Source organism: Ponticaulis koreensis DSM 19734, from assembly GCF_000420665.1.
GTDB classification, from domain to species: domain Bacteria; phylum Pseudomonadota; class Alphaproteobacteria; order Caulobacterales; family Hyphomonadaceae; genus Ponticaulis; species Ponticaulis koreensis.
This window is the reverse complement of the sequence record NZ_ATVJ01000002.1, coordinates 518,033-573,059: the sequence shown is the minus strand read 5'-3', so window position 1 is coordinate 573,059 and position 55,027 is coordinate 518,033. Positions and strand designations below refer to the sequence as shown.

Here is a 55,027-nt window from a genome sequence, read left to right as displayed (position 1 = left end):
ATTCGTCGTCTTGCGGACGAGATCGATTACTCGCCTTCTGCAATTTATAAGTATTTTGCCTCTAAGACTGAACTTGTTGGATGTCTAAAAGAGGCGTTCTTCATGCGCCTCGTGCGTAACATCGAATCTGCAATTGGCGATGAGCCGTCCAGTTGGGTTTTCGTGAAGGACTGCACGAAAGCATATGTGCGTACGGCGATGGAGAAGCCCCACCATTATGTGGCGGCATTCACGCCCACCTCCAGTCCGGTAGACGATTGTGCTGATGAGTCGGAGCTGATGCAGGATGAGAATACGCCAAGCGCAGTCGCATTCCGTTTTTTGTGTGATGGACTGCGTGATGGCGTGGAGCAGGGTGTCTTCCGTCCTGATCTGGACTGTCATATGGCGGCGATCTCAATCGCTATGTCTATGCATGGCATTGCAAAAGCGTTGATACATCAACCTGCTGTGTTCATGACGCGCGCAGACGGCTCTGAGATGACCGTTGAGGAAGTGCTGGAGTTTTCTGCAGACCAACTGGTTCGCGGCATTCAAAACCCCGCCACGCTGCAGGCTTAATTCCTTTCTTCTGAATAAAAAAGAACACTGTTCACTTTTCTAACGGCGTTCAATGGTATATATGGTCTTCAGAAATTTCTGAGGAGCTGTGCGATGTCACAGGATGGGGCGAAGCAGCCTTCTTTTGCTCGTGGGCTAATCTTTCTCGCTGTCATCGGTGTGGCGGTTCTCGCCGTTGCGGGATTTATCTACGTTCAGCGTGGTGAGGAAAGCCCGGTCAATATTCCGACCGAGCGTGCCCGTGCGCTGAGTGTGAATGCCGCGCCTGTCGTGTATCGCGACACGCTGGTGCTTGATGAGCAGTTCACTGGCATCGTGCTGGCCCGTCGGTCCAGCGCCCTTGGCTTTGAGACCGGTGGTCGGATCACGTCGATCAATGTTGATATTGGAGATACAGTTTCAGAAAATCAGGTGCTTGCCCGTCTTGATACGCGTGCTCTGAATGCGCGTCTTCGCGCAGCTGAGGCACAGGTTTCCGAGGCGCAGGCGGCCGTTCAACTCGCAGAAACGACGAGAGAGCGTCAGGCTTTTCTGATTGAGCGTGATCTTCTTTCCAGTCAGAGTTTCGATGAAGTCCAGACGCAGGTTGATGCTGCAAATGCGCGTCTCGCTGCCGCCGAGGCCCAGTCACAAACTTTGCGAGTTCAGATCGAACTGGCTTCCATCCGTGCGCCATTCGCTGGCGTAATCACAGAGCGCCGCGTGGATGAGGGCGCAATCGCGGCCCCCGGCCAGCCGATGCTTGAACTCGTCGAAGTAGGCGTTCCAGAAGTGCGCATAGGGTTGCCACCTGATGTCGCTTCACGTCTTTCCGTTGATGACGCCTATTCGATCAGCATGCAGGGCCGTGAGGTCTCTGCACGTCTCAAGGCAATCACTGGTGTGATTGAGACTAATCGCCGAACCGTAACGGTGATTTTCGAGCTTCCCGAAGCAACCGGTATCTCGCCAGGTGCGACAGCGCGCCTGAACATGAGTGAAGAGCTGGACCAGCGCGGCGTGTGGGTGCCGATTTCCGCTCTTACAGAGGCGAGTCGCGGCCTCTGGGCTGTGTATGTTGTGCGTGAAATCGACGGTGGAGCGCATCAGATAGATCGACAGCTTGTGGACATCATTCATTCTGAATCAGATCGCGTCTTCGTTCGCGGCGCGCTTCACGATGGGGATCTGTTCGTCATGGACGGGCTTCATCGTCTGGTGCCTGGGATGAATGTCACGCCTGTCGTCCATACAGACCTCGCGATGGGGGGCTGAGACCGTGCGCCTCGCTACGCTCTTTTTCAGGACGCCGCGTTTGACAGCCTTGATGGTGATGATCATCATCGCGGCTGGTATTGGCGCATTGATCAATCTTGGCCGCCAGGAAGACCCGACGCTGGTCGAGCGCTATGGCTTCGTTCTCACTTATTTTCCCGGCGCAGACGCCGAGCGCATCGAGGCACTGGTCACAGATCCGATTGAAACCCGTCTTCAGGAACTCACGGAAATCGACGAATTGATTTCCACCTCGCGCGGCAACGTTTCACAGATCCGTCTGAGCATCCGTGAAGATTTAAGCCCGTCTCGTGTGGATGAGGCGTGGACGCTTATCCGCCAGCAGGTTGGCCTTGCCGCAGCAGATATGCCTCAGGGCGTGCAACCCTCAACGGTACGACGACAGTATGTAGGCGCATCAACGCTTACAGCAGGCATAGAATGGACCGGAGAGGGTGAGGCGCCGCTCGCTGTGATGAACCGTATGGCGCGCGATCTGGAAGAGCGTTTTCAGAATTATGCGGGTACAGAAGAAACCGAAGTGTTTGGTCTCGTCACTGAAGAAATACGCGTTGTTACAGACCCTGAAGCGCTCTCTGCGGCAGGACTTAGCGTGCGTCAGGTTGCAGGCCTCATTGCGCAGGCCGATTCCAAAGCGCCTGCGGGTCAGGTTCGCAATAACGAGATTAATCTTGGGCTCGAGGTTGGTGGCGAGTTCACGTCGATTTCCCGTATCCGCGAAGTGCCATTGATTCAGCGTGCAGATGGTTCTGCCATTCGTGTGGGCGACGTTGCCGACGTCGTTAAAACAGAGCAGTCGCCACCGGATGTTCTGGCGCGTCGCAATAACCGGCCAGCGATTATGGTTTCAGCCTATATCGAGCCGAACAACCGGGTAGACCAATGGGCTGACGGTGCGCGCGAGCTTGTCGCGGAATTTGCAGCAAACGCGCCGCGCGGCATTGAGGTAAATGTTCTGTTCGACCAGAGCGGTTACACGACAGAGCGTCTGGAAGGTCTCGCAAAGAACCTGCTTGTGTCCGCATTGATCGTGTTTGTCGTGCTGTTCGTGTCGATGGGGTGGCGCGCCGCTTTGATTGTTGGAACGGCGCTGCCACTCTCGGTCTGTCTGGTCCTGATCCTGTTCCAGATATTCAATATGCCACTGCACCAGATGTCCGTGACCGGACTGGTCATTGCGCTTGGTCTTTTGATCGATAACGCCATTGTCGTTGTGGACGAGATTGAACAAAAGCGGGCGCATGGCCTTGGTCGTTCTGAGGCTATCGAGCAGTCACTGCACCACCTTTTCGGTCCGCTTTTTGCGTCAACGCTGACAACAGCGCTAGCGTTCGCACCTATTGCTATGCTGCCGGGCGGTGCGGGCGAATTCGTAGGCATGATTGGCGTGTCGGTCATTTTCGCTGTGTGCTCATCCTTCTTCCTGGCCATGACCGTCGTGCCGGCATTTGCCGGCTGGTTCGACCGCGACCGCGTTGAAGGCGAAAAGTCTGTCTGGTGGCGGGACGGTTTCAACTTCCCGATCCTGAGCGAAGGCTATCGCTGGACTTTGCGCTTATCGCTTCGTTTTCCGATTGGCCCGTTATTGCTGAGCTTTGCACTCTTTGGCTTTGGTATTTATCTCGTGGCTGCTGTGATGCCATCGCAATTCTTCCCGCAGACAGAGCGTGATCAGTTCCAGCTGGATGTGCAATTGCCGCCTGGTGCGACGATTTACGAAGCCGAAGCGCTGACGGAGCGTGCAACCGAGATCATTCGCAGCTATCCGGGCATTGAAGATGTACATTGGACCATCGGTGAAGGTGCGCCGCGCGTCTATTATAACGCGTTCAATTTCCAGAGCGGCGTGTCCGGCTTTGCGGCGGGGTGGGTGACCACGTCGTCAGCGGCCCAGACCCGTCAGATTGTGCCAACCTTGCAAATGGAATTGCGCGACGAATTTCCGGAGGCGCGCTTCCTGTCGCTGCCATTCGAGCAGGGCCCGCCTGTTAACGCGCCAATCGAGTTCTTCGTGAACGGCCCTGATATCATGACGCTCAACGAACTGGGTGAGGAGGCGCGGCGTATTCTGAATGATGTGCGCGGCGTGACCTACTCGTGGTCGACGATTGAGACAGGCGCGCCAACTATCCGTCTTATGGCGGACGAAGCGGCGGCTGACCTCGCAGGTGTACGCCTGCAGGATATCTCGGCGGATATGAATGCCGAACTCGAAGGGGTTCGTGCGGGGAGTGTTCTGGAGGGCGTTGAAGAAATTCCCGTCCGCGTGATCGCGCCGGAAGAACGTCGGGGCACACTGTCCAGCCTGCGAGATGCGCGTGTCGGTGTTGGGCCAGACAATCCCATGGGGACGCCCATTGCTGCGCTAGGCGATCTGGAGCTTGCCCCGCAAATTGCGGTGATCACACACCGAAACGGCGTGCGTTCAAATATTATCCGCGCCTCTATCGAACCATACGCGCTGCCAGCGCCGGTGTTTACCGAGTTTCAAGCTCAGCTGGATGGGGCAGGTTTTGAGCTGCCGCCGGGCTATGAAATCGTGCTAGGCGGTGAGGCGGCAGAGCGCGGCGATGCGATGGGGAACCTCTTTGGCGCTGCGCTACCGCTGGTTATCGCCATGGCTGGGTGTGTTGCGCTGGTGTTCAACTCTTTCCGCAAATCGTTTCTGGTTTTGTTGTCTGGTTTCCTGTCTATCGGCATCGCTTTCATCGGTGTCTGGGCGTTCGGTCTGCCAATGGGCTTCAATGCCATCATCGGCGCTATGGGCCTATTGGGGATCGCCATCAATGGTACGATCGTTGTTCTGTCGGCATTGCAGGTAAACCCTGCCGCACGCGCAGGCGATATCGATGCGCAGGTGGACACTGTGGTGCAGGCTAGCCGTCATATTGTGGCAACAACGCTCACGACGATGGGCGGGTTCGTGCCGCTCATTCTGACCAAAGATATGTTCTGGTTGCCTCTGGCGAGTTCTATTGCTGTGGGTGTCGGCGGGTCGGCATTGCTGGCACTCTATTTCTCACCGGCTATGTTCTCGCTCGGTATGAAACTGCGGAACATGATGGGCGGAAAAAACGTTCCCGAGAGTGACAAAAAGGGTGAATACCTGCCGGGGGCTGCGTGATCGCTGGGTGGTTAATTCACTTAAACCTCACAGACTTGTTTAGGTTTGCCTTATTGAAATTGAGTCACCACATAGGCAGACTGCGATGACTAACAGGCATTCCGTGTCTGAATCGATAGGAGAGGTCTATGACTATTGAGACCGAAATCAGCCCCGCAATGCCTGAAACGACAGGCGCTATGCCGCCTGTGTGGAAGCGACTCAGATTCGAAGCGGCAGCAAGCGCGGCTGAGGAGCCAACGCTCGCCAGCTTGCTGAACGCGGCCATTCTCAGCCATGACCATCTTCGCGATGCGCTGTCTTACTTCCTTGCACAAAAGCTTGCCGGTTCTGAAATGAATGCGCTGCAGATTCGCGAAATCTTTGATGATGCCTATAATGCTGACCCCGTTCTGGAAGCAGCTGCCGAACGCGACATGGTCGCGGTTCTGGATCGAGATGCTGCATGCCGGTCGTTCCTTCAGCCGTTTCTCTTTTTCAAAGGGTTTCAGGCGCTGCAAACGCATCGCGTTGCGCACTGGCTTTGGAATGAAGGCCGTGACACGCTGGCGTTTTTCTTCCAATCCCGCGTCTCTGAGCTGTTTGGCGTAGATATTCACCCGGCAGCGCAGATCGGTTCTGGTGTGATGTTCGACCACGCGACCGGTATTGTGATCGGCGAAACGACCGTTGTTGGCGATGACTGCTCTATCATGCAGGGCGTGACCCTTGGCGGCACCGGCAAAGAGATCGATGACCGTCACCCGAAAATTGGAAATGGCGTGCTCGTCAGCGTTGGCGCGAAAGTGCTTGGCAATATCCATATCGGTGATGGCGCCGTGATCGGTGCAGGTAGTGTGGTTCTGAAACCGGTCAGTGAGAACTGTACAGTTGCAGGTGTCCCTGCGCGTCCGGTTGGTGGTCCGTGTTGCGGTAAAGCCGAGAGCATGAACCAGAACTTTTATGACGAAGCCTGATCGCGGGCTCTGAACTCCATCGAAACAAGCTCAAAATCAGCTGGAAAGCGGAAATTATCCGCTTCTAGCTGGTTTTTTTTATGACACGAACCGGACTATTGTGTCGCCCAGATTCAAGAAAAGGATTCTCTAATGAGCCCAGAAGAAACATCCCGCGTAGAGGCTTATCTCAAAGCCCAGCTCAATCCGGCTATTCGGGTCGAGTCGCGTGAAAAAACGTCTGACTCGCTTGAGGTATATCTCGACAACGAGTTCATCGCGCTGCTCTTCCGCATCGAGGAAGAAGGTGAAACGTCTTACCAGTTCCAGATGACTATTCTTAAAGAAGACCTCGAATAACGAGGATATAACCCGGCGTAATTGGCATGAAGACCCTGTTCGTTCATGGTGTCCCGGACACCGCGAATATGTGGTCGCCGCTTCTACCTCATCTGGGGCTGGAAGAGGCGCAAACGGTTCGATTGTCTTTGCCCGGGTTTTCTGCGCCCGTTCCAGATGGCTTCGGGTGCACCAAAGACGAGTATGCCGACTGGCTTATCGAGCAGATGGCATACCATGCAGGCGAGGGCGGTCAGGTCCGCCTCGTCGGTCATGACTGGGGCGCGCTCTTAACCCTGCGAGCGGCCAGCCTCAGACCTGATCTCGTGAAAAGCTTTGTTGTCGCAAACGCACTGATTGATGGTCAGTATAAGGGGCATCGCATGGCACGCCTCTGGGCGATGCCTGTTCTGGGTGAAGCCTCAATGGCGTCCTGGCGATTTATGAAGCTGGGCGAAGTCCTGCAAAAAGCCGGTATGCCGGAAAGCATCGTCGACGAAGAAGCGAGCGCGATTGATGCGCGCATGCGTAGCTCGATTTTGAAATTGTACCGCTCGGCGATGGGATTGAGCTTCTCAGGCGACTGGGTGGCAGACCTTCGCAATCTACCGAAAAAGGGATGCGTGATCTGGGGCGAACATGACCCGTTCGTCGGGATTGAAGTTGCCGAACGCTTTGAGCGAGAATGGCGATATGCGCTACATATCCTGAGAGGTTGCGGACATTGGGGCATCGTCGAAGCGCCAGAACAGGCTGGCGCTATCATTCAAGCGTTCTGGAAGTCCGTTTAGGGGACGGGCGGCCCCGCGATAAAGCTTTCCACGAGTGAGCCCGTCAGTAATCGCCAACCATCTACCAACACGAAGAATATCAATTTGAACGGCAGTGAAATCGTCACTGGCGGCAACATCATCATACCCATACTCATCAGGATCGAAGCGACAACAAGGTCGATGATGAGGAAGGGCAGGAAGATCATAAAGCCTATTTCAAACGCCCGCTTCAGTTCTGAAATCATGAACGCGGGGGCGAGCACTTCGAATGGCATTTCGGCGGCAGTATCCGGAAGGGTTTCTAGGTTCGCAAAGCCTACGAAAAGTTCCAGATCGGTCTCGTTTACATGCTCACCCATGAAGGCTTTTACAGGCGCAAGCGTACGCGGAATGGCGTCGTCAACATCAATAGCCTGAGACATGTAAGGCGCGATACCAGACTGATATGCCTCACCAAATGTCGGCGCCATGACGAAGCCAGTCAGGAACAGCGAGAGCGAAATGATGACAGCATTCGGCGGGCTTTGTTGCAGGCCGATGGCTGTTCGCAGCAAAGACAGAACGACAACGATACGTACAAAGCTGGTCGTCATCACCAGAATACTCGGCGCAAGGCTAAGGACGGTGATGATTGCGATCAGCTGAACGATATTGCGGTTCAGGCCCGCACCAGTGCCAAGATCGACCGTGACTTCCTGTGCCAGAGCCGGGAGCCCTGCAGCAGCAATCAAGCCAAGAATCAGAAGACCAGTGATACGCAACATATCAGTTCTCTTCTCCGGATTCGGCGGATACGTCGCCTTGTACCTTGCGACTGGAGATCAGAGTGTCCTGCGTCTGGCCGGTGAGAATCAGAAACTCCTCATCGCCCCATTGCACCACAGCGAGCTTTTTGCGGCTATCGAACGGGCGCCAGGATTTCACGCGCAGCTCTCCGCTGTCTGTAACGCCGGGTGTGAGAGATGTGAAACGGCGCAGGCCCCAATAGAGGCCGCCGATCAGGCCAAGCACTAGTACAAGTGCTGCGAGTGCCCGCATTGCGGTAACAGTATCCATACCACGCCTCTTATAGGCCATTCTGGCCGTTAAGCTTTGTTAAGAGTTCTGGGGCGCATTGGTTAACGGGCTGTTAACCGGTTGCGCCAGAGCGCCGTTAAGTAGGCTTAATCAGGTATTAACTGACTCGGCATAATTTACCGGAATGATATTGCCGAGCGATCTTTCTGTTTTCCAGCTTCTGAACAACCGACTCAACATGCTTGAGACGCGTCAGAAGACTGTTGCGGAGAACGTCGCGAACGCGAACACACCGGGATATGTGCCGAACGATGTGGATCAGGCCGCATTCGAGCGTTCGCTGAGCCGCTACAGCCAGCCATCGGTTGGAAGTGTAGGGCTGGCGACCACGCAAAACGGGCACATTCAGGGCACGGCTGCGCCAGCACCTTTGGTGCGCACGCTTTCGACGCCGGACAGCGAAGTCACAATGGATGGCAACGCAGTTGTGGTTGAAGAACAAATGCTGCGTCTCAATCAGACACGCGCTGATTTCGACACGGCACTGAGCCTTTACCAGAAAGGGCTCTCACTCATTCGGCTCGCATCACGGTCGCCGACCTGATGACGGTTTTAGGTGAAGGTTAGAACACATGTCTGCTGATCTTTTTTCTGCGCTTTCCGCTGCATCTACGGGGCTTCGTGCGCAAACTGTGCGTATCCGTCTTGCTGCCGAGAATGTCGCGAACGCGAACTCAACATCGGACGTGCCAGGCGGTGACCCGTATCAGCGTCGCATGCCGGTTTTCCGCGAGATGGTTGACCGCGAAACCGGTGCGCATGGTGTTCAGGTTGTGCGGACGGCTCAGGACCAAAGCGACTTTCCTGTTGAGTATGATCCAACACATCCGGCTGCGGATGAGAACGGCTTTGTGAAGCTCCCAAACGTTCAGACGTTGATTGAAATGGCTGACATTCGCGAAGCGCAGCGCACATACGAAGCGAATTTGAACATCATCGAAGGCTCACGAGCGATGATCAATCGCGCGCTGGACCTTCTGCGTCGCGGTTAAACTGGAGTTGATAAGATCTCATGGCTATTGATTCTCTAGCTGCTGCCCGCGCCTATCTCGATACAGCGCGCACGATCGCAAACTCACCGAACAGTAGCTCGGCTCAAGAGGCTCAGGGCGCAGGATTCGGAAATATGCTGGATCAGGCAGTGTCCGCCGCATCCGGTGCCGGGCAAACTGTCGAGACAGCTATGGTGCAGGCGGCAACAGGCCGCGCTGACCTTGTGGATGTGGTGACGGCGGTTGCCGCAGCCGAAGCCACATTGGAAACCGTCGTCGCCGTTCGTGATCAGGTCATCAAGGCCTATCAGGACATTCTGCGTATGCCGATCTGATAATAAAATAAGGCCGGATTGATGATCTTACCTCTCTCAGTGTTTTCCACGCATAGCAGCCTCGGCCGCCTCGGCGGCTGCGTGCTCGCTGCCCCCGCTACGGATTTCAGCTTCACGCTGAGCCCAAAGCCGTTTCTGGTACTTAGTGGAGATGATGTCCGTCACGACCAGAACAAAAATTACAAGGTAGAAGGTAGACTTCTCGATGGCGTGAATTTCATAGCCAAACACTTTCATATGAGCCAGGTGGCCGCCCTCTGATACGAGCAGGGCGCCTACAATAAACAGGATGAAGAGGCCCAGTACCTCATACATCCGGTTCTTTTTCAGGAATTCTGCGACGTGATCTGCAAGGAGGATCATTGCGATACCTGACAAGATGATGGCCACGGCCATGATCCACACCTGATACTCAATGTCGCCAGCCTCATTGCGAGTGTTTGCAATTGCCATGGCTGACAGAATTGAATCGAATGAGAATACCAGGTTCATGGAGACGATCATCGTGATCGCTTGAAAAACCGATTTCTTCTTGTTGCCTTCAGTGTGCTCGATATGATCGACCGCAAGCATGTGAGAAATCTCTTTGATCGCTGTGTAGATAATGAAGCCGCCGCCGAACAGAGTGACGAGGCTTTGAAGGTTGAACTCGGCTTCGAAAATCCCCTCCAGCGGGATCGTCAGAAACGGCGCCGCGAGCACTGAAAACAGGCTCACAATAATGATTAGCAGCACGATCCGGAAAGCAACAGCGAGGCCGATGCCCCAGCGACGAACCATGCTTGCTTTGCCGCCTTCTTCGCCAACACGCTTTGATTCAATCGAGATATAAAGAAGATTATCGAAGCCGAGTACGGCTTGTAGCAGGATCAGGACCAGCAGGGTCGAAAGCCCGGAAATGCTAAAAAGTTCAGCCATTAGTCACCCCTTCCAAAATGGACATGCCTAAAGAGGTAGCAGACTCTTCGCGTTGCGCGAACCGCTGAAGTCAATTTTGCCGTGAGTAGAAATTTTGTAAGCAAATGATCACAATGCCGTAATTTCGCCTTATTCTCCAGCAATTAGTGAGCAAATGATCACAAATGGTTTGTGGTTAGCCCGAAAGGGCATAATGCTCTGACAGAGGAGAAATTTTATGGGCGGTTTTGCGAGTATCCCGGCAAATTGGGCAGCTATCGCGTCAATGAAGTCGAAGTCTGCATTGGACGGGTTTGTGAAGGAACTCGATGCAGCGCCTGAGAATACCCGCAAGGTCATTGGTACGCTGGGTCAGTATGCGAGAGATAACCTGTCAGGCGTATCGGTTGTGGGATTGTTTCCAAGGCTGGATGAGGGGCAGTCAGGGGCTTGATGCCCGGCACAGGACAGCGCCTGAAGATTAGTCTTCGGCGCTGAAGCCTGAATACTGGCAGACCGGCAGGGTCACGCCTTCAGGCAGGCCACGCACGCTCACACCACATGCACCTTCGAAGGAGGCCTGCGTAAGGCCTTCGGCATTCTCAAAGCGAATGTCGAACATCCGTGCATCCAAGAAACTTACATCGCCGAGGATAACGGCGTTAAAGTCTACGTCGGCGAGTGTCGCGCCAATGAAGCTTGCTTGCGTCAGGTCGACATTTACAAAGCCTACGTCTGTGAGAGATGCAGCCGAGAAGTCGCTCTCGTTCAGATTGGAGGTATCAAAGTGGACATCAGCCAGATGGGCGCTGATAAATTTCACTTTGCGGAAGTTGGACTCAGATACATCTACGCCAGCAAGATTTGCGGCGACGAGCGAGGCGTCGTAGAAGTTCGAACGTGCGATCACGACTTCCATCATATTGAGCGCTGGCGCATCAATCTGGTTCGCCTGAATTTCGTCGAGCGTGAGTTCTGTAAAGCGGGCTTCTTCAAGATGGGCGCGGGACATATTTGTCCGGTACAGGCGCGAGTCTGCAAAATGCGCGCGTGGCGCGTGAGCACCCTGAAGCGAGGTATTGGTCATATTGCAGTTGACGAACTGCGCGTTGTTCATCGTGCGGCCGTTCAGATTGGCGCCGGTGAAGTTACTTCCATTCAGCTGGCCGCCAATGCGCGGCTGATACATGATCGTTGTCCCGCCATCAAAAAGGAAGGCGTGAGCCTGCAACCCGGAGGCCGCGATAACAGTACAGGCAAGAGCGCTGAAAAGTTTCATGCGCTGTTGATAACATACTGGGAAAGGCCGTCGACTTAATTCCATGTAAGGACCGGTGGAATGGCACTTATGCAGATTTAGTGTGCGCAGGAAGGCACAGACAGGCCGTTTGGAAGCGTCGTCGCTGCATCTCCGCATGCCATGTTGAGCTGGTTTTGCGTCAAGCCGCGCGCTGAATCGAGCTCAGCACCGGAGATGTTTGCGCCAGAAAGATTAGCACCAGCCAGATTTGCGCCACCGAAATACGCGCCGACCATGATCGAACGGCTGAGATTCGCATCGTGAAAGTTTGCGCCGGTGAAACGCGCACCAAACAGATTCGTGATGGAAAGATCGCTCGCTTCAAAATTGACGTTATTCATCGTCGACAGGCTCAGATCAGCCTGACGCAGGCGCGAACCTGAGAGATCCAGCATAGGCAGATCATGATAGGAGAGGTTCGCCTGGAACAAATTGCATCCGGCGCAGGAGTGACCGGACTGAACGCTCGCAATCTGAGATGCATTCTGCGCTGAGGCCGTCAGGCCGAGGGCTGCAATGCCGGCAATCACGGTCATGAATCTGAACATAGCTTAGTCTCCACCCGGGTTTCCAGCTCACGTCGTAACATGCAAAGTTTGCATCGCCCTTTGTATTCACCGCAAATTTTACTGAAAAATCGCCCGGTTTTGTAGAAGACTTCTGATTCTGAGCGGTAAAAAGGTCGCACAGGGCAATTCTTTGCACGCGCATGCATTTTGGTGTAGTAAGGTATCTCTTGCTGTTTTGAGGCTAAAAAAATATAAAAAACAGTAGTCTATAAGGAGGAAACGGGCATATTCCCAAAACGGGTCCAAAAAACGCTGCGTTTAGATTGTCACATGCGGCGAAACGGCCTTTTTCTTTTTGTGATCATTTGGGTAATGTGTTCGCCAGATACTGGGCGCTGACCACCAGACGTCCACCCGCGAGGAAAATATAATGAAGCATCTCGAGGCTTTCGAGCAAGCGATCAGCACCATTCGCGAAGAAGGGCGGTATCGCGTATTTATTGACCTGAAGCGTCACCGTGGGTCTTTCCCGCGTGCGACTGCGCGTTTCGAGCACGGCGAAGAGAAAGACATCGTCGTCTGGTGCTCTAACGACTATCTTGGCATGGGCCAGGATGATGACGTGATCAACGCAATGCACGAAGCTGTCGATACGTTCGGCGCAGGCTCTGGCGGTACACGCAACATCTCCGGCACAACCCGTTTCCACGTAGATCTGGAGCGTGAGCTGGCTGACCTTCACGGTAAGGAAACAGCGCTGCTCTTCACATCCGGCTATGTGTCTAACGAAGCGACGCTTTCTACGCTCGCTAAGATTCTTCCGGACGTCATCATCTATTCTGACGCGCTGAACCACGCCTCCATGATTGAAGGCATTCGTCGTTCAGGCTGCGATCGTCGTATCTTCAAGCATAATGACCTCGGTCATCTGCGTGCGCTGATGGAAAATGACGATCCTGATCGTCCAAAGGTCATCGCGTTTGAGTCTGTCTATTCTATGGACGGTGACGTCGCGCCGATGAAAGAACTCTGCGACCTCGCAGACGAATTCAACGCGATCACCTATCTTGATGAAGTCCACGCGGTCGGTATGTATGGCCATGAAGGTGCAGGCGTTGCCCAGCGCGATGGTGTGATGGACCGCATCGACATTATCGAAGGTACGCTGGCGAAAGCTTACGGCGTAATGGGCGGCTATATCGCGTCTGACGAAGCAGTTGTCGACGCGATTCGCTCTATGGCCCCTGGCTTCATCTTCACGACATCCACTTGCCCGGTCATGGCTGCTGGCGCTCTGAAATCTGTCGCGAAACTCCGCACAGATGAGGGCCGTCGTCTGCGCGCCGAGCATCAGGCAAAAGCAGAGATGCTGAAGCAGAAATTCCGTGACGCCGGTCTGCCTCTGATGGAATCAGACACGCACATCGTGCCGCTAATGGTGGGCGATCCGGAACGCTGCAAAGCGCTCTCTGATACGCTCCTGCACGACTTCGGCGTTTATGTTCAGCCGATCAACTATCCGACTGTTCCTAAAGGTACTGAGCGCCTGCGCTTCACTCCGTCTCCTGTTCATACAGAAGAGATGATGAATGACCTCGTTGCAGCGCTCCTTGCGATCTGGAAGCAGCTCGGCCTGCCAAAAGCAGCCTAAGCTCCAATGGCCGATAAAGGCAGTATCTATATCGAGATCCTGCCTGTCGGCCATGCGCTTGAAATCGCAGCCATAGACAGCGAAACGGGCCGTGAGGTCCGTTTTGTTGCTCCTAAGACAGCGACTGAAGACGAAATCAAACAACTGGCCCGCGCGAAGATGGACTATGTCATGCGCAAGGACGCGGAAGCCAGAAACAAAAAGCCCCCCGACTCACGCGGGGGGATTGTTGTTTGAATTGAGACGAGTTGATCAGACCAGCAGGGTGTTGGTCTTGCGGATGGCAGCTTCGGCCTCGCTCATCAGGTCAGTGACGATTTCTGAGACCGGTTTGATCTCTTTCACGCCGCCAGCGGACTGACCCATGGCGAAGCAGGACTTCTCCATATCCAGACGGGATTCGTCTGTAACGCCTGCAATGCCGCTCAGCACATCCACCTGTCTTGAGTGGATAGCCTGATGCGGGAACGGCATGATCTCGTCAGGGCGCTTTTCCCAATCGACCACATAAGGATTGGTACGTACGCGCATTGGTTTGCCAGAATAGCAGCGTGTGCGGGTCGTATCGGCGTCTGTCGCGCCGACAATGGCGTTGCGATACGTGTCTGCGGCGTGGGACTCAGCTGACGCGATGAAGCGCGTGCCCATCCATACGCCTACAGCGCCAAGGCTGAGCGCGGCCGCGATGCCGCGTCCGTCGTAAATTCCGCCTGCAGCGATCACCGGAATCTTCACGGCCTCTACAGCTTGCGCGACGAGGGGCAGGGTGCCGACAAGACCTGTGTGGCCACCGCCTTCACCGCCTTGCAGGATAACGGCGTCGCAGCCGGCTTCCTCGGCTTTAATGGCATGCTTCACCGCACCGCCGACAACCATAACTTTAACGCCAGCGTCTTTGAGCTTTTTCATGATCGGCATCGGTACGCCAAGACCTGCCACGAAGCTGTCGGCGCCGCCTTCAATGATGACATCTACTGAACGCTCCAGGCTTTCAGGATCGGCTGCGAGCAAGTCCACACCGAATTTCTTGTCTGTGAGGCTTTTGACCTTGGCGATCTGGGCTTCGATGAAGTCCGGCCCTGTGCCCGCCATGCCGAGCACCCCATAGCCGCCTGCGTTAGACATTGCTGCGACGAGCTCGGCATAGGACACGCCGCCCATGCCAGCGAGCATGATCGGGTGTTCGATGCCCAGTAAAGTATTTAGCGGTGTTTTGATGCCCATTCTTGTTTCCTTCCCATGTATTTATTGGTTAAAAGTAGGTCGCTATATTTATATCTTGCGACCTGCATTAGGTTTTCGTGGCGTGAATTCTTCGAAGGTTGTATATAAGGCATCGGTCGAATCCCGACCTTGCATTAGGGGAAACCAGATGAAGAATTACGTATTTGCGGCTGTGGCTGCACTCGCGCTCGCGGCTTGTAGTGGCGAAGGCGAAGAGCCGACAGAAATCGAAGCAGCTGCTGCGGAAGTTGCTGCTGAAACTGAAGAAATGGCTGTTGAAGCTGGCGCGGCTATCGAAGCGAGCACTGAAGAGGCTGCTGAAGCGACTGGCGACATGCTTGAAGCGGCTGGCGATATGGTCGACGAGGGCGTTGAAGCCGTTGAAGGAGCAGTCGAAGACATGACCGACGAAGCTGAAGAAGTTGAAGCTGACGTCGAGGCTGAAGTCGAAGCTCACACTGAGCACTAAGAGCGACTTATAGAGCTTGAGAAGAGCGCTGCTTTGAGGAGGGCAGCGCTCTTTTTGTATGCGGATGGTTCCGCTAAGCGCCATTAGAAGATGCTGTACCCGCCATCGACGAGCAGCGTGTCGCCCGTATGGAAGGATGACGCATCGGATGCGAGATAGACAGCGATGCCGCCAAAGTCCTCCGGCTTGCCCCAGCGGCGTACAGGTACGCGTTTGATCACATTCTCTTCAAACTTGTCATCGCCCTGAGCGTTCGACGTCATGTCTGTCGCGATCCAGCCCGGCAGGATGGAGTTTGCGCGAATGCCATAGCGGGCGAGTTCCACAGCAGTCGCTTTGACCATTGAGATCACGCCGCCTTTGGTTGCCGCATAGGCCTGATTGCGCGCTGCGCCTTCTACAGCAGCCATAGACGCTGTCACCATGAGAGAGCCGCCCGGGTCGCCGTCTTTGGCACGCTCGACCATGACTTTGGCTGCTTCGCGCAGGGTCCAGTAAGCGCCATCAAGGTTCACTGACAATACGTCGCGATAGGTTTGTGTGTCCTGTTGAATGAACGGAATACCGCGTGCCGAAACGCCGGCGTTCGCGATTACGGTATCAAGGCGGCCCTTCCAGGCATTTGTAAGCGCCATGCCGTCTACGACAGATTGCTCGTCGGATACGTCTACCGAGAATGCGGTCGCGTCGCCAGTGCCAAGTGTCTTCAGCTTTGCGATAGCCTCGTCAGCGCTCGCCGCATTACGGCACCAGAGCACCACGTCAGCGTTCGATGCCGCCAGTGCTTCGGCCATGCCGAGGCCAATGCCGCGGTTACCACCAGTGACGAGTGCGACCTTACCGGTCAGATCAAATGGCGTGTAAGCCATGCGTTTCTCCCTCTCTTATTGCGATTGCAGTAATGGAGGTCACGCAGCGTTAATCAAGCCTTCTCCTTACGCGAAGGGAATATGTTTTGTGGACCGGGGCCATTTTGGCCTTTTTCATCCTCGGCATTGTAGAGAGCGCACTTATCCAGCGAGAGGCAGCCGCAGCCGATACATCCGTTCAGATTATTTCTCATGCGGGTAAGTTCGTTGATCTTTTCATCCAGTACCGTGATGAAGCGAGAGCTGATCGCCTCCCAGTCTTTTGCTGTTGGTGTCCGGCCCTTGGGTAGCTTTCTCATTTCAGCTGCGATGTCATCAATCGAAAAACCGAGCTTCTGGGTGATCATCACAAAAGAGAGGCGCCGGATATCGGAACGCATATAGCGACGGTGACCACCTGCATTGCGATGAGGGGAAATCAGGCCTTTCTCTTCATAGAAGCGAATAGCGGAGACAGACAGCCCCGTACGCGCGGCGAGATCTCCAATGGCTAATACCTGTTTCAGCGCCATATCTGCCTCTCCAAAAAATCTCTTGATCTCAACTTAACTTGAGAAATTAGAACCGGCCCATCGACATATCAATCCATAACGAAAAGGAGTAAGAACCATGTCTATGGCAACTCTCGAACACCTGAACTTCACCGCAGCTGATCCGGTGAAATCGGCAGAGCGGCTGGCGCGTATCTTTAGCTGGTATATCCGCTGGAAAGGCCCATCCATTCACGGTGGGCAGAGCGTTCACGTAGGAACACCTGATCTCTATCTGGCGATCTATTCGCCGCCTGAAGGCGTATCTGACGGACCGGATAATTACCGCACCCGAGGCGGCCTGAACCATATCGGCATTCTGGTCGACGATCTGGAGGCCGCCGAGAAAGCGGTTCTGGCCGAGGGATATGAAACCCATTCACACCAGACTTATGAGCCTGGCAGCCGGTTTTATTTCGACAATGAGGACGGCATCGAATTCGAGGTCGTCAGCTATACTGTCTGACGCTGTTGGCGCGGTTAGCTGAACAGCTTTCCGCGAATCAGACGCTGGACCAGAATTATGATGCCTGTGATGACCATCGCGAAGGCGAGGAAAGCCGCAAGCTTCATCCACCAGGTATCAATCCGGTCATCGCCAGTGATGTCCATGATATGAAAACGCCAGAGCACATCGAATATGCGCCATTCGGTGGTTCGTACGGCCCGGATGTCTCCTGTGTTCACGTCAATATAGGCGCGCTCATGGCTATCCGCGGTCTCAAACGCCCAGACAGGTAGTCGACCGCCATATTCACGCGGCGCGTTTTCTTCGATGAGACGCATCTCGCCTTCGAAGGAAGCGAGGCCCGGCACTCCCGCTCGGGCAATCTCAAGCGCCGTTTCTTCAGGTATTGGAGAGATCAGATCGCCTGTGCGTGCACTGACGAGCTTTACCTCATGACTATTGCTGAGCTTCCAGACCGGTTCACCCAGAAACATGGATAGCTCTGCCTCAAACACCCAGATATCCGAGGCATTCATGGCATCCTGCACGCTGACTTCAACGTCTTCAGGGCGGAGTATGCCGTGATCGATCTGTTCGCGTAAATGATCTCCGCGGATCGTCTCGATCGGGTAGAGCGTGAAATAGAAGCCTGACACCACCCAGAAAAGGAGCTGCAGGCCGATAACCATGCCGAATATTTTGTGGAGCCGTGAGATTCGGCGAACAAAGCGGGTAAACATGCTCAACTGTTAGCATGAAGAATCTGGCGCGCTATAGCAAACAGCCCTCCGGAGGTTCCGAAGGGCTGCTTCTGTGAAGATTGCAGCGGGTCTTAGCGCGCGCCGACGCTTTCAGTGAATTTCTCCGCATCAACGGATTTGCCGTAATTGGCATCTCGATACTTGCGGAATTCATTGCGCGCGATAGCTCGCGCGTGCACCTCGTCCGGCCCGTCCGCCATGCGCAGCGTGCGAATATTGGCGTAGGCGTCAGCAAGGCCGAAGTCTTCCGTCACACCGGCGCCGCCATAGGCCTGAATGGCATCGTCAATGATCTGGCAGGCGATTCGAGGACCTGCGACCTTGATCATGGCGATTTCGTTCTTCGCGACCTTATTGCCGACCGTGTCCATCATATACGCGGCTTTAAGTGTCAGAAGGCGCGTCATTTCGATATTCAGGCGCGCATCGGCGACGCGTTGTTCCCAGACTGAATGTTCTGCGATGGATTTACCGAACGCGACACGGCCCACGAGGCGCTTGCACATTTTCTCAAGCGCGAGCTCTGCCGCGCCGATGGTGCGCATGCAGTGGTGGATTCGGCCCGGCCCGAGACGACCTTGCGCAATCTCAAAGCCGCGGCCTTCGCCCAGAAGCATGTTCTCGACTGGCACACGAACATTCGTTAGCTGGATTTCGGCATGACCGTGCGGCGCATGATCAAATCCGAACACCGGCAGCATGCGAACGATTTCGAGGCCCGGCATGTCCATAGGCACCAGTATCATGCTCTGCTGCGCATGTTTCGGCGCATTAAAATCGGTTTTGCCCATAACGATCGCAACTTTGCAGTGAGGATCGCCTGCACCGGAAGACCACCATTTGCGTCCGTTGATTACGTAGTGATCTCCGTCGCGCTCAATACGGGTCTCAATATTAGTTGCATCAGAGGAGGCAACCTGCGGCTCTGTCATAAGGAATGCAGACCGGATGTCGCCATTCATCAGCGGGCGCAGCCATTGCTCTTTCTGCGCGCGCGTACCGTAGCGGTGGATCGTCTCCATATTGCCGGTGTCCGGTGCGTTGCAGTTGAAGACTTCTGATGCCCAGCTGACGCGCCCCATCATCTCTGCGAGTGGCGCGTATTCCAGATTGGAGAGACCAGCTCCATGGAACTCGTCATCATCGTGCTCAGGGCTCGGAGCCAGGAACAGGTTCCACAGACCTTCAGCCTTCGCTTTGGCTTTCAGATCATCGACAATCTGCGGCACGTTCCACGGGTTCTCGAACGCAGCGTGCTGATCTTCATAGGTTTTCTGGTTTGGATAAATATGCTCGTCCATGAAGGCGGACACGCGGGCAATATAGTCTTTTGTTCTGTCTGAAAAATCGAACTTCATCAGGTTTCTCCCATAATCTTGAGAGAGACCATAATTTTTTTGAGGAATATGCCTATTGGACAGAATGCCTCAAAACCATACTTTTTGTGTGACAAAACGTTGCATCGTATAGATCGCTACATATTGCGACCCGAGTGAAAGCCGCTTACTCAGACCACGAAGATAAGTTTGGAGGGCAGGCATGTTGGGAGTGACGGGAACCGCAGCTCTCCTGAAATTGCTCGCCATCATCTTTTCCGCCGTTTTCGTCACGTCTCTCTTATCCGGTATTTTCGGGATGGCTGGCGGGCTCATACTGATGGGCGTTTTCACGGCGATTTTTCCACTATCTTTTGCCATGGTGCTGCATGGAGTGGTCCAGCTGTTTGCAAACGGGTGGCGCGCCTTTCTGATCCGACAGCACATCCAATGGAGAATCGTCGGCCGCTATCTGATTGGCGGTGTGCTTGCGATTGGTGGTTTGTGTCTGGTGTTCTGGCAGCCGGATAAGCAGGCGGTTTTCGTCATGCTTGGCGTACTCGCATTTGTGCCTTGGATACCCAAGACAGTTTTCGCGCTGGATGTGAACCGACCGTTTCAGGCTGAAGTGCTTGGCTTTATCGCACAGGCACTGAACACGCTGGCAGGTGTCGTTGGGCCTGTGCTCGATATTTTCTTCGTAAAGTCGGATATGACGCGCCAGCAGATTGTCGCGACCAAAGGCGCAACGCAGGTTATCGCCCACCTCACCAAGATTGGTTTCTGGACATTGCCTGTTCTCATGTCAGCAGAAGAGGGGGCGTTACCGCCCATCTGGCTTTGCATTGCCGCGCTGCCTGTGGCGATGACGGGCACCTGGGTAGGGGGCAAAGTCCTCGACAAAATGACAGACGTTTCCTTTCGCAGTTGGACGAAGTACATCCTCACGGCGATCGGTGTCGTCTATCTGATGGGTGGTTTCGGGTTGATCTAGCCTTACGCAGTCGCCAGAGCGTTCATGACGCCTGTGAACATCGCACGGCCATCGCTGCCACCTTCATGGCCGCCAATAGCGCGTTCCGGGTGAGGCATCATACCGAGAACGCGGCGGTTTTCAGAAAGAATACCAGCAATATCGCGTGCTGAACCGTTCGGATTATCCGCATAGCGGAACGCCACGCGGCCATCGCCTTCCAGCATATCGAGCGTGGCGTCGTCTGCGAAGAAGTTACCGTCATGGTGTGCAACAGGTACGATGATTTCGCTGCCAGACTGATACTCGGACGTGAAAGCAGAGCTGTTCGGGCTGACGATGAGACGTTCATTGCGGCAGACAAAGTTCAACCCGGCGTTTCGCAGAAGCGCGCCCGGAAGCAGGCCGGTTTCAGTCAGAATCTGGAAGCCGTTGCAAATGCCGAGGATATGGCCACCGGAATTTGCGAACGCTTTCAGCTCCGGGATGATCGGAGAGTTACCAGCCATCGCGCCGCAGCGTAGATAGTCACCATAAGAGAACCCGCCTGGAACGACCACGAAATCGAGACCTTTCGGCCATTCCGTTGTCTTGTGCCAGATTTGCACCGGATCTTGTCCGGTGATGTCCTTCAGAGCCGTAATCGCATCGCGATCACAGTTTGAACCGGGGAAAATGATGACGCCTGCTTTCATGCGTTCGCATTAGCCGTAATTGCAGCAAATGAAAATCCCGAAGGCGCGCGGAAGACACAAAAAAAGGACGTTCGCTTAAAAGGGCAGGGGGAAAGCGAACGTCCTTAGTCTGGGTAAGTTCGTGGAGGAACTTAAACGTATGAACATGACCAATCACGGTATTGGGACCATGGAGCTTTAAGGGGCGGACAGGCGGTGTCCATTAAGGGGGAGCTCCAGCCGCTTTCGGCCGCGTTCATGATAGTAAAACGCCGGCCGATCCGGTTTCCGTCTGCTCCGTCGCCGGTTTTTACATTAATTAGTTGTCAGAAAGTCCGAGGAATTGAAGCTCTTCGTCCGCAAGGTATGCGGCTCGAGCCGCATCAATTTCAGCCATGAAGGCGTCCATCGGCATCTCAACGAGGCGTCCTTCCTGAGAATAGAAGAAGGTGTCGCCGGTCGCGGAGAAGCTCGCGCCGAATTCGATGCCACGCGAATTGATATTCGGGCCAAGCGTGTAAGGGCCAATCCAGCTGCCATCGTCTGCGCGGGTGAGTACTTTCAAATCCACATTACCGAGGATTGGTCGCATGCGCGAATAGAAAACCAGATGGCGACCGTCAGCCGTTGCCGCGATATGGCTTTCAACGAGCGACGTATTGCCCTCAGGCAGCAGGCCATCAAAAATCCAGCCTTCTGTGGTTTCGTCATAATGGGCGACATAGAAATCATGGCCGCCCGGACCTTCGCGGCGCTGCGATACGAAATACATGTCGCCATTCGCCGTTGTGGTTACTGAAGTCTCGTCCGAACCGTAATGAATATTGCCGGGCACATATTCGGCTTCACCCCAGCCATCTTCGGTACGTTCGATGGACCAGATGTTCATGTCATCGCGGTTTTCGAGGCCGGGAGCGGGGCGGTCCGAAGCGAAGTAAAGCCGGCCGTCAAACGGGCTGAAGTGCGGGGCAACGTTAGAGCGCAGCTTTGGCCACTCCAGTTTCACCGGCTCTGACCAGCTTCCGTCGTCCTGAAGCAGCATTTCGTAAAGGTCAGTGTCGTCGCGTGTTTCACGGGTGAAAACACGAACAGTGCCTTCCGCATTTTCAGTCAGCGTATAGGCGCGGTGATAGGGATCAGGAATTTCTTCGCCGGGAAAGACGAGCTGTGGCAGCACGGGCGCGTCTGTAGCCGCTGTCTCGGTGGTGTCGTTCCCACAGGCTGCCAGACAAAGCGCAAGCCCGGACAGGACGAATAGGTTTGCAGTCTTCAGCATAAAAAACTCCGCGATCTTAGCTGAGTCCAGCCAGTATCGCGGAGCTATGACGATTTCACGACGCGGCACTAAAAAAATGCCGTAGCCGGATAATTTTACGCGTCGGCCAGTTCGATCTGGTAGCGCTCGATTACCGTGTTTGCGAGAAGGCTTTCGCACATCTCTTTCACGCGAGCTTCAGCAGCATCTTTCGCCAGACCGTCTTCGAGTTCGAGCTCGATACGTTTGCCGATGCGTGCGCTTTTGACTTCGTCGAAGCCAAGACGGGAGAGCGTTTCGGAAACAGCCTTGCCCTGCGGGTCAAGTACGCCGTTCTTCAGTTCCACATAAACGATAGCTTTCATGTGAGCGTTAGCCTCCGTTGCGCTCGCTGTTGATATCAATCACAGACGCGATGTCTGAGGATTGTTTGAAGATACCGAGTCGCGTTGCGACTTCTGCATAGGCCTCGGTAACACCGCCCATGTCGCGACGGAAGCGGTCTTTGTCGAGTTTTTCGTTGGTTTCAAGATCCCAGAGACGGCAGCTGTCAGGGCTGATTTCGTCCGCAAGGATTGTGCGAACCATATCGCCTTCGAAATGGCGACCGAATTCCAGTTTCATATCAACAAGACGGATGCCGACAGCAGCAAACAGGCCTGCAAGGAAGTCGTTCACGCGCAGGGTCGTTGAGACCATGTCGTCGATTTCCTGCGGGGTCGCCCAGCCGAAGGCAGCGATATGTTCTTCGGAGACCATCGGGTCGCCGAGTTCGTCTTTCTTATAATAGAATTCAACAAGTGAACGCGGCAGCGCTTCGCCTTCGGTGATGCCGAGGCGCTTGGAGATGGAGCCTGCAGCAACGTTACGAACAACCACTTCCAGAGGAATGATTTCGCACTGCTTTACCAGCTGCTCACGCATATTGAGGCGCTTGATGAAGTGCGTCGGAATACCGATGCCGGAAAGGCGCGTCATAAAGTATTCTGACAAACGGTTGTTCAGTACGCCCTTGCCATCAAGAACGGCATGCTTTTCCGCATTGAAAGCTGTGGCGTCATCTTTGAAGTACTGAATCAGTGTGTTCGGTTCAGGACCTTCATAAAGAATCTTGGCTTTGCCTTCGTAGATTTTGCGGCGACGAGACATCATTCGGCTCTCCGGTTACGACGCTCTGTATAGAATAGAGTGTTTCAAGCTGCGACGCACTACACGGTTTCTATGCAAGATGCCATATCTGCGGCGAAAAACCCGGAGATTCTGTTTGCGATAGGGTGGAAAACCTAGCAAAGAACGGGGTAGAAATCATTGTAACAAAGTCAGTCAGGAAAGTGACCCGAACATGGCACAATTTGAAGATCGCGAGCGCGGAGAAGAAAAGAAGTTCTCCCTCGATCAGGAAACACTCTTCAAAGCGACTGCGCGCCGCAACAAACTTCTCGGCCTCTGGGCTGCAGACGTTCTCGGTCTGGCGGGCGACGAAGCTGAAGCTTATGCAAAATCTGTTGTCGTGTCTGACCTGGAAGAGCCGGGCGATGAAGACGTGATCCGTAAAGTTCTTGGCGATTTCGACGCGAAGGGCGTTTCACGCTCACGCGAAGACATCGTTGCACAGCTCGCGGAACTGATGCCTGTCGCAATCGAGCAGGTGAAAGCGGGCTAATTCCGCTTACAGACTTCGCCGGTTCGTCCGGCTAAAGCTTTCTGAAAGGTTACGAATACCGCGAGGTTTCGTAACCTTTTTTGCACCTGATCCTAAATCAGTTCGGCGAAACTTCAGACAGGGTTCGAATGAAGAGAAACCCGTTTGGAGATGTGGCATGACTGATAACAACAATAATACGCTTTCATCCGAGGAACTGTTCTACCGCGAGCACCGCATCGACACATGGTCGTGCCGTCAGCTTGCAGAATGGGCGCTGGCCCATTTCGGTGACCGGACAGAACCGAATGCTTACAAACGTATCGTGAGCTCAATCGCGAATACGGGCGCTGATCTTGCGGTGGAAAAAGTCCACGCTGATCTTTCGAGCCTCGGCTTTAATTATCGTCCTGAAGCTGTAATGCGCATGTACGAGCGTTTTCGCCGTGATGCCGAAACTCAGGCGTTCCGAACATCCGGCGACAATATCGCAGCCTGATCAGCCGTGGCGGCGGTACGGTGAATGAATGATGATGCGGCGACGGTTGCCGTCTTCATCTGTTTTCTCGATCGTCTCTGTTGAATCCATGCTCTGACCGAACTGGAACTGATCGCGATATTCTTCCGGCGGCACAATTTCGAAGCCGAGGAAATCGAGCAGGAACAGAAAGCCGACGCCTGTTAGCAGGGCCGTCGAAATCGTGCGGATAACGAACCGGATGATCGCGCCCCGGAAGAAGGCGACGGCGATAGCGCTGGCGCTGCCGCCGAAAAAACCCGCGCCTGACGCGAGTGCTGCAAGATCGACGCTGCCGCCGAACACATTCTGCAAATTCTCCAGAATCGCTTCCATGATCTCTATCCCCGTAAATTCGGGCGTGCCGTGCACGCCCTGATTAACCTTGCGCATTTAGACGCACGGATTCGGTCCAGGGAATAGGCTTGGCCAGTATTTTTACAGTGGGACGGGCGCGCGATCAGTCTTTGCGAACGAGAGCAGCACCAATATCGCCAACGAGACCGGTCAGTTCCTTGCGGCGAATGACCAGCATGACGAGCGATGTCATCCAGATAATCACCGCCGACATGAAGAGGCCGCCGCCATCATTGTTCGGGTCGATGCCGAGCGGTGTGAACAGGTGAAAACTGACTGCACCCGACATAACGGCCAGCGCGATAAGTGCGCCCAGCGCCTGAAGGCGACGCAGAGCCGGAATGATTCCGATAAGAAGAAGTGCTGATGCAAACAGCTCGGCCGTTCCGATCGTGTATTGCGAAAACAGACCTGTCTGGGAGAACAGGCCGCCCGCGCCAAGTGTGCCGGCCCAGCCGTCCAGGCGACCGAAGATTTCCTGCGTCTCTGGTGCGTTCGTGAATTTGTAGCGCAGACTGTCCAGAAAGACCGCCGCTGCGAAAACGGCGATGACGTGTGGAATAAAGCCGATGATCTTTTTCATTGTGCATGCGTCCCTTGCTTGCAGTGGATCGACCCTATCTGACGGCTCTAAATCAATTTAGCAAAACACGCCGTTTCAAGCTCACGTGTGCGTGACGGATCACTTTTCGTGATAATTGTTTCAGCAATGAGGATATCTCGTCGGCCTGTTGAGCGTGATTGCTGGAAGCTCAGGCGGGTGAGGGCTATGCATTCGTCTCGAAGACAGAGGAATGCCCAATGCATATGGATTTCACCGCAGACGCGCCACCAGCGCCGGAGATCGAGTTCGGAGACTTTTTGAAAGTCGACATTCGTGTCGGGACGATTGTCGAAGTGGAGCCGTTTCCAGAAGCGCGAAAGCCATCTCTGAAACTGAAAATCGACTTCGGTCCTGCCGTCGGCGTGAAAAAGTCATCTGCACAGATCACAGTGCATTATGATGCTGAGGCGCTCCTTGGAAAGCAGGTCGCAGCAGTGGTGAACTTTCCGCCGCGCCAGATTGGCCCCTTTATGTCGGAAGTGCTGACGCTTGGCTTTGCTGACGAGGCGGGTGCGATTGTAATGTTCTCACCCGATAAGACAGTGCCGAACGGTTCAAGGCTGGCCTGAACCTCAGGCGCTATTGTTTTTCATCAGTCTGACAATCGGGCCGCTCGCCATGGAAAGCGCCTGACAGGTGGCGTTATAGCCTTCCTCGACGGCGCGATCATACTCTTCCCAGTCTCTCAGGTCGATTTTTGGAAGTTCCGGCGCAACGAGAATGGTCGTCAGTTCGCGCCCGGCATTCGGGTCGACTGACAATGTCGCTGTCCGCATAAGCAAGCTGGCAATCGGCGGCGCTTCTGACAGGCCGTGCTTGAACGCCCAGCCCATGAAACCGGGCGGGTCGATGAAGTCGTCTGCCGCGAGGCCTTCGGGGGCGCGTGCCACGTCCGAACCGATAATAAATCCACGATGGGCCTGGCGCATTATGTCGACGGGGAAATTGTTCAGCACAGCGCCATCAACCAGCACTTCGCGGTTCTCGACGAACGGCGGGAGAATACCCGGGAGCGCGATGCTCGCACGCAGGGCTTCGCGAAGCTTTCCGCGTGTGTGCAGGTGAACCGCCCCCGCGGTCAGGTTCGTCGATACGCAAAAGAATGGCAGATGCATGTCGTTGATCATTGTCTCGCCGAAATGCTCTTTCAGCCGTTCATCGACCAGCTTTCCTTTGACCATGGACACCACGGGCAGGGTGTAGTCACCCAGCGGGTTGCTTTCCACGAAGGCTTTGCGGATGCGATACTCGATCTCATCGTCATCCCAGCCCATAGCGACGCATGCGGCAACAACGCCGCCCATGCTCGCGCCGCCAAGAAAGTCGATCGGGCAATTGTGTTCGCGCAGCGCTTTTACCGCACCGATGTGTGCGTAAGCGCGTGCGCCGCCGCCAGACAGAACAAGGCCGACCGAGCGTCCGGCCATAACGCGGGCCAGCCGGTCGCAATCTCCGCCCTGAACGCCTTTCCAGTGGAAACAGCGCGCCGCACCGGCGGCGTCGATCCAGTCTGTCGGTTCAGACACACGACGACCGTTCGAATGTTCGATCAGGACAATATCAATCAAGCGGAAGGTCTTTGCCGGTGAGGTGTCATCCGGAAGCAGGGGCACGGACGGGCGCGCATCAGGCCGCGCCAGAACCCAGACGCGGTCTGCCTGCCGAAGCGAGAGCTTGAACCATGCATTGTCACCGATGGTGGAGGTAAGAATGACGACGTCATTGGAAGCTTCCAGCGCGTCAAAATAAGAAGCGCCCTGATTTTCTGCTTCTTCACCAACAATGGCTGCCGACATGCCAAGGCGCGCCAAAGCGTCAGCAAGCACACGGGCTCGCAGTTTCAGGTCAATGGTCGGTGAAGAAGCCGCGAGCGCGAAGACTTTTGGTTCAGCGCGATTGTTTTGCCGGCGGTTCTGGCGAAGCCTCATCAGCAGAATGCGAGACAGTCGCTCCATCACTTCCGGTGAGGAGCGCATCATCTTCATAAAGGTCGTGCGAGGAAGTTTGATGACCTCCGTATCGCGGACGGCCAGAACAGAGTTTGAGTGCGGCTCACCAGCGAGCATCGCCATTTCACCCACGGGTTCGCCGGGGCGGATATGGCCTACAAAGTCTGTGCGTCCGTCGGGTGCGCGGCGAAAAGCGCCGAGCGTTCCACTGAGGACGAAATAAATGGCATCCGAGCTTGTGCCTTCATCAAACAGCGTGCCGCCGCCTGGAACCGAAAACCATACAGCTTCTTTTTCTGCGGCACGTAGCGTGCGCAGAGGAATGTCTTTCAGAAATGGAATACGGGCCAGATTAGACACAGATAACGCTCGAACTTGTTCATGTGATGCGTAACGCAAATTGGCGCGTGATGTTAAGCATCAGCCCGAACAATTTGCGGTCATCATCCAGTTGAGCGTCAGATTAGCTGATTATGGTTAACGAAGCGCGCTATTCGCGGTGGTTCAGGCGAGCGCTTTTTATCGGCAAATGCCCGTCTGGCTCATGTCGAAATGGAAGTGGTTTTCATGTGCAGCGTTGTATTCCGGCCCGAGCACAGTGCCGAAGATTTCGCAGGCATCATCACGGATTGCCCGGAGAAATTCAGCCTCGACGCTATCGGCATCCCAATCGTGCAAAAGTGTCAGTGTTGAGCCATCAGTGAAGGTGATGCCTTCAATGTCGACCGCATTGCCGGTTGCATGTTCGCTGAAGCGTCCGCTCTCACGGCCATAAAGCCGGCGGCAGGAATAGCTGCCAAAGCTTCTGATTTCTTCGATGTCGCGTCCCAGAATTTCACGTGCTCTTGGAATGAGCGAGTGCTCCTCCCACACCATCAAACCTGCTGTCAGCGGGCATGTCATGCTGAGCGTGGCGTTATAGGGAAAGCGCGACTGGTCCAGTGTCAGCGCGTCGGTAAAGCCGCAGTTCTCATCATCCGTCGTATTTTCGAGCCGTGTGAAGGCTGTGTCGGCCTCTTCGAGAAATGCGAAACAGACATCCGGATTGCCCTGAAGGTTCGATACCTTGTTTGCAGTCGCAAATCCGATCGGGTGATTGATCGATAAATCTGTGAACGGGTTATGTTGCGGTGGCAGGCGGACAAGTACCTGCCAGACAACCGCCGCTGCGATTACGCACCAGAAGATCAGTGAAACCCATTTGCGTACCGATTTAGTCAATTCCGGCCTTTCTTAGTCGCATGCAGGTCTGCGTTTGCGAGGTCCTGCTCAGTCTTAACGCTGAAAGGGAAATTTGGGTCCCGCTGGCAGATATAATTTGAGGCTTCGCTGCTAGTTTTCGCGCAATCTAGAGGGATTCAGTGGGATCGTTATGACTCAGACAGTACTGACGGACTGGTCAGCGGACAAAGCTGCGGCTTTTGAAAAAGAAAACATCGTTGCGCATCACAACCTTCAGCATCGGGATATGTTCTCTGATGAGGGATTGATTGATCTGCTTGATCGTTATCCGCGTGACCGCATGGGCATCTATACCATGGGGTATGAGGTCACTGATCGGGAATCCTTCCGTTCGGGTGACGCGCCTGACCTGTCCGGTGAAGAGCTTTTCCGTGCCGTTCATGAAGGTCGCATCTGGATCAATATGCGCCAGTCTAATCGGTATCTGCCCGAGTATGCTGACCTGACGGCAGAGATGTTTGATGCACTGGAAGAAGTGAACCCAGGCGTTAAAACGATGAAGCAGGATACGTCTATCCTTATTTCTTCACCTAATGCGCAGGTTTTTTATCACTTTGATGTGCCGCTCGTGACGCTATGGCAAATTCGCGGTGTGAAGAATGTCTGGCTCTATCCGCCTGAGGCACCATACCTCACAGATGAAGACCTTGAGACGGTTGTTCTCAAAGAGTCCGAAGAAGAAATTCCGTTCACACCACACTTCGATGACACGGCACTGAAAGTGCGCCTAGAGCCGGGAATGGTGGCGACATGGCCGCAAAACGGCCCACACCGCATCGTCAACGAAGACATGGTGAATGTCTCGCTATCCTGCGAATTCCAGACACTTAAATCTGTCGTTCGTGCGAATGCTGTTTATGCGAATGGCGTACTTCGTCGAAACTTCGGAATGTCGCCGCAAATAGCGCGCGACGGAATGTTTTCGCAGTATTCCAAAGCCGGATTGGCGAGAATCTTCAAAATTTTGAAGGTTCGTAAAGCCTTTGAATACCATAATCCACGCACATTTGTTGTGGACCTCGATTCTGAGATGGCCGTACGGGATATCGCTTGATACATCCTCCGGCCCGGCAAATCGGGGCGGTGAGAGGATGGGATGAGTTTCGCAGTGCTAGCAGCGGCGTTTTTGATTTCGACAGGGAGACCTCCGCTCGAAACCGCTTTGGCGCGCACTGAACCACCTCCAAGTCTTCGTGCCGCGTTTACCGTCGAGCTGACGGACGGCGAAGCATTCCGCGAAATCCGGTATGATCCGCGAATTCAACTGCCTGATCCGCGTTGGACTGTTGTGGAAGCGAACGGAACGAGCGAAGAGCTGGACCGTGTCGTTGAAGAATGGGGTGAGGAAATTTCCCCTGACGGCTGGCTGATCCCTGATGATCTCGAAGCGAGCATGGGCGGTGTTGTCGAAGCCGACGATCTGGGCCGCCTATGGCGTATCGAATTTGAGCATCAGCCTTCAAGCAATGATGGTCCGATCGACCGTTGGGCGAGTGAACATCTTATTGGCTACACCTGGCTTGATCCGGTCGGTCAGAATCTTGTGCGTGTAGAATACCATTCATTTGGGCCGTTTGACGCGCCTGGCGGTGGTCGTGTCGATTCTTACACTCATCAGTATATTCTGCATCAGGACCCTGAATACGGCGTCTCTTTCATCTCGGCCTTCATGGTCGATGTGCAGGGTGAGATTTTGCGGGAAGACATTTCGCGGTCTTACCGCGCGCGCATTACAGATATCGATTTCTTCTTTTCCAGCCCGGTGGAAGAATCCCGCTTTCTGCGTCAGCGCAATTCCGAAAACGGGCCTGTGATTGGCGTGATGGTTCGCCAGTAATTTTTTTCGCAGACGGGCTGCCCAGACGCCCACGACCCACTACATTACGGGTATGATTCACCTGGTTAAACTCTGTGTCGGCGCGGAAAGCGTGGACGATCTGGCAAACTGGCAGAAGCGTGTTATCGCGCATCGCAAAGCGCTTGGAATGTCTCCAAACCCTGTCCACGAAACCCGTCAGTCGCCGAAGCGAGCAGACGAACTGCTGGATGGCGGTTCGATCTATTGGGTGATCAAAGGCGTTATTCTGGCCCGACAGGAAATCGTCGAGGTGAATGTCATGGAGGACATGAACGGTCGTAATTATTGCGAACTGGTTCTGGATCCCGAAATTCACCCGACCGAGCCGCAGGGGCGCAGAGCTTTTCAGGGCTGGCGCTACCTCAAGCCTGAAGATGCTCCAAAAGATGCAACGGGCAGTCACTCTGCCGAAGTGCCTCCCGAGCTGACACGGGCTTTGCGCGACGCAGGTGTGTGGTAAGAAGCGTCGAGGACGCGACGGGGCAGGGGATGAGTCTCAGAATTATTGGAGCGGGTTTACCGCGGACAGGGACGTTGTCGCTCAAGGCTGCGCTCGAGCAGCTGGGCTATGGTAAGTGTCATCACATGTTCGATGTGATGCTCAGCTCCCGTCAGGTTAATCAGTGGCATGACATCATGGAAGGTGAAACGCCGGACTGGGATGACGTGTTTCAGGGCTATGATGCGTGTGTCGACTTTCCGTCCAGTCTTTATTTTCGAGAGCTTGCCGCGGCTAATCCGGATGCAAAAGTCATCCTGACGGTTCGCCCGCCGGCTGACTGGTACGCCTCCATGCGAGATACGATCTATAAGGTAGAGACCTCAGTGCCGCGCTGGGTGCAATGGTGCTTCCCGCGCGTTGGAAAGCTCACCGAGCTGGCAGACAGGCTCGTCTGGCAGGGGCTGTTCGATGGCCGTTTCGAGAACGAATCCTATGCGCGCGCTGAATTTGAACGCCATGTTGATGACGTGAAAGCGGCCATTCCGAAAGAGCGCCTTCTGGTCATGGAGGTCAAAGACGGATGGGCGCCGCTTTGTGTGTTTCTTGGCGTCCCTGAGCCGGACTCACCGTTCCCACGAGTAAATGACAAGGGCCAGTTTCGCCGGATGACGAAGACACTGAAACGGTTATCCATTGTACCATGGTTGTTTCTGGGTGTTGTTGTGATTGCAGCGGGTGCAATGGTCGGGCTGACCTATTTCTAGATAAGGACCGAGGCTATGGAATTTCTTACGCGCATTACCGTTCAGGGCCTCAGTATTCTTTCGACGCTCTTCGTGCTGGCGATTGGCTTCGGCGTTCTGCTGATCGTGATCATGTTTCTCATCGATGCGAACCAGTCAAAGAATGCCGTTCGGCGCAACTTTCCGGTGGTGGGTCGATTTCGTGATCTGTTCGCGCGGCTGGGCGAATTTTTTCGCCAGTATTTCTTTGCGCTGGACCGCGAGGAGATGCCATTTAACCGCGCTGAGCGCGACTGGATCTATACCTCGGCGGCCGGAGAAGATAACACGCAGCCTTTTGGTTCGACGCGCTCGCTTAATATCGTTGGAACACCCATATTCGCCAATGCGCCATTCCCGATTTTAGAGGAAACAAATGACAGCCCCGAGCTGACCTTTGGCGAAGGCTGCGCGCAGCCTTATCGTATCCGGCAGCTGATCAACATATCTGGTATGAGTTACGGCGCGCTTTCCAAGCCAGCGATCCAGTCTCTGTCGCGCGGTGCCAAACTGGCCGGTTGCTGGCTGAATACCGGCGAGGGTGGTCTGTCGCCGTATCACCTTGAGGGTGGCTGCGACATCATCTTTCAAATCGGCACGGCAAAGTATGGCGTGCGTGACGAGAATGGTGAGTTCTCCGTTGAGAAATACCGTGAGGTGACGGGCCACCCGGAAGTTAAAATGACAGAGCTCAAGCTGGCTCAGGGGGCCAAGCCAGGCAAAGGCGGTCTGCTACCAGCGTCTAAGGTGACGTCTGAGATTGCAGACGTGCGTGGTATTCCTGAAGGCGAGGATTCGGTGTCACCGAACCGGCATCCCGAGATTGATTCTGTTGATGACCTGCTGGACTTTATCGTCCGCCTGCGGGAGATTTCAGGTAAGCCTGTTGGTATCAAAACCGTCGTAAGTTCAAAGCGCTGGCTCGATGAGTTCTGTAAAGGCATCAATGCCAGAGGCCCTGAAAGCGCGCCGGACTTTATTACGGTAGATGGCGGTGACGGCGGCACAGGCGCCGCTCCTATGGCGCTGATGGACAATGTCGGTCTGACACTCCGTGAAGCGCTACCTATGCTTGTAGATGCATTACGCGAGCATGGATTGCGCCAGCGCATCAAAGTCATCGCATCTGGCAAGCTTGCTGTGCCTGCCGAAGTTGCGTGGGCATATTGTACGGGCGCGGATGCTGTGAATACGGCGCGTGGCTTCATGTTCTCTATCGGCTGTATTCAGGCCATGGCGTGTAACACGAATAACTGCCCGACAGGCATTACCACACACAAGCCGCACCTTCAGGACGGTATTGTGCCAGAGACGAAAGCAAAGTCCGTCGCATTCTATGTGAAGCGTATGGAGAAGGATGTGGAAATGATTGCGCACAGCTGCGGTGTGGAGCACGCGCGCTTCCTCCGCCGCAGCCATGTTCGTATTGTTCAGGCCAATGGCCGTTCTGTTCCGATGGATGATCTTTATCCGGAGATGGAAGACCTGCGCTAAAGCGCGATATTGTCGATGAGACGTGTTTTACCGAGCCATGCTGCTGCTATCAGGCGGCAAGGGTGATCAGGGATTGGGCCCTCAATCGGATCAAGCGAGGCCGGGTCAACGGCTGTGATGTACTCGACCTGGTTGAAGCCGGCCTCTTCAAGCGTTTTGATCGCTTCGGCGACCGCTGCCGTCTGATCCGCGCCGTTTCGGATGCGGATGGATGCGCGGTGCATCGCCAGATGCAGAGATGGCGCAATCCGGCGCTCTTCCGGCGTGAGGTAGGCGTTACGCGAAGAAAGCGCGAGGCCGTCTGCGGCCCGAAGTGTGGCGCCAGGCACGATCTCAATCGGGAAGCAAAGGTCGATCACCATGCGCTTGATCACCTGAACCTGTTGGAAATCCTTCTCGCCAAAAAAAGCCTTATCGGGCTGCACCTGATTAAATAGTTTGGCGACTACGGTCGCGACGCCGCCAAAGAAGTGAGGGCGGAATTGACCTTCAAGCTTCGCGCCCAGATCTGGCACTGAGACGCGAGTCTCTTCGCCTTCCGGATACATGGTTGCGACTTCTGGCGTGAAGACGAGATCGCATTTATGCGCTTCCAGCATAGCCTGATCGGCCTGCTCCTGACGTGGATAGGCGTCCAGATCTTCGTGCGGTGCAAATTGAGTCGGGTTCACGAAAATGCTCGCCACTGTGCGGTCACATGCGGCCACGGACAGATCCACGAGAGACAGGTGACCCTGATGGAGCGCCCCCATAGTTGGCACGAAGCCAACGGTCAGGCCATCGCGTTTCCAGCCGCGCACAATACCGCGAAGTTCTTCAAGAGAGCGCACAACCTGCATGGGGAAGTCCTGTGTGAACGAAGTGTGAAATTCCGACCCCTGCAATAGCGTGCGCTAAGATTTTGGCAATCGGCTTAAACACTTGGTTAACCGAAACCATTCAATTTGGTAATATGTTTACACGACTCTTACGCCCTTCTCAGAGCCATGTTCACGCCAGCTTTCCTCAAGATGCAGCGGAAGGCGAAGCTTTCCGCAACGTTGACCGGGAGCTGGAGAACAGACTTTTTGGAACGGCGCGTAAGGCTCAGTCCCTGACTTCTCTTTCTGTTCATGCGCATGAGGGTGCCGCACTGAACGGCGCAACCGGACGCAATGATGTGCTTGGTAGCGCGCTGGAAGATCTGTCAGCTCAAATCGCTAATCTTCTGCAGCCTCAGGGCAACACGCAGAAGCAAGCGGTTGAACCAGTTTCTGATAATGTCGTTTCAGACTTTCTGTTCGACAGCGCAGCAAAAACAGAGGCGGTGGAGGCCGATCTGTTTGATGTTTCCCCAGGAGTTTCGGAAGCAGCTTCGCAGAATCAGATTATCGCAGCCAGCCAGACTGGAAGGCTCAAAGGTCTGGGGGCAGACCAGAGCTCGACGGAAACTGTGTCGGGGAGGGTAAGTCCAATGTTGAATGGAGCGTGCTCGTGAAACCCGAAGGATTTAATCTCATGGATCGTGCGCAGGACCTGACGTCAAACAAGACGACAGTTGATGCACATGAGTGTCGTGTCATCATTATTGGTAACGAGAAGGGCGGCGCCGGTAAGTCTACCGTTGCGATGCACCTTTCCGTGGCTCTCATGCGTATGGGCAAGAAGGTCGGTGTCATCGACCTCGATGTTCGCCAGCGCACGTTTACCCGCTATCTTGAGAACCGCACACGCTGGGTTAAATCAACCGGCTCCAACATCCCGATGCCAGAATCTCTGCGTGTGGATGCGAGCGTTGCGCGTAACCTTGACGAAGCTGAGGCAGAAGAGAGCGAACGTTTCCTCGATAGCCTGAAGCGTCTCAAAGCCAGCTGCAATTACATTATCGTAGACGCGCCGGGTGGTGACACATTCCTGTCTCGCCTTGCGCACGCTTCGGCTGATACGCTGATCACGCCTCTGAACGACAGCTTTGTTGACTTCGACCTTCTGGGCGATGTGAACCCGCAAAGCCTCGAAGTTGTTCGTCCGTCTTTCTACGCAGAAATGGTCTGGGCGTGCCGTAAGCACAAAGCGCAGACGACGCGAAAGCCGATTGACTGGGTTGTCATGCGTAACCGGATGTCTCCACTCGAAGCGCGCAATAAACAGCGTGTTGGCGAGGCGCTCGACAATTTGGCGCGCCGTATTGGCTTCCGTCTGGCGCCAGGCCTGTCCGAGCGTGTGATTTACCGTGAACTCTTCCCAATGGGCCTGACACTTCTCGACCTGACAGAAGAAGGTTCGAACATCACCTTCACGATGAGCCACGTCGCTGCTCGTCAGGAACTACGTGACCTGCTCATCCTTCTGAAGCTTCCGGGTATTGAGGGCATGGAACTGGCGTTCTAGAGCGTCGCTCCAGACAATAAATCATATCAGGAAGGCGCCCTAAAAGGCGCCTTCATTGTATTCGTAGATCTCGATTTCTGTGCGGCCCTCAGATGTCTGATATGCGCGATACATACCTTCGGTATTGAACGACCAGGCTGGATAGCCGTCCGGCCCGAGCATCACAATGCCGCCGTCGCCGCCGAGCCCAGTAAGCTCTGTATGGATGACGTGATCTGCTGCCTCTTGAGCCGTTTCACCTAATAACTCGATACGGTTGCAAATCGCGTAGGCGATAGCCAGACGTATGAAGTATTCGCCTGTACCGGTCGAAGAAATGCCGCAGACATTGTTTTCCGCATAGGTGCCTGCACCGATTATTGGGCTGTCACCAACGCGGCCCCAACGCTTCGCGGTGGTGCCACCTGTAGACGTGCCGGCGACGATATTGCCATTCATGTCCATAGCGACCACGCCAACCGTTCCGAATTTCTGATCGTCCGGGAATGAAAGCGACGAGAGCCAGTCGTCCGAGAGCGAGGCTTCCTGTGGCGCCATTGGCTGCATACGCTCCGGCGCCTCTACGCCGCGCCGTTCCAGCGCGCGCAGCAGGCTCTGCCAGCGACGTTCCGTAAAGAAGTAATATGGATCGACGATCGCCAGTCCTTGCTCCGCTGCGAATTGATCTGCACCTTCGCCTGCCAGCATGACGTGAGGCGAATGCTCCATCGCTGCTCTGGCCGCGGAAATCGGGTGCTGGATGTTGGAAAGGCCTGCGACAGCACCGGCGTCGAGCGTGTCGCCGCGCATGATGGATGAGTCGAGTGAGAAGCCACCTGTTTCTGTCATCACAGCGCCGCGTCCGGCATTAAAGAGAGGGTTGTCTTCCAGACCTCGAATCACGGCCTCGACAGCATCAATAGCTTCGCCGCCCTCAGAGAGGATGCCGCTACCTGTCGCCAGAGCTTGCGTCAGCGCAGCGGCGTAAGCTGCCTCGGTTTCGTCGTTCATAGATTCGCGTGTGATCACCCCCGCGCCGCCGTGAATGACAATGGACCACTCCAATGGCGGCGCCGGCACTTCGAGGAGAGGCTCGGAGGCGGAGGTCGCGCATGCTCCAAAAGCTAGCGCTGAGGCGGCGAGGGCGACGGAAGCTGAGCGGAAAGACATGAAGGGCTCCGATTTCGAAACATGATGACTGGTCACCATGTCAGCGCGTCTTGTCTTTTAGCGCAATAAAAAAGAGGCGGCCCGAAGACCGCCTCTTTCAGAGTGCATAGATTTTGAACCTTAGAATGTCGCGCGGACGTTCAGGCCAAATGTCGTGATGTCGAGCTCATCGCGACCTAAGCTCTGAGAGACAAAGCCGTTAAAGCTCAGGTTATCAGAGCTGTAGTATTGAAGCTGAGCGCTAAGATCCACCCAGGAGCTATCGGATTCTGGACCAACAGTCTGGAACGTTGATGGTGACGCACCGTTGAAGAAGGACGACACTGTCGTTCCGTCAGTTGCCAGATCATAGATGAAATCCGCACCGATGGTTGGGCGGAATTTAGATGGGCTGTCAGGGTTGAAGAAGTGGAAATCCGCACCGGCATGCACCTGAGCCGTACGGGCCCGGATGTCATCAAAAGTCAGTGCGCCTGCACCACCTCGCTCTGAGTAGCCATCCACATCGAACGATGCATAGTCGATACCGAACGATGGTTCGATAAAGAGCAGGTGGCCGGTGTCGTAAGCTCGGGACAGTTCTGCACCGATGACGAACTCGTCTGCGTCAGTAGAGCCGAGCAGTGTACCGCCTGTGAGGACGTCAATGCGTGTCGAGGTGACGCCGCGTTGACCGGCGCCTGCGTACGCGTTGAGGTTGATACCATTTTCCCCGGCATAAGCTGCGTAAATGCCAAGTGTCACGCCATCAGATTCATTGCCGCCGACGGATGAATTGTATGTGGTCTCGCCGTCAGTATAGCTGAGGAATGCACCCATGCGGAAGCCAGGTTCGAGTTCGCGGTCGATACCTGCTGTGATGGTGATGCCATCGAGGTCACTGGTTTCGTTGTTCAGTGCATTGGTTTCTGTACCAGTATAGTAAGAAACCTCCACGAACGAGCCCATACCTGTATCGGACTGAGTATTGACGCTACCGCCGCCCTGAGCTGCGGTTGCTTCAGCTGCCAGCGCGAACGCTGCCATTTCTTGTGAGCCTGCAACCTGAACGCCGCTTGTTCCAGTGCGGTTGAACGCGGCCCCATTGGCATTGCCTTGAGCGATTGCTGCAAAGCGGTTCTGCAGGTGAACACCAAGCTGATTATTGCCTGCAAGGAGACCGTTAACCACAGACCCTTGCTCATGTGGCGTTACGCCTTCTAGAGCAGAGAGAAGCTGATCGCCGCTCAGATAGTCGAGCACGCCATAAACGCCGCTCATGTCATCATAAGATGAGCTACGGGCACGGTTTAGGCCGTCGACGAGGCTCTGAGTGTTCTCGTCTGTGATTGTTGGAAGCACAGACTCAAAGCTTGCAGCTTCGATTGTGTAGTTCAGCGCGCCGCCAACATCTGCGTAGGTCGCATAGAGGACGCCGAGCAGGTCGGTGTCTGCAATGGTGCCTGTCGATGCGCCTGTGTAGGTGATCAGCGTGCCTGTGTCGCCGAACTGGTAAGGCGTGCCGAACAGAACGCTACCGCCAAAGGAGGCATCACCATCGACAGACAGGCTGTTGCCTGTGTAGCCGAAGACGCTTGCCGACGTCATGACGAGGTCGCCAATCAGCGACATGCCTTCGCCTGGTGTCAGAAGGCCAGCGTTCCAGAGCGTTTCCGCATTGTATGTACCGGTACCTGTCAGAACACCTGCAACGTTCAGAATGTCACGGGAGATAAAGACGCCGTTGTTTTCCAGCGTGCCACCAATGACTTGCGTATCGACGAGCGCCCAGAGGCCGGCATCGGAATTAACGCGCAGCGTCGCGTCGAGGTTAGCTATGGTCAGGCTGTCGACTTCTGCAAAGATGTCGACGGTCGTTGTGCCAGCATTGCTGAGCGTGACGTCGAAATAGTTGTAGAAACCAGAAGCCTGAAGGCCGTTGTTCGGAACGAAGTTCGTAGAACCCGGGCCAGCCAGAGCTGTCGGAGAGCCAATGTCACCATACTGGTAAGTGATGAGTTCTGCATCGCCAGTTGTGCCCCAGACAGAACCGCCTGAAACAGAACCGAAGTTGGCGTCACCAATGCCGTCACCTTCAATGAGGAGACCACCTGCCGGACGGTTTTCACCGATAGAGCCAACGACTGCGTTTGCAGATGCATCAACGCCAGCTGTGCCGGCTGGAGTGCCTTCTGTTTGCTGTGCTGGTGCGATATCGACGTCCAGAACGATGCCTTCGTCCGGGCCATCGCTGCCCACGCCAGGTTCTGGCGCGTCAGGGATGCCGTTTACGAGGTTACCGTTCTCGTCAATGATCAGATAATTCGGGTCGAGGTCCTGAACCCAATGTGTTGCATCGCTCCAGAGACCGTCGCCTTCGATCGCGCTGACATATTTGTAAGGGTTCGCTTCGACGATGAAGTCATAATAGTTGAACAGCGGGTTGTAATAGCTGACATCGGAGTAACCGGATGGAACCGGCGAAACGAATGTGAAGCCGCCACTGAGAACGCCGCCAATAATTGGCGCGTCGCCGAGCTGATCAAAGAAGATCGCAGAACCGGAATCGCCGCCTGCAGTACCCGACTCGTATGGGAGTGCATCGTCAGGGAAAATATCGTTAGACAGAGATGTATTGAACCAGGTGTTATTGATTGGGTCATCAAAGAAAAACCAGCTCACACCATCTGTACACGCCCAGTCACCAATACCGTCACGACCGCATTCGTCGCCTGTGCGATCCGGATTATCGAAGTCGATCCAGTACATGGACTGGTTCGCGCCCGGAGCGTTCGTGTAATATGGCGTTGCATCTGTACCGAAGATTGCGCTCAGGAAGTCGACCTGAGATCCGACCATGCCGATAAGGTTTTCACCAGCCTGACGTTTGCCATCAATGCCGACATCACCGGTGGAGCCAATACCGTGGCCACCATAACCGACCATAGATACGTGCTCGCCAACGCCAACAGGGCTGAACAGCATCGAGTAGCTAGGCAGGTGCGCGAGAGGGTTAGACAGGCTCACCATCGCAACGTCAGCGGATGGGAAGTTCAGCGCGGAACCGAATGCAGGGTCTGCGTCCGGGTGGATGAGGACCTGGTTACCGAGGACGAGGCCGTTACGCTCGTCGATTTCGTAGAAGCTGCTTGCCGCGCCAGTGCTCAGCCAGCCAAACAGTGCGTCAAATGTATCAGGGCCGTATGCGATGATCGGCGATAGAAGGTTGGCGTCTGCGTCATAGAAAGTGGACGGAAAATCATTAAAGCAGTGCGCTGCAGACAGAACCGTACGGCCGTTAATGAGAGAGCCGGTACAGTTAAACGTAATTCCGCCTGTCTGATTGTTTAGCATATAAATCTGAACAACGCCGTCCCATTGGGTGTTGTCGGCATACTCTTCTGAACCAGCAACGGTGACGTCATCGCGAACGGTAAGAGCGTTTGCGGCAGGCGCAAGCGCGACGCTCAGCGCAAGAGCTGAGGTCGTGGCCAAATGAGCCATAAAAGTCTTCGATTTCAAGGTATAATCTCCCCGGATTACAATGCAGGCTGATTTAGCGTCCCGGCAAATCAGCCAATGCGCGATATATGACGGTAATTTCACGGGAACGTCAAAGCCTGTTCGTGCATTAAATAGAGAAAATGACCCTCTTTTCGTAGGCGTTGATGTAAGATAGTTGCAGCTTGCCGTAAGGTGAGCGTGAAAGTGTATTGCCCTGATGCAAAGCCCGACATTCTCCATTATCTTCACAGGCGGGGGCGGCCGTTATTTTGAGTGCCGCTGGAGAGTGTATCAGGTTTGATGTTCGAGAGTTTTGTGTCTGTGCGTGCACTAGCCAGCGCGTTTGCATTGAGTTTTGTCGCGCTGTTGCCAGTGTCCGTAGCGCAGGCGGATACTGTTGATATCCGTCGGACGACTGAGTCCAATTATCCGGATGATCTCTGGAGCGCGCTTCGCAATGCACTGCCGGACGAACGCACGCCTGAAACGCTGTTCGATGCGCGTCGTCAGGCCGAGCGCGCCAGCGGTATCATCAGCAATATTCTGAATTCGCGCGGCTATTACGCGCCTGAGATCACGGCACTGGTTGAGACAGGCACGGTTAACTCGCCGGTTATCGAAGTGAATCCGGGACCGCGATTTCGCATTGCAGGGCTCAACCTCGCATTTGAAGGCCGCAGTGCCGAAGCCGAAGACATCCAGCAGGCCATGTCCGAGATCGGCGTCAGCGAAGGCGATATCGCCATACCTGCCGAGATAATCGACGTGGAGCGTCAGCTGTCCCAGTTTTTCCAGAATGAAGGTTACGCTTTTGCAGATGTATCCACCCGGCGCGTACGCGGGGACCGTGAAGCAGCAACGCTCAATATCACCTACACACTTGATCTCGGAGATCGTGTTCGTCTCGGAGAAACAGTGCTGCCGGAAGATTCTGAAACGGATGCTGAGTACATTCTGGACCTGCAGCCGTTTGAGCAAGGCGAGATATATGCGCCGTCTAAGCTTTCCAGTTACGCCGCTCGTCTGAATGAATTGCGCACCTTCCGTATCGCCAATGTCAGATTGACAGATGAGCCGACGGGAGAAAGTCCGGAGGGCGACGTAATCCACGATGTCGTTGTGACGCTTACCGAGCGTGAACGGAATACAGTCGCTGTCGGCGCAAGCATAGCAACTGACGTCGGCGTCGGTTTCAGTCTTGATTATACGCGCCGTAATTTCACCGGCAGAGGCGATACACTGACCGCAGGACTTGATTTTGCGCAGCTGGAACAGGAAATCGAGGTTGAGTGGCGCCGCCCGAATGAACTCGGATATGGCCGCAACATCGTGCTTTCAACCAGCCTGTCGAACGAAGAAACTGACGGGTTCGACCGGCAGCAAGTTGGTGTCAGTGCAGCGCTTGAAGTCAGCCGGTCTCCGGACTTTACATATACGTTCGGCGCGACGGCATCTCTGATCCATGAAGAGGATGACTTTGGCGAACGCGATCTCCAGCTTCTTGGACTCTTTCTGGCGGCGCGTCTCGACCGGTCAAATGATTTCCTGAATCCGACGCGAGGCTGGCGTCTTGACGGTCGTATTGATCCGAATGTCTCTTTCGGCGGCGAAGAGAGCCAGTTTATACGGGCTGAAACACAGGCGCGTGCTTATTGGCCTGTGCTGGGTGATGATGATCTGGTTCTAGCGGGCCGCGTGAAAGTCGGCACGGTTTATGGCGCTGATATTGATGCTCTGCCATCCGATAGCCGCTTCTATTCCGGGGGTGGCGGCAGCGTCCGTGGATATGGCTATCAGGCGATTGGCCCGAGGTCTGCTGATGATGACCCCATCGGCGGACGCGCGCTTCTGGAGACATCGGTTGAAGCCCGCTGGCAGGTTCGTCCGCAAATCGGAATTGTCGGCTTTGTGGATGGTGGCAGCGTATCGCGCACGGAAGTGCCGAACTTCTCTGAGCTCCGCTTCGGCGCAGGTTTCGGTGTGCGCTATCTCACGCCCGCAGGGCCGCTACGGATTGATATCGCGACGCCGCTGGACAGGTCGGAGTTTGATGATCCGGTTCAGGTTTACATCGCATTGGGGCAGGCATTCTGATGACTGAGACTGCTCAACAACCTTTGAAGACGCGGCGCATACCTTTATGGGCGAAATGGCTGGCGGGTGTTCTGCTCACGATTATCGTGCTGCTCATTGCTGCGCGAATTATTGCGGGCAGCTCAGTCGGGCGCGATTTCGTGGAGAGCCGCCTTGAGGCTCTGACCTTCAGCGGCCAACAGGTCGAGATCGACGGTTTCGACGGAGATATTCTGTCGTCTGCCACGATCGACCGCCTCGTGGTCCGCGATGAAGATGGCATCTGGGCAGAGGCAAGAAACATTTCACTTGGCTGGAAGCCGTTCAATCTCGTTGGCCGCCGCTTGGTCCTTACTGACCTGACTATGTCGGATCTGGAGGTCCTGCGCAGACCGGTCATACCTAAATCTGAAGAACCGGAGGAGGAGCCGTCTGACAGTACGAGCCCGCTGCGTTCTGTCACGCTGTCCAATCTGGATATTGATCGGCTCTTTATGGCGGAAGGTGTGGTTCAGCAGGAAGTGGCGGCGTCAGTCTATGCGGCTCTTAACTGGACGCCTGCAATGTCGCGTTTCGACGTAGAGATTTTGCCTGAGGATGCCGATGGTGATCGTCTCGTCGGTGAAGTTGAATGGGGCAGGCGCACGCCGCTCTCTGGTGCTCTGGAGCTGAATGGTCCGGCAGGCGGCCTGTTTGCAGCGCTGCTTGAACTCGAAGACGGCGACAGTGTAAATGCGATGTTCAACGCGTCCGGAGATATGGATGCGGTTGATGCGACCCTCACAGCCCGGATCAATGATGAGGACTGGATTGAGTTCGAAACAACGCCGTCAGATGGCCTTCAGGCTGTTACGGCGCGGGTTGAACTTGCGCGCCATCCTGCAACATCGTCACAGATTGTCCGGCTGGGTGACGTGCTTGATTTGAGTGGCATGTTTGAGTTCGATGATCCGCTGGCGACGGCGACGCTTACGGCTCAGACGGAAACAATGTCTCTGACTGTATCCGATGCGAATGACGCCGATAATTCCCAGACGGCGAATATAGAATTTCGGGCGCGTGACCTCAGCCGCGTTGCGGGAACGTCGGATGTTTCGATTGATGACTTGAGCCTTGTCGGGCAGGTGCAGCGCGGAGGGAGCGCTCTGGCATTCGACGGTAATATTACCGGTCGAAATCTTATTGTGCCCGGCTTTAGCGGCAGCTCGCTTTCTGGCCCCATTGCGGCGAGGTTCGATGGCGGCGTCGTTCACATCGAGCCACAGCTCGAGGTCACAGGCGCACGTGTGGCGACTGGTGATGAGGAGATTGCTCTAAGGTATATCCGCACCAATGGTGTCGCAGAGTTTACTCTGGAAACTATGGCGCTCGACCTTCAGCGATTAGCTGTTTCAACACCGCGCTCTTCGTTGAACGTAAGTGGTAGCGGGTCTTTTGCAGATGGAATTTCCATCAATCTGGCTGGCGACGTAAGGGCCGGGCTGTCTGAGTTCAGAGTTTACGAGCGCGGTACAGTTTCAGGGCGCTGGGAGCTTCGAAAAAACAGTTCGGCTGCGCCGGCACAGTTTCGCGTGGCTCTGAACGGTCGCGGACTCGGTGAAGAAGGAAGTGCGGCTTACGACTGGTTTGGCGAATCCATCGCGCTGGATGCGAACGGTCGCATTACTGACGATGGTGCGCTCACTGTGCCATCATTATCGCTTGTGACATCTGCGTTTGAACTTTCGGGCAATGCCTCGCGGACTGCCGAAGGCATGCTCCAGTCATCCTTTGAACTGATAACGGCTGAAAGCTATCCACTCGCAGATATGGCGCCCGGTACACGCATTCGGTCGACAGTTTCCGGGGCGATGGAGGCGCTGAACATTGAAGCAATGCTGAATGCGTCAGAACTTGCGCCAGGCGGTGTTGTGGTGGCGGAACCGGAGTTCGGCTTCACCGGTGCGTTCTCTGACGGTGTTCTTGATGGCGATATTCTTTTCACCGGTGGTCTGGAAGGCGATCCGTTGCGGCTGGCCGCCTCTGCTCGTGTTGACGGCGGGTCGTGGCAAGTCAGTGCAATTGATGGCCAATGGCGTGAGCTTGTTCTGGAGGGAGACGCTTATGGCGATGGCGGCGACCTTGAGGCCATCAGAGCAGATACCAATCTCGCAGGGCCGCTACCTGACGGGCTGCTTGCGGAGACCGTCAATCTGAATGCGCGACTGGAGAGCAGTAGTGTTGCGATCAATGGTGTGCTCGAAGGTGTTGAACTCGGTGCTGTGCAGAATGGTGAACTCACTCTGGATGTTCAGGGCGCGCTTGAACAGCTGCGCTATGACATCGCGCTCACAGGCCTCACGCTGGTATCCGGTATCCCGCAGGATGTGGATTTGCGTTTGACGGGTGAAGCGCGCGATCTTGCAGATATGACAAGATCAGTGTCCGGTGAAATCAACGGGCAGCTCGGCCTTGAAGAATTCGGAACGACGGAACCGTTTTCCTTCGCACAGACAGAAACCGGATATTCGGGCGACATCCGCCTCGCCGTGTTCGGTGGTGAAGTCGCCGCTGCTTTGAGTGACAATCCGGAAGCGCGCGTCACGGCCTCGATTGCTGCTGTTGAATTGCCACGCTTGCTCGTTGCGACAGGGCGCGCACCGCTGGATGGTGCAATCGATGTGTCCGTCCAGCTGCGTGAGAATGGAGATGCTCTGGTTGGTACGATCAATGGCAAAATGGGTGACGTTGCGCTGCCGGACTCGGAGATGTCGCCGGTCACCTTCTTCCTGAATGGTGTCATTGAGAACGAAGAGGCAAATATTCGTCTCAGAAGCGCTGAAGGACAAGCTTTGAGCGCGCGCTTTGAGGCGAACCTTCCGCTCATTACGAACGCAGCCGGGCTCTCGATTTCGCTAGATGATAGCCGCGAAGGCGGCTTTACGGCCGCGCTTGGCGGACGTGTGGATAATATCGCTGCGCTCGCGCTTCCGGACCGCACTGTGCTTACTGGCGGTATTGATGCCAATGTTACAGGGCCTATCCCATTCCAGCCTCAGGCGCTGGACGGCTATGTCCGCATGGACGATGGCCAGTTCGAACAGGGCGAATTGGGCGCAGTTTTGCAGGCCATCGCATTCGATATCGGACTTGCCAATGAAACGCTTACGCTCAACCGACTCAGCGCGAACGGCCGTAGCGGTGGCACGCTCGCCGGGCAGGGTAGTTTTTCCCTCACTGGCGCGGGCGACAGTAACCTCAGGCTCGAGGCCGACAATCTGGTGCTCGCTGACAGGTATGAAGGCCGCGCCACGGCGTCAGGTATCTTTGGCATGGAGCTGAACGACGAGACGATTGTCGTTACGGGTGATCTCACGCTCGATGAGGGCCATGTCTATCTGGATCGGCTGCCGACATCGTCAGGTGTGACAACACTGGATGTGAGCTTTGGCGAAGAAGAAGAGCCAGAGGTTGATGAAGAGCGCACGGTCGAGATCGACGTTTCACTAAACGCGCCACGGCGTCTTTATGTAACCGGGCAGGGCATGGACGCAGAGCTCTCTCTGGAGTCGCGCATTACAGGCACACTGTCGGATGTCAGAATTGACGGACGCGCCGACATTGTGCGCGGGCGGTTTGAGCTTCTTGGTAAGCGGTTTGAGTTCGTTGACAGTGTAGTCTTCTTGGAAGGTGCGCCTATGGAAGCCCGTCTGGATATCACGGCGGAACGCGAGACGAATGACCTACTGTCCCGCGTGAATATCACCGGCACACCTGCGCGCCCTGATGTGTCACTCAGTTCGGTTCCAGAATTGCCGCAGGATGAGGTCTTGGCGCGTGTGCTGTTCGGGCGGTCCCCGTCTCAGCTGACAGGGCTAGAGGCTGCCAGACTAGCCGCCGCGCTCGCGCAAATGGGTGGTGGCGGCGGTTTTGATCTGCTGGGCGGTATCGAGCAACTGGCTGGGCTGGATGCGCTGGATGTGCGTCAGAACGACTCTGGTCAGTTCGAAGTGTCTACCGGCCGGTATCTTTCAGAAGATGTCTATCTGGAGGTCATGTCAGACGCGCAGGGCAATGCCGGCGTTAGCGTTGAGTGGGAACCGCGAGAGAACATTTCTGTCACTGCTGACACAACGCCGGGCGAAGGTGAGAACCTGACGATCGAATGGACGCGTGACTTCGATTAATAGAGGGGTATGGGGAGGCTTTAAACGGGCGATCAAAGCCCGCTGATAGTCCTAGAATTCACGGGCCAGGGAGAAGCCTGCGAATGATTCACGTTCGGAATTGCTGATGCCGCCGGGCGCTGAATAAGACGCTTCGGTCTCGATATAGCTGATCGTGAACTGTGTGCCGCCAAAATAGGTTGATACACCCGCTTGAAGATCACCAATGGTGATCTGGTCATCGAGGCTCATCGTCATGGGCGCGCCGTCGGACAGTGAGAAATTGTTCGTGCTGACGCTAAGGGCTTCGCCGTCCGCAGCTGCGAATATATACCAGCCGCTCGTTGCTTCTCCGCGTTCGAACTGAACGACGTTGCCGAATCGAATTTCGGCTGAATAACCTTCAAAGCCTGCGTCATTTGACGAAAACGCCGTGTAGCGCGGAGATAGATACAGGCCCGATCCATCGCGTTCGTCCGGGGCTGAAACCGCCCAGTCATTACGGAAATTCAGCTGGGTCCGGGTGTCGGTCGGTCGGGTTGGGGACAGGTGCAGGCTATTCTCAGCGCCGAAGCCAAAATCTGAAGGCAATGCAGGCGAGATGTCCGCACTCGGTCTGGCAAGATTGAGTTGTGCCGTGCCGGGAACCGTCGTCGGCTGGATGTTGATTCGCGTATCTGAATAATGCGGGGCGGAGATAATACCTTGTTCTTCCTCTGCTGTTGCAGACTGCGCTGTCCAGGCAAGAATGCCGGTGAGAAGAAGAATAGCGTTTTTCATGCCGTTACCGTCTTAACTTATATCATATCCCGATTAACACTCCAAACTCTACTTGGTTCCAGAGTGTAACGAGAGATTGTGGCGGAAAGACGGTTCTGGACTTGAATTAGACCTCGCTAAATTAGGTCTGGGTTTAGACTTTTGATTCGATGAAGATTTGTATTTTAACAGGTTGTTAAAAAGCCCGGCACGAGGGCCGGGCTGATCATAAAACTTTTTTCAGTAGGCATTAATCGGTGAGGATTGCGCCTACGATAATGCCTGCAACAATGCCTGTTCCGACAGCGGCCAGGTAAGCATCGTTATTATGGCGGACCCAATAATGACCGGACGGCGGAGCATACAGACCATATCGGTGATAGTCATTGATCCGGTGGCGCCCATGGTCGTGGAAGCGTGAGCCTACGCGATAGTAAGGCCGATAGTTCGGCTGATATCCGAAACGCGGCGAGTACAATACCGGTGTGCGCGGATTCCAGTGGTAGCGCGGCTGGTAATGATTGTTCCGTGGGCGATAATTCCGGTAATTATAGTTGTTGTACGAGTAATTATACCCGCGGTTATTGTTGTAATACCGGTTGTTATATTGCCTCTGACCATAGTGGCGCTGGTTATAGTTGTTATAGCCGTAATGACGGTTGCTATTGTTGTAACCGTAATAGCGATTGTTGTTATGGCGCGAATAATTGTCATGACGACGATTATTGTGGCGGTAGTCGCGGTCGCGATGACGATCTCCGCGATAGTCGCGGTGACGGTTGCCACGGTAATCACGATCACGGTGTCGATCGCCGCGATAATTGCGGTCGCGATGGCGGTCATGGCCATTGTAATGTCGGTCGTTGGTTTGCTGGGCGTGTCCGTTACCGCGGCCATGCCCGTAGCTCTGCGCGGACGCAGGCATAGCGGAAACCGTGATCATACAGCCAGCCAGAAACGACACGCCGAGGAATTTCAGAGGCTTCATTCGGAGAATCTCCCAGTCTGGGCCCCCACACACATGGATAAACAATAGTTAACCAAAGTGAACGGGGGCTGAACAGCCCCTTTTTGCAGTCAGGCCTTCTATTTAAGAAGCCCGATCTCGCGCAAACGTTCCATAAGATATTCATTCGCCGTGATCTGCGGAAACTTTTCAGGGTTCTCGTCAGACACACACGAAGGCAGCGCGCGGATTTCGACATCCGGTTCGAAATGCAGGAAGAACGGCATGGAATAACGGCCGAATTTCGAGCGTTCCGGAGACGGGTTCACGACGCGGTGGGAGGTGCTTTGAAGGACGCCATTAGTCAGGCGTTGCAGCATGTCGCCCACATTAATGACCATTGTGCCTGGAGGCGCGCTCACGGAGATCCAGTCTTCTACGCCACGCGGCCGGACTTGCAAGCCTGCCTCATCAGCGCCCAGGAGCAGGGTGATGACGTTAATGTCTTCGTGAGCCGCAGCACGCACGGAACCTTCCGGCGGCGGTTCTTTCTGCGCAGGGTAGTGTAGAAGGCGCAGAATTGAATTGCCGTACTGAACCTTGTCGACAAACCAGTCGCGCTCCAGACCGAGGCCTGTCGCGACAGATTGAAGAAGACGATGACCGAGACTGTCAAACTCTTTGAAGATACCATTCGTCGCCGTGTCAAAGTCCGGAACTTCCGGAACGCTAGGCGTGTCAGGCATGGTTTCCCGATAAGGGTGGTCTTCCGGCAGCTCTCGGCCTGTGTGCCAGAACTCTTTCAGATCGATGGCCGCAACACCTTTGGCGTTCTCCTGGCCAAAAGGCGTGTAGCCACGTTGGCCAGCCCCGTTCGGGTCGAAATATTTTTGCTTGGTGTCAGCAGGTAGAGCAAAGAAATCACGCGATGCCTGATAGGCCTTATCGATCTTCGTCTGGTCGAGTCCGTGATTGGCAATAACAGCAAAGCCGGTTTCCATGAAAGACGCCATCAGCGCCTTCGTAAAGTCTGCATCATCAGCGCCTGGCGCTGGCAGTGAAATGGGTTTCAGAGTGTCCATAAGTGAGTCACCTTTTGATTGGCGGGGAAAATAACGCCGGTTTCGGTGTTTTGCTATGGCTTAGTCGTCGCAGTCCCGGATGCAGTTCACCATGGTTTGGTAACGAAATATTCGCCAAATATTAGGGTTCCGGAAATTCAAATAAATGAATAGTTACCAACGTTTACCTCAATAACTAAATACAGATCAGAAAAGTAGTTTGGTTAACTAATGGGCAATCTATCCTTGTCTTACTTTCATTGTCGGCAATGACCGACAGGTGATGAAGGAAAGCTTTTAGACCTGAAAATCAGGCGAGGTTTTCCACATTAGGAGAAAGACAAATGGCATTTGCTGAAAGCAAACTGGAAGCCCCATGCGAAGAAATGGGTCCTGAGTCTAAAGGTGAAGACCTTTATCGGATGGGATTGGTTTATTCCACGGGAATGGGCGTCGCAGTCGATTACATCACGGCGCATAAATGGTTCAATCTGGCTGCTCTGCGCGGCTATGAGGAAGCCAAGGCGTCACGCAAGGAACTCGCCGAGTATATGAGCTCGGAAGAGATCGCAGCTGCCCAGAAAGCAGCGCGTGAATGGCTCGTCCTCGCGCACTAAGCGTTTCAAAACATTTCTAAGCAACCGAATGCAATCTGCCCGGTATGCCGGGCAGGGCACTCCTGAAGTGGCTTTGGTGTTTGGTAAGTTAGTTCAGACCGCTACGCACGTCGTAGAACAGGCTGAAATCAATTGGCAGTGCTTCACGAATGTACTGCTGGATGAACAGATTGTGCTGTGCGATCGGTGAACGCGGGACGTAGATGACGTCATAGCGTTGAAGTGGCCCAAGATTGGCCAGCTGCGGATCATGCCATCCGGAGCGAACATCTATTGCCCAGCTGCTGATTTCGCCGCTTGGCTGACGACGCACCAGAATGACCTGACGCTCGTTAGCGTTGCTGGTGAAGCCGCCGGCCATGATAACGGCCTGAAGCGCATCAATCTGCCCCGGAATCTCGATGATTCCCGGTTGGCTGACCTGTCCACCCACGAAAACTTGCTGCGGACCATACTGGGCGACGAATACGTCCAGGCTTGGATCAACCAGTCTGGAACTCATTGCGCTGTAAATCTGCTGGTTTATTTCCGGTAGAGTCCGGTTGGCGACCATGATCGGATCAAGCAGTGGCATATGAATGCGCCCGTCAGGGCCGACGGTGACGGTTCGAGACAACTCAGGCGCTGAATAGACGGTAATTTCCAGCTGGTCGCCCGGGAAAATCCGGTAGTTTGGGAGGCTCGGAGAGTAGGGCTGGAACCCGGGTATGCCAGACACTGTTGTTGGCGGGTTTCCCTGACTGGCGCAGGCAGCGAGAATGCTTGCGAACATGATGGCTGCAGAACGTCTCATTACACGGCCTATAAATTTCGAAATCACCGGCAGCATCGTGGTTAATCATCAATGAAATATTAAGGTCAATTTCCGATTTTCGTTTGGGATAATAGCGAGAGTAGGGCCGAATCTAATGCCAGCGGACGATGGATGGTCAAATGTAGCGACTTCAGTCGCCTCATCGACGTCAGCTTCCGCACGTCGTTCCAACAGGCCTCAACTGGATATACCTGAGTATGTGCTACTGCTCTGGCGCGCGAAATGGGCGATTATTCTCGTTGCTCTTCCGATACTGGCGCTCGCGATCCTGTTTGCTTTTATGCTGCCGGTTAAATACGCTGCGACGTCTCGTGTTCAGGTCACCCTTGGTAACGAGCGTGTCTTTGCGCCTTTGACGACGGGGGCAGATGCCCAGTCTGCAAATCTCGGTCAGGAAGAGATCACGGGTTCGGAAATCGAGCTGATCTACAGCCCGGTCATTTTTGATCGTGTGCTGCAGGAGATCGGTATGGATGTCATCTATCCCGATGACTACGAGGCGATGATGGAAGCACCCGAGGAGGATCGTCCGCTGTTGTATGAGCGTACGCTATTAGGCTTCCAGAAAGACTTCGCCGCCGGTGCTGCGCCAAAAAACCCTGTGATCCGCACATCATACGAACATGAGGACCCGGTTGTCGCCGCGCGTGTCCTGAATGCGATTGTGCAGACCTATCTGGAGTATCGCTCCGAACTTTTCCTTGAGGATGACGATGGTGTCTTGTCTCGACAGCGCGAAACACTCGCAGACGAACTTGCCGCGGCCGATGCTGCGATTGAACGTTTTCTGGTCGATAATCGCATCGGCGATTTTGATACAGAGAAAGGGTCCGTTGCGTCGCTCTATGGTGCGGTAACCGACAACCTTTTCAACGTTCAGGCCCAGCGTAGTGAAGTGCAGGGGCGTCTGGCTTCGCTCACAGCTCAACTTGCGCTTACTGAACCGACCATCGATCTCTACGTTGAGACCAATTATCAGCAGCAGCTCCTTGATCTGCAAATTGAGCGTGAGAGCCTGCTGTCTACTTATCTGCCAGGTACGCCGCAGATTGATGCTATTGATCGTCGTATTCAGAATGTTCAGAACCTGATCGCATCTCAGGGTGATGGCGTAGGCGTCATTCGACGCGGACCGAACGAAGTGTTCCAGCGCCTTGATCAGCAGCGTGCAGAACTCGAAGCAGAAGCGTCTGCGCTGCAGACACGATATGAAGAGCTGCGCCGTCAGAAGAATGAGATTGAAGAGCGCCAGCTCCAACTGACCCGGCTTGAGCCGCATTATCAGGAATTGCTCCGTGATCATTCCATTCTGGAGAACCAGTTGCGCAACCTTACGGTTCGTGAAGGTGACGAACGCCTGATCCGTGAAGTGTCGCGGGCGAACCTGGATAACATCCAGATTCTTGAGCCAGCACGCCCACCTGCGCAAGGAAAAAGCATGCGCATGCTTGTGGCTGCTGCAGGCCTGCTGTTTGGTGGTTTCACCGGCCTAATTGCGGCGATGGTCTGGATTTTCTCTAGGAATACGATGCCCACAGCGGCCTGTGCATCACGCACGGTCGGTTTGCCGGTTCTAGCCAGCGTCAGACGTGTGTGAAGGAAGCAGATAGATGATCGACCTTCGCTCTGAGATTACCGACCTTGCTCGTTCCGTTGACCGCATTCCGGGCAGCGACCGCGGACGGTCTGTCATGGTTATTGGCGCAGATCCCGGCAACGGTGCGTCCAGCGTCGCCGCGTCGCTCGCTGTGCTTTTGGCCGGACGTTCAACGCGTGCGGCCTGGCTGATCGACCTCGATCTTCGCGGTAATGGCCAGTTCAATGCTTTCCAGCAGCGTATTTTTCCACGCATTGGGCTTCCGGGACGGCCGCTTGATGCCTCATTGAACGTAGACCAGTTCTATCAGGTGGTACCTCAGGTGCGAGCAAATGGCGGCGCATCGCGTGGTCCACTAAAGCTATTGGGCGCACACCGCGTCGAGCACTCAAATCTGTTTGTGACGCGGTTCCGCACGCAACATATCAAGCCGGGCCAGCGTATTCAGGTTCGCTCTGGCGGCGCGTACTGGGATGCGCTGCGCAAAGTGTCTGACTGGGCGGTTCTGGATGCACCTGCACTCGATAGCTCGACCGCAGGACTTGCGCTTTGCCGTTACGTAGACGGTGTCGTCATCGTGATGGAAGCAGATCAGACGACAGCTGAATCTCTCAATGCGACACGTGATCAGATTGAAGCACATGGTGGCCGCTGTGTTGGCGTCGTGGTCAATCAGATCAGAGGCGATGCACGCTTTGCTGACAGGTTTTCGGGGTAAGTCATGAGTAGGGCGCAGATGCCATTTCTCGCCCGACTGCGCTGGCTGGAAGTGGTCTGCGTGGGAGTCAGCCTGCTTCTCTTTTCCGAAGCGTTGTTGGGACGCATTTTTGCGACTCCGGAAAATCCTGAGGGCGGCGCGTTTCTTCGTTTTCTCTGGCTCCCTATTTACGGGTTTGGCGCCGTCGCCATTATGGCGCGGTGGCGCGATTTCGTAGCGATTGTCATTCGGTCGCCTGCACTTGTTGCGCTGTCCTGTCTGGCTGTCGCATCGATGTTCTGGTCGGTTGATCCCAGCACGTCGCTCCGCCGAGGCATTGCTATTCTCTTCACGACGGTCTTTGGCTTTTACGTCGCCTCCACGCTGACCTGGAAACAGATGCTGCGCGTGTTGGGTATCGTCTGGATTATTCTGGCCGCGGGCAATTTCATTGCTGGGGCAGCCTTTCCGGGGTTTGGCCGCATGCACGAGATTCACGTCGGCGCATGGAATGGCCTATGGTTCGAAAAGAACGCGCTGGGCGGCTATCTGGCGCGCGCGAGCTTTTTGTTCGCCTTCCTTTTGATGGTTGATAAAGGCCATCGTCGGTGGTGGGGGTTTGGTCTCTTCCTGTCGGTATTGCTGGTGCTTCTGTCGACTTCTAAAACCTCGCTTCTGGGCATGATGCTCGGGTTTGGAATCATCTTCTGTTACCTCTGGATGCAGCGTGGACGTATCGTCACGATCTCGACGCTTTGGCTCATTTTCGGGCTGACGGGGGCAGGGTATCTCGTTCTGACGGTCGCGCCTGAGGCCGTTGTGGCGTTGATCGGGCGCGATCTCTCGCTGACGGGGCGTACCGATATCTGGGAAGTGCTGTTGCAGCTGATTTCCGAGCGTCCATTGCTTGGCTATGGCTATGGTGCGTTCTGGGGTGAACAAAACGGTCCGGCCTATCAGGTATGGCTCGCGACTGAATGGCTGGTTCCGACGGCGCACAATGGTATTCTGGAAGTCGTTCTGGCGCTGGGCTGGATCGGCGGTGGCCTGATGATCATCGATTTCCTGATGAACTTGTATCGCTCAGCTTCGACCGTCAGCTCACGGCCAACTTCGCTCTTTGCATTTGGTACAATGGCGCTGTTCGCGCTGTTCAGCGTGTCTGAAAGTGTGTTCCTCCTTCAGAATAACCTGACATGGGTGACCTATGTCGCCGTAGCCGCAAAGTTATCTCTGGATGCCAGAAATCGCGCGCGCGCTCGCGCCGAACGGAAAGCACGGACACGCACTGCGCGCCGCCCGGCATTGGTCTAGCGGGCGTGTGCGCCGTAAAAACGTTGTTCAAACGGACCAAACCAGAAAATCTTCCCGAGGCCTTGCGCCGTGCGATCAAACCAGAACGCACGGTCCGGATGACGGATCAGAAGCATGCCTGCGGACATTAAGCCATAAATGCCAGCCTGACCCACGCCAACCAAAGTCCAGAATACCATGCCGGGAATATCGCTTGGCGTCTTACGCGCGCAGATGGTTGTCGGTGCCTGACCATAGGCAAAGGCACGGCGGAGCGTGTAGCGAAGACGCAGACGGCTTTCCGGTACATGCTCAAAAACCGAAGCTTTACTCGCCCAGCCGAATTTATGGCCTGCCTGATCCAGTTTGGAAAAGAGGATATCGTCTTCACCGCCGGTTTCGTTGGAGCGCGTGTCAAACAGCGGGCCGTCACAGGGCAGCTGATCGAGATCAAACAGGGAGTTGCCGCAGCCGTAGAACTCGTTGATCACGCCTGTCTCTTCAGGACCAATGCGCGAGAAGAACTTCTTGAAATAGCGCTCGTGCAGTTGGTTCTCGTGAGGCAAAGCTGTTACGACAGGGCCGAAAGTGATTGCAGATTTATGCTTGTCATAGACGCTGAGCATTTCTGCGAGCCAGTTCGACGGCGCAGACTGGTCATCGTCGAGAAACGCGATCAGGCGGCCGCGTACTTCTGAAATCGCCTTGTTTCTTACATTGGCCACACCCGGCTCGGGCTCTGACGCATATCTGACCTGAATAGGCGCGTTTCCGTATCTCTCGACGACGACACGCGCAGACCGTTCTGCATCATTGTCGACGACAAGCAGTTCGGTTTCTTCCGCACAC

Annotated in this window: 57 protein-coding genes (2 of these 57 cut by a window edge); 31 read left to right on the top strand and 26 right to left on the bottom strand. The window is 55.0% G+C overall.

The genetic code is table 11. The annotated features are described in order from the left end of the window. The 6 genes from G523_RS20460 to G523_RS0114545 all read left to right on the top strand — a co-directional run. Positions 1–561, top strand: partial view of a TetR/AcrR family transcriptional regulator gene (locus G523_RS20460; RefSeq protein ID WP_022695803.1) — the 3' portion only. 147 nt of this gene lie to the left of the window's left edge; 561 of the gene's 708 nt are visible here — the last part of the coding sequence; the start codon falls outside the window, past its left edge; it ends in the stop codon at positions 559–561. Between the two features lie 93 nt (positions 562–654). After that, on the top strand, positions 655–1,815 hold the full coding sequence (locus G523_RS0114565) for an efflux RND transporter periplasmic adaptor subunit (RefSeq protein WP_022695802.1): 1,161 nt from the start codon (positions 655–657) through the stop codon (positions 1,813–1,815). Continuing rightward, positions 1,772–4,960: an efflux RND transporter permease subunit gene (locus tag G523_RS0114560; protein ID WP_051134851.1), complete on the top strand. Its 3,189-nt coding sequence runs from the start codon at positions 1,772–1,774 to the stop codon at positions 4,958–4,960. The genes G523_RS0114565 and G523_RS0114560 overlap by 44 nt, the downstream gene beginning before the upstream one ends. A gap of 128 nt (positions 4,961–5,088) precedes the next feature. Then, a complete protein-coding gene (gene cysE / locus G523_RS0114555; protein ID WP_022695800.1) occupies positions 5,089–5,916 on the top strand; it encodes a serine O-acetyltransferase in 828 nt (275 codons plus the stop codon). A 132-nt stretch (positions 5,917–6,048) separates the two neighbouring features. After that, entirely contained in the window at positions 6,049–6,255 is a 207-nt protein-coding gene (locus G523_RS0114550) for a DUF3126 family protein (RefSeq protein WP_022695799.1), read from the top strand. Between the two features lie 26 nt (positions 6,256–6,281). Continuing rightward, complete coding sequence (locus tag G523_RS0114545) at positions 6,282–7,025, top strand: alpha/beta fold hydrolase (RefSeq protein WP_022695798.1); 744 nt, start codon at positions 6,282–6,284, stop codon at positions 7,023–7,025. Here G523_RS0114545 and fliP read toward each other — a convergent pair. Together fliP and G523_RS19480 are read right to left on the bottom strand one after the other, a co-directional pair. Beyond that, entirely contained in the window at positions 7,022–7,771 is a 750-nt protein-coding gene (gene fliP, locus G523_RS19485) for a flagellar type III secretion system pore protein FliP (RefSeq protein WP_022695797.1), read from the bottom strand. The genes G523_RS0114545 and fliP overlap by 4 nt on opposite strands. Position 7,772: 1 nt before the next feature. Continuing rightward, positions 7,773–8,063 (bottom strand): flagellar biosynthetic protein FliO, encoded by a 291-nt coding sequence (locus G523_RS19480; protein WP_022695796.1) that lies wholly within the window; start codon positions 8,061–8,063, stop codon positions 7,773–7,775. 145 nt (positions 8,064–8,208) lie between these two features. On the opposite strand from G523_RS19480, the gene G523_RS0114530 reads away from it, so the two are divergent. From G523_RS0114530 to fliE, 3 genes are read left to right on the top strand one after another with little or no spacing between them, the layout of a single operon-like run. Beyond that, positions 8,209–8,628, top strand: coding sequence for a flagellar basal body rod protein FlgB (locus G523_RS0114530; protein WP_022695795.1), 420 nt, complete (start codon positions 8,209–8,211; stop codon positions 8,626–8,628). A gap of 28 nt (positions 8,629–8,656) precedes the next feature. Beyond that, positions 8,657–9,076 (top strand): flagellar basal body rod protein FlgC, encoded by a 420-nt coding sequence (gene flgC / locus G523_RS0114525; RefSeq protein ID WP_022695794.1) that lies wholly within the window; start codon positions 8,657–8,659, stop codon positions 9,074–9,076. A 20-nt stretch (positions 9,077–9,096) separates the two neighbouring features. Then, complete coding sequence (fliE, locus tag G523_RS0114520) at positions 9,097–9,411, top strand: flagellar hook-basal body complex protein FliE (protein WP_022695793.1); 315 nt, start codon at positions 9,097–9,099, stop codon at positions 9,409–9,411. 36 nt (positions 9,412–9,447) lie between these two features. On the opposite strand, the gene G523_RS19475 is transcribed toward fliE, so the two are convergent. Continuing rightward, positions 9,448–10,329: a TerC family protein gene (locus tag G523_RS19475; protein WP_022695792.1), complete on the bottom strand. Its 882-nt coding sequence runs from the start codon at positions 10,327–10,329 to the stop codon at positions 9,448–9,450. A 217-nt stretch (positions 10,330–10,546) separates the two neighbouring features. Between G523_RS19475 and G523_RS0114510 the strand changes: the two genes are divergently transcribed. Then, positions 10,547–10,762 (top strand): hypothetical protein, encoded by a 216-nt coding sequence (locus G523_RS0114510; protein ID WP_022695791.1) that lies wholly within the window; start codon positions 10,547–10,549, stop codon positions 10,760–10,762. Positions 10,763–10,789: 27 nt separating this feature from the next. Here G523_RS0114510 and G523_RS0114505 read toward each other — a convergent pair whose 3' ends face one another. Continuing rightward, positions 10,790–11,587, bottom strand: a complete 798-nt coding sequence (locus tag G523_RS0114505) for a pentapeptide repeat-containing protein (RefSeq protein ID WP_022695790.1) — start codon at positions 11,585–11,587, stop codon at positions 10,790–10,792. Positions 11,588–11,664: 77 nt separating this feature from the next. Then, positions 11,665–12,156, bottom strand: coding sequence for a pentapeptide repeat-containing protein (locus G523_RS0114500; RefSeq protein ID WP_022695789.1), 492 nt, complete (start codon positions 12,154–12,156; stop codon positions 11,665–11,667). Positions 12,157–12,547: 391 nt separating this feature from the next. Here G523_RS0114500 and hemA point away from each other — a divergent pair, with 391 nt between their 5' ends. After that, positions 12,548–13,768, top strand: coding sequence for a 5-aminolevulinate synthase (gene hemA / locus G523_RS0114495; protein WP_022695788.1), 1,221 nt, complete (start codon positions 12,548–12,550; stop codon positions 13,766–13,768). A 6-nt stretch (positions 13,769–13,774) separates the two neighbouring features. After that, entirely contained in the window at positions 13,775–14,005 is a 231-nt protein-coding gene (locus G523_RS0114490) for a DUF6898 family protein (RefSeq protein ID WP_022695787.1), read from the top strand. 15 nt (positions 14,006–14,020) lie between these two features. Here G523_RS0114490 and G523_RS0114485 read toward each other — a convergent pair whose 3' ends face one another. After that, on the bottom strand, positions 14,021–14,992 hold the full coding sequence (locus G523_RS0114485) for an NAD(P)H-dependent flavin oxidoreductase (protein ID WP_022695786.1): 972 nt from the start codon (positions 14,990–14,992) through the stop codon (positions 14,021–14,023). 148 nt (positions 14,993–15,140) lie between these two features. Here G523_RS0114485 and G523_RS0114480 point away from each other — a divergent pair, with 148 nt between their 5' ends. Beyond that, positions 15,141–15,461 carry a lipoprotein gene (locus tag G523_RS0114480; protein ID WP_022695785.1) on the top strand — a complete coding sequence of 107 codons (321 nt, stop codon included), beginning with the start codon at positions 15,141–15,143 and terminating at the stop codon, positions 15,459–15,461. Between the two features lie 83 nt (positions 15,462–15,544). Here the strand turns inward: G523_RS0114480 and G523_RS0114475 are convergent, their stop codons facing one another. Further along, positions 15,545–16,330 (bottom strand): SDR family NAD(P)-dependent oxidoreductase, encoded by a 786-nt coding sequence (locus G523_RS0114475; protein ID WP_022695784.1) that lies wholly within the window; start codon positions 16,328–16,330, stop codon positions 15,545–15,547. A gap of 53 nt (positions 16,331–16,383) precedes the next feature. After that, the gene (soxR, locus tag G523_RS0114470) at positions 16,384–16,842 is read right to left on the bottom strand and encodes a redox-sensitive transcriptional activator SoxR (RefSeq protein WP_022695783.1); all 459 of its coding nucleotides are present in this window, start codon (positions 16,840–16,842) and stop codon (positions 16,384–16,386) included. 97 nt (positions 16,843–16,939) lie between these two features. Between soxR and G523_RS0114465 the strand changes: the two genes are divergently transcribed. Continuing rightward, positions 16,940–17,326: a VOC family protein gene (locus G523_RS0114465; RefSeq protein WP_027441787.1), complete on the top strand. Its 387-nt coding sequence runs from the start codon at positions 16,940–16,942 to the stop codon at positions 17,324–17,326. A 14-nt stretch (positions 17,327–17,340) separates the two neighbouring features. On the opposite strand, the gene G523_RS20455 is transcribed toward G523_RS0114465, so the two are convergent. Both G523_RS20455 and G523_RS0114455 read right to left on the bottom strand, forming a co-directional pair. Continuing rightward, the gene (locus G523_RS20455) at positions 17,341–18,048 is read right to left on the bottom strand and encodes a PepSY domain-containing protein (RefSeq protein WP_081648834.1); all 708 of its coding nucleotides are present in this window, start codon (positions 18,046–18,048) and stop codon (positions 17,341–17,343) included. A gap of 92 nt (positions 18,049–18,140) precedes the next feature. Beyond that, positions 18,141–19,427: an acyl-CoA dehydrogenase family protein gene (locus G523_RS0114455; protein WP_022695780.1), complete on the bottom strand. Its 1,287-nt coding sequence runs from the start codon at positions 19,425–19,427 to the stop codon at positions 18,141–18,143. A gap of 181 nt (positions 19,428–19,608) precedes the next feature. Between G523_RS0114455 and G523_RS0114450 the strand changes: the two genes are divergently transcribed. Continuing rightward, positions 19,609–20,379 carry a TSUP family transporter gene (locus G523_RS0114450; protein ID WP_022695779.1) on the top strand — a complete coding sequence of 257 codons (771 nt, stop codon included), beginning with the start codon at positions 19,609–19,611 and terminating at the stop codon, positions 20,377–20,379. Between the two features lie 2 nt (positions 20,380–20,381). Here G523_RS0114450 and purQ read toward each other — a convergent pair whose 3' ends face one another. The 4 genes from purQ to purC form a co-directional block, all read right to left on the bottom strand. Next, positions 20,382–21,053 carry a phosphoribosylformylglycinamidine synthase subunit PurQ gene (purQ, locus tag G523_RS0114445; RefSeq protein ID WP_022695778.1) on the bottom strand — a complete coding sequence of 224 codons (672 nt, stop codon included), beginning with the start codon at positions 21,051–21,053 and terminating at the stop codon, positions 20,382–20,384. 298 nt (positions 21,054–21,351) lie between these two features. Beyond that, entirely contained in the window at positions 21,352–22,308 is a 957-nt protein-coding gene (locus tag G523_RS0114440; protein WP_022695777.1) for a TolB-like translocation protein, read from the bottom strand. A gap of 95 nt (positions 22,309–22,403) precedes the next feature. Then, complete coding sequence (gene purS / locus G523_RS0114435) at positions 22,404–22,652, bottom strand: phosphoribosylformylglycinamidine synthase subunit PurS (RefSeq protein ID WP_022695776.1); 249 nt, start codon at positions 22,650–22,652, stop codon at positions 22,404–22,406. Positions 22,653–22,659: 7 nt separating this feature from the next. Beyond that, on the bottom strand, positions 22,660–23,436 hold the full coding sequence (gene purC / locus G523_RS0114430; RefSeq protein WP_027441785.1) for a phosphoribosylaminoimidazolesuccinocarboxamide synthase: 777 nt from the start codon (positions 23,434–23,436) through the stop codon (positions 22,660–22,662). Between the two features lie 193 nt (positions 23,437–23,629). On the opposite strand from purC, the gene G523_RS0114425 reads away from it, so the two are divergent. Next, positions 23,630–23,950 (top strand): DUF1476 domain-containing protein, encoded by a 321-nt coding sequence (locus G523_RS0114425; RefSeq protein ID WP_022695774.1) that lies wholly within the window; start codon positions 23,630–23,632, stop codon positions 23,948–23,950. Positions 23,951–24,107: 157 nt separating this feature from the next. Further along, positions 24,108–24,428, top strand: a complete 321-nt coding sequence (locus tag G523_RS0114420; protein WP_022695773.1) for a hypothetical protein — start codon at positions 24,108–24,110, stop codon at positions 24,426–24,428. On the opposite strand, the gene G523_RS19465 is transcribed toward G523_RS0114420, so the two are convergent. Next, positions 24,429–24,839, bottom strand: coding sequence for a hypothetical protein (locus tag G523_RS19465; RefSeq protein ID WP_155802782.1), 411 nt, complete (start codon positions 24,837–24,839; stop codon positions 24,429–24,431). A gap of 67 nt (positions 24,840–24,906) precedes the next feature. After that, the gene (locus G523_RS0114410) at positions 24,907–25,386 is read right to left on the bottom strand and encodes a hypothetical protein (protein WP_022695771.1); all 480 of its coding nucleotides are present in this window, start codon (positions 25,384–25,386) and stop codon (positions 24,907–24,909) included. A gap of 218 nt (positions 25,387–25,604) precedes the next feature. Between G523_RS0114410 and G523_RS0114405 the strand changes: the two genes are divergently transcribed. After that, complete coding sequence (locus tag G523_RS0114405; RefSeq protein ID WP_027441784.1) at positions 25,605–25,976, top strand: tRNA-binding protein; 372 nt, start codon at positions 25,605–25,607, stop codon at positions 25,974–25,976. A 3-nt stretch (positions 25,977–25,979) separates the two neighbouring features. On the opposite strand, the gene G523_RS0114400 is transcribed toward G523_RS0114405, so the two are convergent. Together G523_RS0114400 and G523_RS0114395 are read right to left on the bottom strand one after the other, a co-directional pair. Continuing rightward, complete coding sequence (locus G523_RS0114400) at positions 25,980–27,716, bottom strand: patatin-like phospholipase family protein (protein WP_022695769.1); 1,737 nt, start codon at positions 27,714–27,716, stop codon at positions 25,980–25,982. 159 nt (positions 27,717–27,875) lie between these two features. After that, the gene (locus tag G523_RS0114395; RefSeq protein WP_022695768.1) at positions 27,876–28,577 is read right to left on the bottom strand and encodes an extensin-like domain-containing protein; all 702 of its coding nucleotides are present in this window, start codon (positions 28,575–28,577) and stop codon (positions 27,876–27,878) included. A 151-nt stretch (positions 28,578–28,728) separates the two neighbouring features. Between G523_RS0114395 and G523_RS19460 the strand changes: the two genes are divergently transcribed. The 5 genes from G523_RS19460 to G523_RS0114370 are packed head-to-tail and all read left to right on the top strand — an operon-like array spanning position 28,729 to position 33,174. Next, a complete protein-coding gene (locus G523_RS19460) occupies positions 28,729–29,652 on the top strand; it encodes a hypothetical protein (protein WP_022695767.1) in 924 nt (307 codons plus the stop codon). Between the two features lie 42 nt (positions 29,653–29,694). Then, entirely contained in the window at positions 29,695–30,435 is a 741-nt protein-coding gene (locus tag G523_RS0114385; RefSeq protein ID WP_022695766.1) for a hypothetical protein, read from the top strand. 52 nt (positions 30,436–30,487) lie between these two features. Continuing rightward, the gene (locus tag G523_RS0114380; protein WP_022695765.1) at positions 30,488–30,916 is read left to right on the top strand and encodes a DUF1489 family protein; all 429 of its coding nucleotides are present in this window, start codon (positions 30,488–30,490) and stop codon (positions 30,914–30,916) included. 29 nt (positions 30,917–30,945) lie between these two features. Then, the gene (locus G523_RS0114375; protein ID WP_022695764.1) at positions 30,946–31,662 is read left to right on the top strand and encodes a sulfotransferase family protein; all 717 of its coding nucleotides are present in this window, start codon (positions 30,946–30,948) and stop codon (positions 31,660–31,662) included. Between the two features lie 15 nt (positions 31,663–31,677). Continuing rightward, positions 31,678–33,174 (top strand): FMN-binding glutamate synthase family protein, encoded by a 1,497-nt coding sequence (locus G523_RS0114370; RefSeq protein WP_022695763.1) that lies wholly within the window; start codon positions 31,678–31,680, stop codon positions 33,172–33,174. Here G523_RS0114370 and panC read toward each other — a convergent pair. Next, a complete protein-coding gene (panC, locus tag G523_RS0114365; protein WP_022695762.1) occupies positions 33,171–34,013 on the bottom strand; it encodes a pantoate--beta-alanine ligase in 843 nt (280 codons plus the stop codon). The genes G523_RS0114370 and panC overlap by 4 nt on opposite strands. A gap of 62 nt (positions 34,014–34,075) precedes the next feature. On the opposite strand from panC, the gene G523_RS0114360 reads away from it, so the two are divergent. Beyond that, entirely contained in the window at positions 34,076–34,651 is a 576-nt protein-coding gene (locus G523_RS0114360) for a hypothetical protein (protein WP_155802778.1), read from the top strand. Between the two features lie 20 nt (positions 34,652–34,671). Next, positions 34,672–35,544, top strand: a complete 873-nt coding sequence (locus tag G523_RS0114355) for a division plane positioning ATPase MipZ (RefSeq protein ID WP_022695760.1) — start codon at positions 34,672–34,674, stop codon at positions 35,542–35,544. A gap of 39 nt (positions 35,545–35,583) precedes the next feature. Here G523_RS0114355 and G523_RS19455 read toward each other — a convergent pair whose 3' ends face one another. Together G523_RS19455 and G523_RS0114345 are read right to left on the bottom strand one after the other, a co-directional pair. Beyond that, positions 35,584–36,693 (bottom strand): isoaspartyl peptidase/L-asparaginase family protein, encoded by a 1,110-nt coding sequence (locus G523_RS19455; protein ID WP_022695759.1) that lies wholly within the window; start codon positions 36,691–36,693, stop codon positions 35,584–35,586. Between the two features lie 120 nt (positions 36,694–36,813). Continuing rightward, positions 36,814–40,194 carry an autotransporter domain-containing protein gene (locus tag G523_RS0114345; RefSeq protein ID WP_162141057.1) on the bottom strand — a complete coding sequence of 1,127 codons (3,381 nt, stop codon included), beginning with the start codon at positions 40,192–40,194 and terminating at the stop codon, positions 36,814–36,816. Between the two features lie 282 nt (positions 40,195–40,476). Between G523_RS0114345 and G523_RS0114340 the strand changes: the two genes are divergently transcribed. After that, the gene (locus tag G523_RS0114340) at positions 40,477–42,270 is read left to right on the top strand and encodes an autotransporter assembly complex protein TamA (RefSeq protein ID WP_022695757.1); all 1,794 of its coding nucleotides are present in this window, start codon (positions 40,477–40,479) and stop codon (positions 42,268–42,270) included. Beyond that, the gene (locus G523_RS0114335; RefSeq protein WP_022695756.1) at positions 42,270–46,415 is read left to right on the top strand and encodes a translocation/assembly module TamB domain-containing protein; all 4,146 of its coding nucleotides are present in this window, start codon (positions 42,270–42,272) and stop codon (positions 46,413–46,415) included. The genes G523_RS0114340 and G523_RS0114335 overlap by 1 nt, the downstream gene beginning before the upstream one ends. 51 nt (positions 46,416–46,466) lie before the next feature. On the opposite strand, the gene G523_RS0114330 is transcribed toward G523_RS0114335, so the two are convergent. The 3 genes from G523_RS0114330 to G523_RS0114320 all read right to left on the bottom strand — a co-directional run bounded on the left by G523_RS0114330 (position 46,467) and on the right by G523_RS0114320 (position 49,181). Next, complete coding sequence (locus tag G523_RS0114330; protein WP_022695755.1) at positions 46,467–47,174, bottom strand: hypothetical protein; 708 nt, start codon at positions 47,172–47,174, stop codon at positions 46,467–46,469. A gap of 229 nt (positions 47,175–47,403) precedes the next feature. Next, positions 47,404–48,141, bottom strand: a complete 738-nt coding sequence (locus G523_RS0114325) for an RcnB family protein (protein ID WP_022695754.1) — start codon at positions 48,139–48,141, stop codon at positions 47,404–47,406. A gap of 98 nt (positions 48,142–48,239) precedes the next feature. Continuing rightward, positions 48,240–49,181 carry an isopenicillin N synthase family dioxygenase gene (locus tag G523_RS0114320; protein ID WP_022695753.1) on the bottom strand — a complete coding sequence of 314 codons (942 nt, stop codon included), beginning with the start codon at positions 49,179–49,181 and terminating at the stop codon, positions 48,240–48,242. Between the two features lie 323 nt (positions 49,182–49,504). Here G523_RS0114320 and G523_RS0114315 point away from each other — a divergent pair, with 323 nt between their 5' ends. After that, on the top strand, positions 49,505–49,777 hold the full coding sequence (locus tag G523_RS0114315; protein ID WP_022695752.1) for an SEL1-like repeat protein: 273 nt from the start codon (positions 49,505–49,507) through the stop codon (positions 49,775–49,777). Positions 49,778–49,865: 88 nt separating this feature from the next. Here G523_RS0114315 and G523_RS0114310 read toward each other — a convergent pair whose 3' ends face one another. Beyond that, positions 49,866–50,570 (bottom strand): polysaccharide biosynthesis/export family protein, encoded by a 705-nt coding sequence (locus tag G523_RS0114310; protein ID WP_162141055.1) that lies wholly within the window; start codon positions 50,568–50,570, stop codon positions 49,866–49,868. Positions 50,571–50,685: 115 nt separating this feature from the next. Here G523_RS0114310 and G523_RS0114305 point away from each other — a divergent pair, with 115 nt between their 5' ends. Genes G523_RS0114305 through G523_RS0114295 form a run of 3 tightly spaced genes read left to right on the top strand, consistent with a single transcriptional unit; the run spans position 50,686 to position 54,199 of the window. Further along, positions 50,686–52,188: a GumC family protein gene (locus tag G523_RS0114305; RefSeq protein ID WP_081648832.1), complete on the top strand. Its 1,503-nt coding sequence runs from the start codon at positions 50,686–50,688 to the stop codon at positions 52,186–52,188. A gap of 13 nt (positions 52,189–52,201) precedes the next feature. After that, complete coding sequence (locus G523_RS0114300; RefSeq protein WP_022695749.1) at positions 52,202–52,906, top strand: tyrosine-protein kinase family protein; 705 nt, start codon at positions 52,202–52,204, stop codon at positions 52,904–52,906. Between the two features lie 3 nt (positions 52,907–52,909). Beyond that, on the top strand, positions 52,910–54,199 hold the full coding sequence (locus tag G523_RS0114295) for an O-antigen ligase family protein (protein ID WP_081648831.1): 1,290 nt from the start codon (positions 52,910–52,912) through the stop codon (positions 54,197–54,199). Here the strand turns inward: G523_RS0114295 and G523_RS0114290 are convergent. After that, positions 54,196–55,027, bottom strand: the 3' portion of a protein-coding gene (locus G523_RS0114290; RefSeq protein ID WP_022695747.1) for a glycosyltransferase family 2 protein. It continues 95 nt past the right edge of the window; the window shows 832 of its 927 coding nt (coding positions 96–927); its start codon lies beyond the right edge, outside the window; it ends in the stop codon at positions 54,196–54,198. The genes G523_RS0114295 and G523_RS0114290 overlap by 4 nt on opposite strands.

Excerpts from the sequence above, each read along its gene's own strand:
- G523_RS0114325 (WP_022695754.1), bottom strand. The coding sequence starts at position 48,141 with ATGAAGCCTCTGAAATTCCTCGGCGTGTCGTTTCTGGCTGGCTGTATG.
- G523_RS0114330 (WP_022695755.1), bottom strand. The coding sequence starts at position 47,174 with ATGAAAAACGCTATTCTTCTTCTCACCGGCATTCTTGCCTGGACAGCG.
- G523_RS0114545 (WP_022695798.1), top strand. The coding sequence starts at position 6,282 with ATGAAGACCCTGTTCGTTCATGGTGTCCCGGACACCGCGAATATGTGG.
- G523_RS0114510 (WP_022695791.1), top strand. The coding sequence starts at position 10,547 with ATGGGCGGTTTTGCGAGTATCCCGGCAAATTGGGCAGCTATCGCGTCA.
- G523_RS0114375 (WP_022695764.1), top strand. The coding sequence starts at position 30,946 with ATGAGTCTCAGAATTATTGGAGCGGGTTTACCGCGGACAGGGACGTTG.
- flgC (WP_022695794.1), top strand. The coding sequence starts at position 8,657 with ATGTCTGCTGATCTTTTTTCTGCGCTTTCCGCTGCATCTACGGGGCTT.
- G523_RS0114490 (WP_022695787.1), top strand. The coding sequence starts at position 13,775 with ATGGCCGATAAAGGCAGTATCTATATCGAGATCCTGCCTGTCGGCCAT.
- G523_RS0114550 (WP_022695799.1), top strand. The coding sequence starts at position 6,049 with ATGAGCCCAGAAGAAACATCCCGCGTAGAGGCTTATCTCAAAGCCCAG.
- G523_RS20455 (WP_081648834.1), bottom strand. The coding sequence starts at position 18,048 with ATGTTTACCCGCTTTGTTCGCCGAATCTCACGGCTCCACAAAATATTC.
- G523_RS0114530 (WP_022695795.1), top strand. The coding sequence starts at position 8,209 with ATGATATTGCCGAGCGATCTTTCTGTTTTCCAGCTTCTGAACAACCGA.
- cysE (WP_022695800.1), top strand. The coding sequence starts at position 5,089 with ATGACTATTGAGACCGAAATCAGCCCCGCAATGCCTGAAACGACAGGC.
- G523_RS0114425 (WP_022695774.1), top strand. The coding sequence starts at position 23,630 with ATGGCACAATTTGAAGATCGCGAGCGCGGAGAAGAAAAGAAGTTCTCC.
- G523_RS0114300 (WP_022695749.1), top strand. The coding sequence starts at position 52,202 with ATGATCGACCTTCGCTCTGAGATTACCGACCTTGCTCGTTCCGTTGAC.
- G523_RS19455 (WP_022695759.1), bottom strand. The coding sequence starts at position 36,693 with ATGTCTTTCCGCTCAGCTTCCGTCGCCCTCGCCGCCTCAGCGCTAGCT.
- G523_RS0114480 (WP_022695785.1), top strand. The coding sequence starts at position 15,141 with ATGAAGAATTACGTATTTGCGGCTGTGGCTGCACTCGCGCTCGCGGCT.
- G523_RS0114355 (WP_022695760.1), top strand. The coding sequence starts at position 34,672 with ATGGATCGTGCGCAGGACCTGACGTCAAACAAGACGACAGTTGATGCA.
- panC (WP_022695762.1), bottom strand. The coding sequence starts at position 34,013 with ATGCAGGTTGTGCGCTCTCTTGAAGAACTTCGCGGTATTGTGCGCGGC.
- G523_RS0114320 (WP_022695753.1), bottom strand. The coding sequence starts at position 49,181 with ATGGACACTCTGAAACCCATTTCACTGCCAGCGCCAGGCGCTGATGAT.
- purC (WP_027441785.1), bottom strand. The coding sequence starts at position 23,436 with ATGTCTCGTCGCCGCAAAATCTACGAAGGCAAAGCCAAGATTCTTTAT.
- G523_RS0114380 (WP_022695765.1), top strand. The coding sequence starts at position 30,488 with ATGATTCACCTGGTTAAACTCTGTGTCGGCGCGGAAAGCGTGGACGAT.
- soxR (WP_022695783.1), bottom strand. The coding sequence starts at position 16,842 with ATGGCGCTGAAACAGGTATTAGCCATTGGAGATCTCGCCGCGCGTACG.
- G523_RS0114455 (WP_022695780.1), bottom strand. The coding sequence starts at position 19,427 with ATGAAGTTCGATTTTTCAGACAGAACAAAAGACTATATTGCCCGCGTG.
- G523_RS0114450 (WP_022695779.1), top strand. The coding sequence starts at position 19,609 with ATGTTGGGAGTGACGGGAACCGCAGCTCTCCTGAAATTGCTCGCCATC.
- G523_RS0114420 (WP_022695773.1), top strand. The coding sequence starts at position 24,108 with ATGACTGATAACAACAATAATACGCTTTCATCCGAGGAACTGTTCTAC.
- G523_RS0114335 (WP_022695756.1), top strand. The coding sequence starts at position 42,270 with ATGACTGAGACTGCTCAACAACCTTTGAAGACGCGGCGCATACCTTTA.
- G523_RS0114305 (WP_081648832.1), top strand. The coding sequence starts at position 50,686 with ATGCCAGCGGACGATGGATGGTCAAATGTAGCGACTTCAGTCGCCTCA.
- purS (WP_022695776.1), bottom strand. The coding sequence starts at position 22,652 with ATGAAAGCTATCGTTTATGTGGAACTGAAGAACGGCGTACTTGACCCG.
- G523_RS0114565 (WP_022695802.1), top strand. The coding sequence starts at position 655 with ATGTCACAGGATGGGGCGAAGCAGCCTTCTTTTGCTCGTGGGCTAATC.
- G523_RS19460 (WP_022695767.1), top strand. The coding sequence starts at position 28,729 with ATGACTCAGACAGTACTGACGGACTGGTCAGCGGACAAAGCTGCGGCT.
- G523_RS19475 (WP_022695792.1), bottom strand. The coding sequence starts at position 10,329 with ATGGCTGAACTTTTTAGCATTTCCGGGCTTTCGACCCTGCTGGTCCTG.
- fliP (WP_022695797.1), bottom strand. The coding sequence starts at position 7,771 with ATGTTGCGTATCACTGGTCTTCTGATTCTTGGCTTGATTGCTGCTGCA.
- G523_RS0114315 (WP_022695752.1), top strand. The coding sequence starts at position 49,505 with ATGGCATTTGCTGAAAGCAAACTGGAAGCCCCATGCGAAGAAATGGGT.
- purQ (WP_022695778.1), bottom strand. The coding sequence starts at position 21,053 with ATGAAAGCAGGCGTCATCATTTTCCCCGGTTCAAACTGTGATCGCGAT.
- G523_RS0114410 (WP_022695771.1), bottom strand. The coding sequence starts at position 25,386 with ATGAAAAAGATCATCGGCTTTATTCCACACGTCATCGCCGTTTTCGCA.
- G523_RS0114340 (WP_022695757.1), top strand. The coding sequence starts at position 40,477 with ATGTTCGAGAGTTTTGTGTCTGTGCGTGCACTAGCCAGCGCGTTTGCA.
- G523_RS0114385 (WP_022695766.1), top strand. The coding sequence starts at position 29,695 with ATGAGTTTCGCAGTGCTAGCAGCGGCGTTTTTGATTTCGACAGGGAGA.
- G523_RS0114475 (WP_022695784.1), bottom strand. The coding sequence starts at position 16,330 with ATGGCTTACACGCCATTTGATCTGACCGGTAAGGTCGCACTCGTCACT.
- G523_RS0114500 (WP_022695789.1), bottom strand. The coding sequence starts at position 12,156 with ATGTTCAGATTCATGACCGTGATTGCCGGCATTGCAGCCCTCGGCCTG.
- G523_RS0114440 (WP_022695777.1), bottom strand. The coding sequence starts at position 22,308 with ATGCTGAAGACTGCAAACCTATTCGTCCTGTCCGGGCTTGCGCTTTGT.
- G523_RS0114310 (WP_162141055.1), bottom strand. The coding sequence starts at position 50,570 with ATGAGACGTTCTGCAGCCATCATGTTCGCAAGCATTCTCGCTGCCTGC.
- G523_RS19480 (WP_022695796.1), bottom strand. The coding sequence starts at position 8,063 with ATGGATACTGTTACCGCAATGCGGGCACTCGCAGCACTTGTACTAGTG.
- G523_RS0114485 (WP_022695786.1), bottom strand. The coding sequence starts at position 14,992 with ATGGGCATCAAAACACCGCTAAATACTTTACTGGGCATCGAACACCCG.
- G523_RS0114465 (WP_027441787.1), top strand. The coding sequence starts at position 16,940 with ATGTCTATGGCAACTCTCGAACACCTGAACTTCACCGCAGCTGATCCG.
- G523_RS0114370 (WP_022695763.1), top strand. The coding sequence starts at position 31,678 with ATGGAATTTCTTACGCGCATTACCGTTCAGGGCCTCAGTATTCTTTCG.
- G523_RS0114295 (WP_081648831.1), top strand. The coding sequence starts at position 52,910 with ATGAGTAGGGCGCAGATGCCATTTCTCGCCCGACTGCGCTGGCTGGAA.
- G523_RS0114505 (WP_022695790.1), bottom strand. The coding sequence starts at position 11,587 with ATGAAACTTTTCAGCGCTCTTGCCTGTACTGTTATCGCGGCCTCCGGG.
- hemA (WP_022695788.1), top strand. The coding sequence starts at position 12,548 with ATGAAGCATCTCGAGGCTTTCGAGCAAGCGATCAGCACCATTCGCGAA.
- G523_RS19465 (WP_155802782.1), bottom strand. The coding sequence starts at position 24,839 with ATGCGCAAGGTTAATCAGGGCGTGCACGGCACGCCCGAATTTACGGGG.
- G523_RS0114405 (WP_027441784.1), top strand. The coding sequence starts at position 25,605 with ATGCATATGGATTTCACCGCAGACGCGCCACCAGCGCCGGAGATCGAG.
- G523_RS0114560 (WP_051134851.1), top strand. The coding sequence starts at position 1,772 with ATGTCACGCCTGTCGTCCATACAGACCTCGCGATGGGGGGCTGAGACC.
- fliE (WP_022695793.1), top strand. The coding sequence starts at position 9,097 with ATGGCTATTGATTCTCTAGCTGCTGCCCGCGCCTATCTCGATACAGCG.